This window comes from Zoogloea sp. 1C4 (assembly GCF_009469605.1).
Lineage (GTDB): Bacteria > Pseudomonadota > Gammaproteobacteria > Burkholderiales > Rhodocyclaceae > Zoogloea > Zoogloea oryzae.
In genome coordinates this window covers 114807-172477 of the sequence record NZ_SSXU01000002.1, presented here as the reverse complement: position 1 = coordinate 172477, position 57671 = coordinate 114807, and the positions used below count along the sequence as shown (strand labels likewise).

Here is a 57671-nt window from a genome sequence, read left to right as displayed (position 1 = left end):
GCTTCATGAGACTTCTCCTTCGGTTGCGGCGCGCCGCTTGTGGGTGGCCGCGTAATACAGGACGGGAATGACCACCAGGGTCAGCAGGGTGGACACCAGCACGCCAAACACCAGGCTGATCGCCAGCCCGTTGAAGATCGGGTCGTCGAGGATGAACAGCGCGCCGATCATCGCCGCGAGGCCAGTGAGCCCGATGGGCTTGGCGCGCACCGCGGCGGCGTGGATGGTGGCCTCTGCGAAGCTTGTGCCGGCTGCCACCTGCTGGTCGATGAAATCCACCAGCAGGATCGAGTTGCGCACGATGATCCCCGCCAGCGCGATCATCCCGATCATGCTGGTGGCGGTGAACTGGCTGCCGAGCAGCGCGTGGCCCGGCATCACGCCGATGATGGTGAGCGGGATCGGCGCCATGATGATGAGCGGCACCAGATAGCTCCTGAACTGCGCCACCACCAACACGTAGATCAGCACCAAGCCCACGGCGTAGGCGGCGCCCATGTCACGGAAGGTCTCGTAGGTGATCTGCCATTCGCCGTCCCACTTGATGGCGTAGGCGGCGTAGGGGTCGTCGGGCTGGTGGATGAACCACTCGCCCAGCACGCCCGCCAGCCCCTCGCCCACCAGCGGCAGGTCCTTCACCTTGCTGCGGATGTCGAACATGCCGTAGAGGGGCGAATCCAGCTTGCCGCCCATGTCGCCGGTCACGTAAACCACCGGCAGCAGATCCTTGTGGTAGATCACCTGCTCGCGGCGGGTGGGCTGCACCTGCACCAGCTCCGACACCGGCACCAGCGCGCCGCCGGCCTCCGGCGCACGCGCGCGGACCTTCATCTGGAGGATCTGCTCCACCGACGACAACCGCTCCGGCGGCAGAGTGAGGCGCACCGGCAGCTCGTACTTGTTGTCGCCGCCATGCACCGGGGTGACGTTCTCGCCACCAAGACCAAGGCGCACTACCTCGACGATGTCGGCCTGAGCCACGCCGAGGCGCGCCGCCTTGGCCTGATTGACCCGCAGCACCAGCTTGGGCGCAGCCTCGTCCACGGTGTCGTCCACGCCCACGATGTCCGGCGTCGATTCAAAAGCCTTGCGCAGGGTGCCCGCCACCGCCACCTGGCCGGCGTAGTCCGGGCCGTACACCTCGGCCACGATGGGCGAGAGCACCGGCGGGCCGGGGGGCACCTCGACGACCTTGGCGTTGCCGCCGTGCCTGAGGGCGATGGAGGCCACCACGTCGCGCACCGACACCGCGATCTCGTGGCTCTTGCGGCTGCGCTTGTGCTTGTCCACCAGATTGACCTGGATGTCCCCCATCTCGGGCAGGGCGCGCAGGTAATACTGGCGCACCAGCCCGTTGAAGTTGATCGGCGCAGCGGTCCCGGCGTAGGTCTGGAAGTCGGTCACTTCATCGACCTTCGCCAGCTCGTCGCCGATCTCCCGCAGCACCTCGGTGGTCGTCTCGACAGGCGTGCCCACCGGCATGTCGAGCACCACCTGGAACTCGCTCTTGTTGTCGAAGGGCAGCATCTTGAGCACCACCAGCTGCACCACCGCCAGCGACACCGACAGGGCAATCGCCAGCACCACGCCCAGCCACAATTTCATCCGTGCCCGGCCGCCGGTTTTGGGGTCGAGCAGCGGGGTCATGATGCGGCGGAACAGGGCCTCCAGGCGCTGGGTGAGCTTGTCCGGCCCGTGGTCGACCGCCATCGCGCCATGCCCGCCGCCAGCCATCAGCTTGCCCGCCAGCCACGGCGTGACGATGAAGGCCACCGCCAGGGAGATGAACATGCCCATCGACGAGTTGATCGGGATCGGGCTCATGTACGGCCCCATCAGGCCTGACACAAAAGCCATCGGGAGCAGCGCCGCGATCACCGTGAAGGTGGCGAGGATGGTCGGCCCGCCGACTTCGTCCACCGCCTTCGGGATCAGCTGCCACAGGGGCGTGGCCGGCTCGAGCGTGTGCCAGCGGTGGATGTTTTCCACCACCACGATGGCGTCGTCCACCAGGATGCCGATGGAGAAGATCAGCGCAAACAGCGACACCCGGTTGAGGGTGAAGCCCCACGCCCACGAGGCAAACAGCGTGGCCGCCAGGGTGAGCGTGACCGCCGCACCGACGATCACCGCCTCGCGCCTGCCCAGCGCAAAAAACACCAGCAGCACCACCGCCGAGGTGGCAAAAACCAGCTTGCCGATCAGCTTGTCGGCCTTCTCGGTTGCAGTGGCGCCGTAGTTGCGGGTCACCGTCACCTCGACGCCGTCGGGCACGATGCTGCCCTTGAGCTGCTCGATCCGACGGATCAGGCCGTCGGCCACGTCGGCGGCGTTCTCGCCGGGCTTCTTGGAGATCGACAGCGTCACGGCCGGGAAGCGTTCGCCGCTGGCGGCAGCATCCCCCGCGCCCTTGCCGAGGGCGTGCCACACGTAGCGCGACGGCTGATCCGCTCCATCCACCACCGTGGCCACGTCGGCCATCGTCACCGGCTTGCCGCCAGAGACGCCCACCACCAGCCGGCGCACGTCGTCGGCGCTCTCGATATAGGTGCCGGTCTGCACCAGCACTTCCTGGTTCTGGTCGATCAGTTTGCCGCTGGGCTGGGACGCGTTGGCCAGCAGCAGCGCACCTTTCAGGTCTTGCGGCGTGAGGCCATAGGCGTTCATCCGGCCCGGGTCCATCAACACCCGCAGCACGTGGTCCGGGCCACCGATGGTGCTCACGTCCCGCGTGCCCTTGACGCGCTTGAGCTCCACCTCCACCGCGCGGCCCACCTGCTGCAGGTCGAAGGCTGAACGGGCCGGATCACGCGTCCACAGGGTGAGCGCGACGATGGGCACGTCGTCGATGCCCTTGGGCTTGACGACCGGCTCCGCCACGCCCAGCTCGGGGGAGATCCAGTCCCGGTGGCTGTGGATGGTGTCGTACAGGCGCACGATGGCGTCCTGGTTCTTCACACCCACCTTGAACTGCACGGTGATGATCGCCATGCCCGGGCGCGACACCGAATACACGTGGTCCATCCCGGCGATGCGCGACAGCACCTGCTCGGCCGGGCGGGCGACCAGCGCCTCCACGTCCTTGGCCGAGGCGCCGGGAAAGGCCACCATCACGTCGGCCATGGTCACATCGATCTGGGGCTCTTCTTCCTTGGGGGTGACGAGGGTGGCAAAGACGCCCAGCAGCATCAGCACCAGGGCGAGGAGCGGGGTGAGCGCGTTGCGCTGGAACAGCGCCGCAATACGGCCAGAGATCCCCATGGCTCAGCGCGCCTGACGAAGCAGACCGGCGCGCACCGGATCGAGGGCGACCAGCTCGCCGCCGGAGAGCCCTGCCAGCACCTCGACGCTGCCATCGGCGAGCGGGCTGCCCACCCGTAGCTGGCGCAGGCTGAAACCGCCCTTGCCGTCAGCCACGTAAACACCAGTGATCTCGCCCCGGCGCAGGATCGCCCCCGCCGGCACCGCCAGCCGCGGCGCATCGCCGACCACGAAATGCACCCGCGCCGCCATGCCCGGCACCACGCCGGCAGCGTCGGCGGGCAGGCTCACCCGCACCCGCGCGGTGTGGGTGCGCGGATCGGCCGAAGGCAGCACGACGATCGCCGCCGCATCCAGCCAGAGGCCGCTCTCGGGGAATTCCACCTTCGCCTTGAGGCCGGCCTTGCCCAGCTCGGCAAGGCGCGACTGGGGCACATCCACCACCGCGCGCAGACCGCCGGGTTCGTAGATCGTCATCAGCGGACGGCCCGGCTGGGCCATCTCGCCGGCTTCGGTGAGGCGCTGGGCGACCACCCCGTCGATGGGCGAAGTCACCGTCGCAAACCCGCGGGAGGCATCCACCTGAGCCCGCGCCGCCTCGGCCGACTTGTGCTGGGCCGCGGCAGAATCGAAGGCCGCCTGGGCCTGATCCACCGCCGCGGCGCTGATGAAATTGCGCGCCTTCAGGCTGCGGGTGCGTTCAAGGCTGGCCCTGGCCTCGACCACCCGGGCCTGGGCCGCCGCCACGTTGGCGGTGGCCGCCGCCACGGCCTGATCGGCCTCGCGGGTGTCGATGCGCATCAGCACGTCGCCACGGCGCACCCGGGCGCCGGCATCGACCCGCGCCTCCAGCACCCGCCCCTGCACCTGGGCGGCCACGGTGGCCTGACGGATCGCCTCGATGGTCGCCTCGCTGGCGTAGGTCTGGGCGTGGGCCTGCAGGCCGATGCGCACGGTAGGCACGTCGGCCAGCGTCGGGACGGCAGGAGCTGCGACAGGAGACAGCGCCAGCACTGCCGCGAGCAGGCCGGACGCACCGGAAAGACGGAGAGAAGTGTATAGGAACATAATATAAGAATACGCTTATATTATGTTCCGTCAAGCCGGCGGGGCCTCCCGCCGGTCAAACTGCGGCCTCAGGCCGCCAGATCGAGTGCAGCCAGCCGGCGCACCACCCCTTCCACGCAGCGACCGCCTTCGAGGAAGACCAGATCGGGGAAGGCCAGCATCCGGGCGATCGCGATGCCGCGCCCGTGGGGCTCGACCGAGCGCGCCGGATTGAGGTTGAGATAAGGCCCCGGATCGAAGCCGTTGCCCTGATCGCGGATCAGGAAGCGCACTTCCCGCGGGCGCAGCTCCACCCGCAGGTAGGCAAACCGTTCGAGATAGGCCGGCGTGTCGAGCAGGCGCTCGACCTCGTTACGCCACGCGCCACAGCTCATCAGCTCGCCCTTGCGCACGAAACCCAGCCCCAGGTTGCCGTGCTCCACGGCGTTGAGCATCAGCTCGGAAAGGGCGATCTGCACCATCTCGGATTCGGGGCACAGCCCCGCCACCAGCTGCGACAGGCCGGTGACGTCCTCCAGGGTGCGGAACGGGAAATAGCCGCCCGCCGGCGCGCTTACGCCGCCCCACGGCAGGGCCAGCGCCGCCACCAGGGCCTGGCGCTCGAAGGGTTTGACCAGGAAACCCGACACCGTGGCGTACAGCCCGGTCTCCACCGCCAGCAGATCCTCGGCTTCGAGCAGCAGCGTCACCTGCACGCCGGCATCCTTCAGGAGCGCCAGCAACGCCAGCGAACACTCATCCGAGGCCGCATCCACGATCACGCGATCGGCGGGCATGAGTTCATCCGCGAGGCGCATGCTCGCCTCGGCACAGGCAAGCTGACTGCACGCGTACCCGGCCGGCGCCAGCCAAGCCTCGATCTGCCCTGCCAACTGGGGATTGTCCCCCACCAGCCAGATGCGACTAGCCATCGAACCCCAGACCTCCCCTGTCTCAGTCGGCCGACGCAACACCGCCAGCCCCCGCCGCATAAGCCGCCATCGCCTGGACCACGCCCGCGTCCTCGCCGACGGCGGTCACCAGTTCGATCCGGCACCCTGGATGCTTGGCCTCGACCGCCTCGATCAGCGCCGGCACGTCGCGCTTGAGGTGCCCGCCCTGGGCCAGGAACAGCGGCACCACGCGCACGTCACGCGCCCCCGATGCCGCCGCGGCTTCCACCGCCTCGGCCAGGGTCGGCGTCATCAGCTCGAGAAACGCCACGCTGACCAGCGTGCCCGGACGCAGCCGACGCACCTCCTCAGCCACCCGCTGGGCCGGCAGGGCCCAGATCGGATCACGCGCCCCGTGGGCAAACAGTACGATTGCTTCCTGCGACATCCATCACTCCCGCGTCTGGCCGGCTTGCCGGCACAGACCATCGATCAACCTGACCGGCCCTTTCGGACCAGCATCAAAGGGCGACAACGCCCTCTCTGGAAGCAGACCAGTCTTTACAAGATGTTAAACCGTGCAAAGGCTTGTCCATGCTCAAATCCGCGTTCCCGCCCAACTTCCTGCAGCCGCGTGTGAAATAGTCCCGGTTGCCACTGAATTCATGACTAAAGTTATAGCCCTCATTGCCGCCGCCACATCGCTGATCGCCAATGCCCACGCCGGGTTCCGGCCAGAAGCGGTGCCCGGCGGCGTCGCCGAGATCCATGTCGCCCCGGCCGGCTCGCCGCGCCCCGAAGTGCGCTTTGGCGGGCGCCCGGTTCTCCTCCAGCAACAGCGCGACGGCTGGCACGCGCTGGTCGGCCTGTCCCTCGACACCCCCATCGGCGACCAGACCCTCGAAGTCGGCCCCGAAGGCCAGGCCCGCAGCCTGAGTTTTCCGGTGATGCCCAAGGCCTATCCGGTCCAGAAGCTCACCATCAAGAACCCCAAGATGGTCACCCCCGACCCCGCCGACGTCGCCCGCATCGACGCCGAACGCAAGCGCCAGCTGGACATCCGCAGCCAGTTCCGCGACGTGCCGGTGCCCCGCGCCGACCTCACCCTGCCCGCCGAAGGCCGCCTGTCGAGCCGCTTCGGCCTGCGTCGGGTGTTCAACGGCGAACCCCGCGCGCCCCACACCGGGCTCGACGTGGCGGTGCCCACCGGCACCCCCATCCGCGCCCCCGCCGACGGCGTCGTCACGCTGGTGGACGACCTCTACTTCAACGGCAAGACGGTCTTCGTGGACCACGGCCAGGGCTTCGTCACGATGGTCTGCCACCTCAGCGACACCACGGTGACACCCGGCCAGCCGGTGCGTCGGGGCGAGGTACTGGGCCAGTCGGGCATGAGCGGCCGCGCCACTGGCCCGCACCTGCACTGGAGCGTCTATCTCAATGGCGCAGCGGTGGACCCGGCGCTCTTCATCACCCCGCCGCCAGCGCGTTGATCGCCCGAGCCGCGGCAAACATCCCGACGCAGGCCGTCACCGTGACGATCGATCCGAAGCCGGCGCAGTTGAGGCCGGCCGGCCCGGAGGCGGGCAGCTCGCAGGCGGCATCGGGCGCGGGATAGCGCAGCGGCTCCGTGGAGAACACCGCCTCCACGCCAAATTTCTTCTTCGGGTCACGGGTAAAACCGTGGCCCTTGCGCAGCTGCCCGCGCACCTTGGCGAGCAGCGGGTCCTGGATCGTCCGCGACAGATCATCAACGCGGATCTGGGTCGGATCGATCTGCCCGCCCGCCGCGCCGCAGGTCACCACCGGCACACCCGCGCTGCGGCAGAAGGCGATCATCGCCACCTTCACGCGCACCGAATCGATCGCGTCGATCACGTAGTCGAAGCCGGCGCCCAGCACTTCGGCGCAGTTATCCACGGTCACGAAATCATCCACCACCGCCACCTGGCAGGCCGGGTTGTAGCCGGCGATCCGCTCGCGCATCGCCTCCACCTTGGCCTGGCCGAGGGTCGCGTCGCTGGCATGGATCTGGCGGTTGATGTTCGACTCCGCCACGTGGTCCAGGTCGATCAGCGTGAGCCGGCCCACGCCGCTCCGGGCCAGCGCCTCCACCGCCCACGAACCCACCCCGCCGATGCCCACCACGCACACATGCGCCGCCGCCAGCCGGGCCCGACCGGCATCGCCGTAGAGTCGGGCAAGACCGCCAAAGCGGCGGGCGTCGTCGGGCGTGGAGAGATCGGAGTTTTCCATGGCGGCAGAACGGAAGGGCGGAACGAGCGCGCAAATATACCCGAGCGCGCGATAATCACGACCGCCTTCCCAACGCCTCCATCGCCATGCCCCGCTACAGCCACATCCTGTTCGACCTCGACGGCACCCTCATCGACTCCGCCCCGGCCATCCTCGCCAGCTTCCGCGACGCCTTCGCCCGCGCCGGCCTGACGCCGGTCATCGCCATCGACGACAGCATCATCGGCCCGCCGCTCACCGAAACCCTGCAGCTGCTCGCCGGCTCGAAGGACGCCGCGCTCATCGACCGCCTCGCCGACGGCTTCAAGGCCAGCTACGACACCGAAGGCTACAAGGCCACCGCCCCCTACGCCGGCGTCGGCGAGATGCTCGCCAGCCTCAAGGCGGCCGGGCTCAGCCTCGCCATCGCCACCAACAAGCGCATCCACCCCACCCGGCTGATCCTCGACCACCTGGGCTGGCTGGGGCATTTCGACCACATCTACGCCCTCGACCTGTTCGCGCCGCGCCTGCCCAACAAGGCGGCGATGATCGGACGGCTGCTGGCCGATCACGAGATCCCGGTGGCCACCTCGATCTACATCGGCGACCGCAGCGAAGACGGCGAATCCGCCGACGCCAACCAGCTGCCCTTCCTCGCCGCCACCTGGGGCTACGGCAGCATCGCGCCTGAAGAAATGCCGCCCCACTGGCGCGCGGTGGGCACGCCGGACGCCATGCTGGCAGCGCTGCTCGCCGACTGAATTCGAATAGCATTACCGGCGGAGATTCGCTAGACTTGCATGCTTTGCAAATATTTGCAGATTCCCGTGCAGCTCACGATGACCCGCTTCAGACTCAACCGCCCCGCCTCCACGCTCCTCGCCACCCTGCTCCTCGGCCTCGTGGCCAGTGATCCTGCCGACGCCCGGCGCGTCGGCGGCGGCCGCAGCAGCGGCATGAGCCGCTCGACCAGCGTCACCGAAGCCCCGCTGCGCCCCGTCGCCGTGCGCAGCACCACCATCCAGGGCGCCAGCGCCCAGGCCGTGCCGGCCACCGCCAGCCACTTTCCCCTCCAGGACATCGGCCGGGAAAGCGCCTTTCTGATCCGCCGCGCCAACCTCGAAGCCCAGCAGCAACAACGCCTCGCTGCCGCCAACCGCCGCGTCGGCGGCAGCGAGGCGGCGGTCCCCGTCGATGGCGGCGCCGAGCCGCTCGCGCCGGTCGTCAGCGCCCCCCTGCAGGTGCCCACCGCCGCCCTGCCCACGGTCCGCGCCGTGCGCAACAACGCCGAGCCCGACTTCAACCGCTTCACCGCCCTGCCGGTCATGGCCACCGCCTGCGAGATCAAGCCCGTGATGCGCGACGACGACTACATCGCCTGCGGCGCCAATCCGCCCGAATCCCCCATGGGCAACCGGCGCTGATCCCGCGCCGGAAGAATAACCCCGTCTTTCCCCCCCTGTTCCGCCCTAAGCCCTTCCACCGCCACGCATAACATCGTCCCCATCCTTCATGGAGCGACGATGAAAGCCGTGATTCTCGCGGGTGGCCTCGGCACCCGCATCAGCGAAGAGACCGTCAACCGCCCGAAGCCGATGATCGGCATCGGCGGTCGGCCCATTCTCTGGCACATCATGAAGATCTACTCGGCCCACGGCATTCACGACTTCGTGATCTGCTGCGGCTACATGGGCTACGTGATCAAGGAGTACTTCGCCAACTACTTCCTGCACATGTCGGACGTCACCTTCGACATGACCAACAACCGCATGGAAATCCACGAGCGCCACGCCGAACCGTGGCGCGTCACCCTGGTGGATACCGGCGACAGCACCCAGACCGGCGGCCGCCTCGCCCGGGTGCGCCAGTACGTGCAGGACGAAGACGCCTTCTGCTTCACCTACGGCGACGGCGTGGCCGACATCGACATCAGCGCCGAGATTGGCTTTCACAAGGCCCACGGCAAGCTTGCCACGGTAGCCGCTGTGCAGCCCCCGGGCCGCTTCGGCGCCCTCAAGATCGCAAGCGGTGGCTGCGTCAGCGCCTTTGTCGAGAAGCCCCTGGGCGATGGCGGCTTCATCAACGGCGGCTTCTTCGTGCTGTCGCCCAAGGTGCTCGACTACATCAACGAAGGCGACCAGACCATCTTTGAAGGCCCGGTGCTCGCCCAGCTCATCGCCAGAAAGCAGCTCGCCGCCTTCCAGCACACCGGCTTCTGGCGCCCGATGGACACCCTGCGCGACAAGACCCTCCTCGAAGAACTCTGGCAGAGCGGCGAGGCGCCATGGAAAACCTGGTGACCCCCGCCTTCTGGCGCGGCCGGCGGGTCTTCCTCACCGGCCACACCGGCTTCAAGGGTGGCTGGCTCTGCCTGTGGCTTCAGGAGCTGGGCGCCGAAGTCCACGGCTTCGCCCTCGCCCCGGCCACCGACCCGGCCCTTTTCGACGTGGCCGCCGTCGGCCGCGACATGCACTCCACCATCGGCGACGTGCGCGACTACCCGGCGCTCCTCGCCGCCATGCAGGCCGCCCGACCCGAGGTCGTCTTCCACCTGGCCGCCCAGCCGCTGGTGCCGCTGTCCTACGAAACCCCGGTGGACACCTTCGCCACCAACGCCATGGGCACCGTCCATCTGCTCGAAGCCTGCCGCCACGTGGCGGGCATCCGGGCGGTCGTGGTGGTCAGCAGCGACAAGTGCTACGAAAACCGCGAGCAGCTGTGGGGCTACCGCGAGACCGACCCGATGGGCGGCCACGACCCTTACTCGGCCAGCAAGGGCTGCACCGAGCTGATCGTCGCCAGCTACCGGCGTTCGTTCCTCGCCGCGGCGGGCATTCCGCTCGCCAGCGCCCGCGCCGGCAACGTGATCGGCGGCGGCGACTGGACGCCCAGCCGCCTGGCGCCCGACGTGCTCGCCGCCTTCACCGCCGGCGAGCCCGTCACCCTGCGCAGCCCCGGCGCGATCCGCCCCTGGCAGCACGTGCTCGAACCCCTCTCCGGCTATCTCCAGCTCGCCGAGCGCCTCGTGGATGAAAGCGCCGCCTTTGCCGAGGGCTGGAACTTCGGCCCCGACGAAACCGACGCCCGCAGCGTCGCGTGGGTCGTACAGCAGCTCGCCGAAGGCTGGGGCCCCGCCGCCCACTGGGCCAGCGCCGCCACGCCCCAGGTGCATGAGGCCCACACCCTCAAGCTCGACTGCACCAAGGCCCGCGTCCGCCTGGGCTGGCGCCCCCGCTGGCGGGCCGACGAAGCCGTGGCGCGCAGCCTCGCCTGGTATCAAGCCTGGCAGAACGGTGCCGACATGCACCGCTACACCCTCGACGAAATCGCCGCCTTCGGAAGCAACTCATGAGCATCATCCGCCAGACCCTCACCCCCGGCGCCGACGGCAGCCTGCAGCTGGATCTCTCCGCCCACCCCGAGCTCGCCGGGCAGGATCTCGAAGTCATCGTCCGCCCCGCCCGCGCCGCCGCCGCGCCCCGCGGCTGGCGCCCGGGCATTGACCCGGTGCCGCCCTCCGGCAAGGTCGTCGGCGATCCCGAGAAGGACGCGATGATCGACGCGGCCCTCGACGCCTGGCTCACCACTGGCCGCTTCAACGACGCCTTCGAGGCGCGCCTCGCCGAGTTCGTCGGCACCACCTACGCCCTCACCGTCAATTCCGGCTCGTCGGCCAACCTGGTGGCCTTCTCCACCCTCACCTCACCCAAGCTCGGCGAGCGTGCCATCCGCCCGGGCGACGAGGTCATCACCGTTGCTGCCGGCTTTCCCACCACCGTCAATCCGATCATCCAGAACGGCGCGGTGCCGGTGTTCGTCGATGCCACCCTGCCCGGCTACAACATCGACGTGGCCATGCTCGAAGCCGCGCTCTCGCCGCGCACCAAGGCGGTGATGATCGCCCACACCCTCGGCAACCCCTTCGACCTCACCGCCGTCTGCGCCTTCTGCGAAGCCCACGGCCTGTGGCTGGTGGAAGACTGCTGCGACGCCCTCGGCTCCACCTGGATGGGCCGCAAGGTCGGCACCTTCGGTCATCTGGCCACGCTGTCGTTCTACCCCGCCCACCACATCACCATGGGCGAAGGCGGCGCGGTGCTCACCAGCGATCCGAGCCTGCGCCAGATCGCCGAATCCTTCCGCGACTGGGGGCGCGACTGCTGGTGCAAGCCCGGCTGCGACAACACCTGCGGCAAGCGCTTCGGCTGGCAGCTGGGCAGCCTGCCGCAGGGCTACGACCACAAGTACACCTACAGCCACATCGGCTACAACCTCAAGATCACCGACATGCAGGCCGCCTGCGGGCTGGCCCAGCTGGATCGGCTCGACGGCTTCATCGCCGCCCGCAAGCGCAACTTCGCGTGGCTCACCGAGGCGCTGGCCGACGCGCGGGATCTCCTCGTGCTGCCCGAAGCCACGCCCGGCAGCGATCCGTCGTGGTTCGGCTACCCCATCACCCTGCGCCCCGAGGCCGGCGTCAATCGCGTGGACCTCCTGCAATACCTCGACCAGCACAAGATCGGCACCCGCCTGCTGTTTGCCGGCAACCTCGTCCGCCAGCCCTCGATGGCCGGGCGCAACTTCCGCGTCGTCGGCGATCTGCCGGTGGCCGACCGCATCATGCGGGACACCTTCTGGATCGGCGTGTGGCCGGGGCTCACCAGCGCCCAGCTCGACTACACCGCCAGCCACATCCGCACCTTCCTCGGAGTCGACCTATGACCAAGCCCCTGATGGTCTATGAAATGGCCAACAACCACATGGGCGACCTGCCCCACGGCATCGCCACCATCCGCGCGATCCGCGAGGCCTGCCGCGGCTTTGAAGACGACTTCGACTTCGCCTTCAAGCTCCAGTACCGCGATCTGGACACCTTCATCCACGCCTCCGCCCGCGGCCGCGACGACATCAAGTACGTCAAGCGCTTCGAGGAAACCCGGCTCTCCGACGAAGCCTTCCGCGCCCTGGTGGCCGAGATGGACGCCCAGGGCTTCATCACCGTGTGCACGCCCTTCGACGAGAACTCGGTCGGCCGCATTGAAGCCCACGGCATCCACACCATCAAGATCGCCAGCTGCTCCTTCACCGACTGGCCGCTGCTGGAGCGCATCGCCGCCGCCGACAAGCCGGTGATCGCCTCCACCGCCGGCGCCACGCTGGATGAAATCGACAACGTGACGAGCTTCTTCCTGCACCGGGGCAAGGATCTCACCCTGATGCACTGCGTCGCCGAATACCCGACGCCCGACGAAGCCCTGCAGGTCAATCAGATCGAGCTGCTGCGCGCCCGCTACCCCGGCGTGCGCGTGGGCTACTCCACCCACGAATCACCGGACAACACCTTCGCCGTGGGCCTCGCACTGGCCAAGGGCGCCAGCGTGTTCGAGAAGCACGTGGTGCTGCCCACCGACAAATACGCCGCCAACGCCTACTCCGCCAACCCGGATCAGATCCGCGCCTGGCTGGGCGCCTGCCGCCGCGCCCGTGCCATCTGCGGCAGCCATGAGCGCTACCAGCCCTCCGCCGGCGAGCGGGCCAGCCTGCATTCCCTGCGCCGGGGCGTGTTCGCCACCCGCGACATCCCCGCGGGCAGCGTGATCGCCGCCGACATGATCGAGTTCGCCTTCCCGCCGGTCGAAGGCCAGGTCACCGCCAACGAGTGGTCCAAGTACGCCCGCTTCATCACCACGGAAGCCATCCCCGCCGGCCAGCCGGTGCGCCACGCCCAGGTTGCCGAGACCCAGTTGCGCGGCCAGGTGCTGGAGATCGTCACCGCCGTGAAGGCGCTGCTCAAGGCCGGCAACGTGGTCGTGCCCGGCAAGTCCGATCTGGAGATCTCCCACCACTACGGGCTGGAGCGCTTCAACGAGTTCGGCCTGACGATGGTCACCGTCGTCAATCGCGAATACTGCAAGAAGCTGCTGGTGATGCTCCCCGGCCAGACCCACCCGGAGCAATACCACCAGAAGAAGGAAGAGACCTTCGTCGTCCTCCACGGCCGTCTCACCCTGTGGCTCGACGGCGAGGAGCGCGAGGCCAGCGCCGGCGACGTCATCACCGTCGCCCGCGGCGTGAAGCACACCTTCAAGACCACCGAGGGCGTGGTGTTCGAGGAGATCTCCTCCACCCACGACAAGCACGACTCCTACTACACCGACCCGGCGATCGCGGCCAACCCCAGCCGCAAGACCTGGCTCACCTACTGGATGTAAGCCCGATGACGATCCGCGTTGCCGACTGGATGCTGCGTCGCCTGGCCGACGAGGGCATCCGCCACATCTTCATGCTGCCCGGCGGCGGCGCCATGTACCTCAACGACGCCGTGGCCTGCGAACCGCGCCTGGCCGCCGTGCCCTGCCACCACGAGCAGGCCGCCGCCATCGCCGCCGAGGCCGCCGGCCGCACCGGCAACGCCGGCAACCCGGGCTTCGGCGTGACGATGGTCACCACCGGCCCCGGCGCCACCAACGCCATCACCCCAGTGGCCGGCGCGTGGATCGACTCGGTGCCCATGCTGGTGCTCTCCGGCCAGGCCAAGCGCCCCGACCGCCTTGCCGGCCGCCCGATCCGCCAGGGCGGCGTTCAGGAAGTGGACATCGTCCCCATCGTCCGCCCGATCACCAAATACGCCGTCACGCTGGACGACCCGCAGATGGTGCGCGTCCATCTCGAGCAAGCCCTGCACCTGATGAAATCCGGCCGCCCCGGCCCGGTGTGGATCGACGTGCCCCTCGACGTGCAGGCCGCCCCCATCGACCCGGACACCCTGCCCGGCTGGACGCCGCCGGCCGAGGCCACCGCCCCGACGCCCGACCTCGCTCCCGTGCTGGCGATGCTCGCCGAAGCGAAGCGCCCGCTGATCCTCGCCGGCCACGGCGTGCGCCTCGCCGGTGCCGCGGATGCCTTCCGCCAGCTCGTCGACCGCCTGCAGGTGCCCGCCGTGCTCACCTGGAACGCGCTGGACCTGTTGCCCTACGACCACCCCCTCAACATCGGCCGCCCCGGCGTGGTCGCCGCCCGCGCCGCCAACTTCGCGGTGCAGAACTGCGACCTGCTGATTGCCATCGGCGCCCGCCTCGACATGATCGTCACCACCTACAACCCCAAGGGCTTCGCCCGAGCCGCGCGCAAGGTGGTGGTGGACGTGGACGCCCATGAGCTCGCCGACAAGGCCGCGATGGCCATCGACCAGCCCCTGGCGATGGACGCTGGCGACTTCATCCGCGCCCTGCAGGCCGCCGCCACGCCCGGCGACACCGCCAACTGGCGCGCCCGCTGCACGAGCTGGAAGGCCCGCTACACCCAGAACGAAGGCCGCGTCTTCCCGCCGTCCGGCCCCATCGGCCACGCCCATTTCGTCGAGGCGCTGTCGGACGCCGCACCCGAGCACACCCTCATCGCCACCGGCAGCTCCGGCCTGGCGGTGGAGTTCTTCTACGCGGGCTTCCGCAACAAGCCGGGCCAGCGCAGCTTCCTCACCTCCGGCCTCGGCGCGATGGGCTACGGGCTGCCGGCGGCCATCGGCGCCTGCCTCGGCAACGACCGCCAGCCCATGCTGGCCGTGGAATCCGACGGCAGCCTGCAGCTCAACCTGCAGGAGCTCGCCACCCTCGCCGGGCTCCAGCTCCCGATCTGCCTGTTCATCATGAACAACGGCGGCTACGCCTCCATCCGCAACACCCAGCGCAACTACTTCAACGGGCGTTACGTGGGCAGCGGCCCGGCCTCGGGCCTCACGATGCCGGATCTCGAAAAGCTCGCCGCCGTGTATGGCCTGCCCTTCATGCGCATCGACGACTGCGCCAGCCTCGCCGATGCCCTGGCCCGCGCCCAGCAGCTGCCACGCCCCTGCCTGATCGACGTGCAGCTGGTGCCCGACGAAACCCTGCAACCCAAGTGCGCCGCCATCCCCCGCGCCGATGGCTCCATCGTCTCGATGCCGCTGGAAGACATGAGCCCCCTGCTGCCCCTCGAAACCCTCAAGGCCGAGATGATCGTGCCGCTACTGCCTGCTTCACTCGAGGCTCCGCGACCGCCCGCGGCCGCGGAGGCCTGACCCCGTAACGACAACAACGACAACGATCGACCCAACCCCAGCGAGGTGACGCCATGACCCGGATCCTGTTCATCGTTCCGCCCAATCTGCCCTTCGACAAGTACGTGAATCCTGCCGACAACACGCGCCACGTCCCAAAGGCGGACGGACGGATGTACGGCAACCTCGCCACCGACATGCCCCTCGGCATCATGTCGATGAGCGCCTACCTCAAGGAAAACACCGAGGCGCTGACGATCCAGCTCATCGACTTCAACATCGAGCTCAACGCCCTCGACCGCTTCGACGCGGCAAGCTTCGACGAGTACTTCAGCGCCACCCTCGCCGAACGCTACGCCGACTTCCAGCCCGACATCGTCGGCATCTCGTCGTTGTTCACCCCCTCGTACCACAACCTGCTCGCCCTCGGACGCAGTGCGCGGGCCTGCTTCCCGGACGCGCTGGTGATCGCCGGCGGCAGCGTGCCGTCGAGCATGTACCGGCAGATCTTCCGGCAGTGCCCAGACTTCGACGCCCTGTGCTACGGCGAAGGCGAGAAGCCGCTGCTCGATCTCGTCCGCGCCACCGACCGCCGTGCCTACATCGCCGCCAGCCCGTCGTGGATCACCATCGACAAGATCCTGCGCGGCGAACAGTTTGCCCACGACTTCATCGACAACCTCGACGAACTGCCTTTCTACGATTACGAGCTATGCGAGTTCGAGCGCTACGGGCTCAACCCGGCGCTCACCGCCTACGCCGCCATCGAAGACAAGACCAACAACTTCCACGTGATGACCTCCCGTGGCTGCCCGTTCAAGTGCACCTTCTGCGCATCCCACCAGGTGCATGGCCGCAAGATGCGCTACTACAGCCTCGAGCGCGTCCGCGCCGACTTCGAGCGCCTGCGCGACCAGTACGGCGCCCGCACCCTTGTCGTCCAGGACGACCACTTCATGGGCGACAAGGAACGCGCGCGGGCCATCGTCGACATGATCGGCGAGATGGGCATGACCGCCGTGTTCCAGAACGGCCTCGCCCTTTACGCACTCGAACGGCCGATGCTCGAGGCCATGCACCGGGCCGGCGTGTACCACCTGATGCTGTCCATCGAATCCGGCAGTGCGCGGGTGCTCAAGGACATCATGAAGAAGCCGCTCAAGGTGTCGATCGCCAAGCGCGTCGCCGCGGACTGCCGGGAGCTCGGCATCTACACCAACGCCAACATCCTCATCGGCCTGCCCGGCGAGACCAAGCAGGACATCGAGGACACCCGCCAGTTCCTGCGCACCGTCGACGCCAACTGGTTCATCATCTTCGCCGCCGCGCCGCTCGTGGGCAGCGAGATGCACGAAATCTGCGAATCCAAGGGCTACCTGACGGAAGGCTACATCGGCCAGGACTATAAGAGCGCCGTCGTCGAGACCGAGGACTTCAGCGCCGAGTACATCCAGGAACAGATCTATCTCCTCAACCTGGAACTGAACTTCGTCCATAACGCGGACATGCGCCTGGGCGACTACAGCAGCGCACTCAAGGGACTCCTCAACGCGATCCGCGCCAAGAGCGACCACGCCTTCGCGTACTACTACGCGGCCCGCTGCTTCACGCAGCTCGGCGATCACGACCGCGCCGCCCAGTACCACGCCAGGGCCGTCGAGTTCTTTGCCGCCAGCACCTTCTGGCAACGCTACCGAGACCACTTCGGGCTGGTCGTCGAGCCGGCCGTCGCCCTGGCCGCCTGAGCGGAAGCCCCACGATGCCCGCCACGGCCTGCCGGCTCTGCGCACAGCCGCTGTTTCCTGAAGCGCTGCTCGTCCAGCGCGACATGCCGGCGGCCGCCCAGGGCCTGCCCACCGCAGATCAGCTCGACACCGACCTGGGCGTCACGCTGGCGCTCCACCAGTGCAGCGGCTGCGGCACCGTCCAGCTCGTCGCCGAGCCAGTGGCCTACTGGCGTGACGTGATCCGCGCCGCCGGCATCTCCGCCGAGATGCGCGCCTACCGGCTCGAGCAGTTCGGCCGCTGGCTGGCTGAACACGGCCTCCAGGGCCGCAAGGTGCTCGAAGTCGGCTGCGGCCGCGGCGAATACCTGAGTCTGCTGCGGGAAGCCGGCGCCGACGCCTCCGGCATCGAACACCTGCCCGCCTCGGTGGCGGCCTGCCACGCCGCCGGGCTGCCGGTGGTCGAAGGCTTCATCGACGGTCCCGACACCCGCCTTGCAAGCGCCCCCTTCGACGGCTTCGCGATCCTCAACTTCCTCGAACACATCCCCACGGCCCACCTCACCCTGCGCGGCATCGCCGCCAACCTGGCCGATGGCGCCACCGGGCTCGTCGAGGTGCCCAACTTCGACATGATCCTCACGGCCGGTCTGTTCGCCGAGTTCATCCCGGATCACCTGTTCTACTTCACCCGCCAGACCCTCACCACGCTGCTGGAATCCAACGGCTTCGAGGTGCTCGACTGCAGCCCCGAATGGCACGACTACGTGCTCTCGGCCACCGTGAAGAAGCGCCGCCCGCTCGATCTGACGCCGCTTGCCGCCTGCCAGGCCGGGCTCAAGGCGAGCTTCGACGCCTTCCTCGCCCCGTTTGCCGCCGGCCGGGTGGCGATCTGGGGCGCCGGCCACCAGGCCCTGGCCCTCGTCAGCCTGATGGAGCTCGCTCCGCGCATCCGCTACGTGGTCGATTCCGCCCCCTTCAAGCAGGGCCGCTTCACCCCCGCCACCCACCTGCCCATCGTCGCGCCTGAGCGTCTGGCCGATGGCGAGGTGGACGCGGTGATCGTGCTCGCCGCCAGCTACTCCGACGAAGTCGCGCGCATCCTTCGCGAGCGCCACGGCAACCGCTTCACCGTGGCCGTGCTGAAGGGCAACCGCCTCGAAACCGTGATCGCCCCATGACCACACCAACTCCAGACGCCATCCACGAGGCCATTGCCACCCTGCGTTCCGCCGTCGGCCCTTCCGCCCGCGGCGGACTTCCGGAAGAGATCTTCCTCTTCGCCAGCAGCCTCATGCCGATGATCAACGTCGACCTGCTGATCCGCGACGACACCGACCGCACGCTGCTCACCTGGCGACACGACGCCTTCTATGGCCCAGGCTGGCACGTACCGGGCGGCATCATCCGTTTCAAGGAATCTGCTGCCAACCGCATTGCCGCCGTGGCCCAGGGCGAACTCGGCACCAAGGTGAACTTCGACAGCACACCACTGGGCATCTTCGAGATCACCAACCCGAAACGCGACGTGCGCGGCCACTTCATTTCGCTGCTGTACCACTGCACCCTTGCAGCACCACCAGATGATGCCCGCCGCTTCGATCCGTCGAATCCCAGGGTTGGCGACTGGGCCTGGCACAGCGGAGCCCCGAACGACCTGATCGTGCAGCAGCACATTTACCGCCCCTATTTCGACTGACACTGAAGGCGGCCCCATGCCCCCCCTCGATATCATCGTCACCACCTACAACGGTGCCCATCACCTCAACGACTGCCTGCGCTCGATCCGCAACCAGAGCTACCGCGACTTCCAGGTGCTGGTGATCGACAACGCCTCCACCGATGACACCGCCGAGGCCATGGCCGACTGGCTCGATCGCGACCCACGCATCCGCTACTACCGCAATGAGCAGAACGTCGGCCACATTGCCTCGGCCAACATCGCGTATCGAATGACGTCCGCCGAGTACGTGCTCCAGATGCACGTGGATGACGTCCTGCATCCGGATTTCCTCACCGAGGTACTTGCCAACGGCCTTGCCAGGCATCCCGAATGCGCGTTCGGCTACAGCCTGTTCTATCGCCTCATCAACGGGGTAGCGGTCGAGGGCACGCACCAATACCGGCCGAACCTCCCGACCGGCGTGCAGCAGGTCATGGGCCCCCTGTGCTTCACGAGCTGGATCATCCAGTCCTTCGCCGTGTTCCGCCGTGCCAACTTCGACGCGGTAGGTGGCTTCGACCGCCACATTTCCCGCTTCTGGGGCAACGACTCCGTCAGCCTCCGCGGTGGCTTCGTCGATCACTACATGTGGGCGCGCCTCGCCACCACCGGCCCCGCCTACGTGGTCGATGCGCCTCTCGGCTACTACCGCATCCACGAAAAAAGCCAGTTCACCCAGACCGCCGAACGACGACGCCTCATCCAGGAAGCCATTCGCACATACGACTACATCTACGACGACCACGACCTCTTCGACGATGTGACCCGCTACCTGGTCAAGGTGAACGAAGTGGGCCGGCTTCTCACCGACAACGGCCTGGTGAAGACCGCCATCGACATGCTCGCCAGCACCGAAACAGGCCCGGAGATCAATCCGCTCCGCAAGGGATTCCTCACGGCCCTACACGACGCCCTGCGCGTGATGATCTTCGACTCACCCAAGTGGCGCGATCACTACCAGATGGAGCCCACGGCGACGCTCGATGCCCTCGCAGCAACATTGGAAACCCTGCCGCCCGACACCATGCCGGAGAAACGCCGCGCGCCCATGGGCGGCCGGGCAAGCTGACGCCATGACCGCCGCGCCGCTTTTCGCCGCCGAGATCGACACCGCCGTCGCCCGCTTCGGCAACGGCTGGGATGCCCTGCGCGGCGCGCGCATCTTCATCACCGGCGGCACCGGCTACTTCGGACGCTGGCTGCTCCCGGCACTCGCCCGCGCCAACGACACCCTCGGCCTCGATCTGCGCGTCACCGCCCTCAGCCGCGATCCGGCCCGCTTCCTCGCCGACGCGCCCGAAGTCGCCACCAGCCCGGCGATCCGCTTTCACCCGGGCGACGTGCGCGATTTCGCCTTTCCCGCCGGCGACTTCACCCACCTGATCCACGCCGCCGCCACCTCGGCCGCCGCCACCTTCCACCGGCAGGAAGACCCGCTCACCAAGTTCGACACCACGCTCCAGGGCGCCCGCCGGGTGCTGGACCTCGCCGCCGAGCGGCGCATCCCGCGCCTGCTGATGCTGGGCTCTGGCGCCTTCTACGGCCCGCTCCTGCCCGGCCACGGCGCCTACACCGAGGACTACCCGGTCGCCCCGGCGGCCGACAACCTGGACGTCGCCATCGGCCAAGCCAAACGCGCCGCCGAATTCCTCTGCGCCGCCTACGCTGACCGCCACGGTCTGTCGTACAGCACCGCGCGCTGCTTCTCCTTCATCGGCCCGCACCTGCCCCTCGACCTGCACTACGCCATCGGCAACTTCATCCGCGACGCCCTGGGGGGCGAGGCGATCACCGTCGGCGGCGACGGCACGCCGGTGCGCTCCTATATGTACGCCGGCGATCTGGTGGTGTGGCTGCTCACCCTGCTCGTGCGGGGCGCCAACGGCCGTGCCTACAACGTGGGCTCGGACGAAGCCGTCACCATCGGCGATCTGGCCCACCGCGTCGGCCGCGTCGTTGCGCCGGGCAAGCCCGTGCGCATCCTCGGCCAGGCCACCGGCCTGCCCACCCGCAACATCTACCTGCCCAGCGTCGCCCGGGCCCGCAGCGAGCTGGGGCTGGACCTGTGGACGCCCCTCGACGAAGCCATCCGGCTCACCGCCCGCTGCGCCGAAAGCCGGAATTAGGCCGCCGTCCTCCCCCTATTCCGGCCATGCCCCAGGCCGGGCAAATCGCACAATCCGTAGCCAGACCCTGAAATGGCATCGTGCCCTTCAGAAAGCGGACAACAAGCCGTAAGTGCCGACACCACCGCGTTTTTCCCGGCTCCGGGCGAGCCCCGCAAAGCCCCCGAAAAACCGCGCAAGCCCCAACAGCCTGTCGGCACCCGGCGCGTCCTGTCCGGCTCCCGACGCCAAAACGAGATTCGAACCATGACCGCCACCCTGACTGCAGACCCCGGCCTCACCGCCTCCGAAGCTGCGAAGCGCAACGATCTCGCGTCCCGGAAGCCCCACGTCGCCGCCAAGCTCGCCCGCGTCGCCGAGATGGAAGAACGCGGCGAGATCAGTCCGATCATCCGCCTGGAAAAAAGCTATCTGTGCAACTTCCAGTGCACCCACTGCTCCGCCGAGTACTACATGGACCGGCACCTGGAGAAGGTTTTCAAGATCAAGGACGAGCGCCAGAAGATCGACCTGGACGACATCCGCCGCCTCTCGAAGGAAGCCGACGAGCTGGGCCTCGCCCGCTTCGTCATCACCGGCGGCGAACCGCTGGTGATGAAGGATTTCGACGCCGTCGTCGAAGCCATCGACCCGGACCGCCACTACGTCATCACCGACACCAACGGCTGGTTCCTCGACCTGGAACGCGCCAGGCACCTCAAGGCCATCGGCGTCGAGAAGGTCCAGCTGTCCCTCGACAGCATGATCGAGGCCGAGCACGACAAGTTCCGCAACAAGCCGGGCTCCTACAAGCGGGTGATGCGCGCCATCGACGCCTCGCTGGAAGCCGGCCTCAACCTGATCCTGTCCACCGTGCTGGTGCGCGGCCGCGGCAAGAGCGACGAGTTCCGCCAGATGTGCGAGTTCGCCAAGTCGAAGGGCATCGGGCTGTACGTGTCCTACGCCAAACCCACCGGCTCATGCACCGACCACCCCGAATTCGTCATCGACAAGGAAGACGCCGACGTGGTGCGCGAGCTCGAAAAGAGCTACCCGGTGTTCACCCACATGACGCCCTCCTACGGCTCGTTCAAGGGCTGCATCACGGTGAAGGGCATCATCACCGTCACCTCCACCGCCGAGATCACCCCCTGCCCGTACATCGACTTCTCCCTGGGCAACCTGCGCCAGAACTCCCTCAAGGAGATCCTCGATCGAGGCATGCGCAACCCCTGGCTCGGACCGCACCGGCCCGACTGCCTGATCGGCGAAGACCCGCAGTTCATCAAGATCCACACCGAACGCACCAAGGGTGCCACCCACCTGCCCCTGCCCTGGGGCAAGGGCTTCTCGGACAACGACTCGCTGCAGGACGAAAAATGAGCACAGCCACCCTCGCCCCCGCCGCCTTCGACGAATTCGGCCGCTGCCTGCCCACCGCCGTCCAGTCGCCGGTGCATCGGCAGTCGCGGCGCTATTTCCGCCTCGGCACGCCGGCCGTCGATCCCGCCGCCATCCTCGCCCGCCTGGGCCGCCATCTGGGCGCCGGCAAGGGCCTGGATGTGAACAGCTTCACCCGCCGCATCGACGCCATCCGCGCCCGCCTGGCGGCCGATCCCGCCACTGCCGGGATGCTCAACGGCCTCGCCGTGCCCTTCATCGTGCCGCGCACGCCGGTGACCGAGATCGGTACGCTGATGGAAGAAGGCTACCTGCCGGCCGTCGCCCGCAGCTTTGAAGAAGCCTTCCCGGCCGAGCGCTTCACCAACCACGTCAAGCTCGGCCTTGCCGGCAAGCTCACCGTCCAGCCCGGCTCGCGCCACGAGCGGCTGATCGAGGCGATGGGCGACGACGAGGTGGTCGGGCTGTACTTCCCCTGCCTCACCGAATACTCCCTGCCCGCAGCGGTCGAGCAGATCGCCAGCCTGCCGGATCACCTCCTGCTCGCCGGCGGCTTCGACACCGCCGCCGCCTTCGTGGGCGTGCCCGACCTGCTGCTGCGCACCGACGGCTACCCGCCGCTCCTGTGGCTCACCGGCCTCGCAGGCGAGAAGCCCGGCATCGGCTATCACTTCGAGGCCTACGGCCACGACCTCACCTTCAACCGGCGGGCTCACCTCGGCCAGACCGCCGAATACTGGTGGAGCGGTATCTCCGTCCTCGAAACCCGCTAAACAGAAACCCGAAACCCGTCAGCGGAGCACGCTCCGCCCAACCAGACCGCCACCATGCCCGCAAGCCCCCCCAGCCTCTACGCCAGGCGCCGCCATCCGTACTACGTGTTCGCACCAGACTACGTGCGGACGTCGGCCGGCATTCGGGTCATGCACCAGATCTGCGACACGCTCAATCGGCTTGGCGAAGAAGCCTACCTCACCACACAGGTCGTCAATCCAAGGCTCAACACCCCCCTGCTAACCGACGCGGTCCGCGCCCGTCACGAAGAAGCCGGTTTGCGTCCGATCGCCATCTACCCCGAGATCGTCGGCGCCAACCCGCTCGACTGCGACGTGGTCGTGCGCTACATCCTCAACCGCCCCGGCGTACTCGGCGAAAAGCCCGCCTACGCAAACACCGACCTCTTCTGGATTCACTCCGACGAATTGCGGGAATACGTGCCCAACGCGATTGGCACGCTGTATCTCCCCCCCGTGGACACCTCGCTCTTCCACAACAGGGACAATCCCGACGACGACCAACGAAGTGGTGCCTGCATCTATTTCGGGCGCTACCGGGAAGGACAGCGGGAACACGCCGAGCTGGCCGATCGCTGCACGGTCATCACCAAGGATTTTCCGGCGACCCACGAAGAACTCGCCGCACTCCTGCGCCGCAGCACGCACCTGTATTGCTTCGAAAACACCTCCGTCACGATGGAAGCCCGCCTCTGCGGTTGCCCCGTCGTGCAGCTTCCCAGCAGCTTCCTCAATCCGGCCAAGCCGTGGGGCACCCACCTCGGCCTGGACTTGGGCCTGACCGACGGTGACGCGCCCGAAACGCTCGCGGCAGCCCGGGCCGCGCTGCCGGAACTCGACCGACGCTATCAGGAACTCGAAACTCGCTTCTGGGACGATCTTGCTGATCTGGTGCGCGAGACTCAGCGCGCTGCCACCCGTTGTCCCCCACGCAAACGCCCGCTCCCCGACAAGGCCGAGGACGAACTCTCCAAGCTCTACGAAACCTGGCGCGCCCGCCGCACGCTGCAGGAGATCGACGCCCAGCTGCTCGCCGAGCGCATGGTGCTCACCTGGAAGACCCGCCCGGGCATCCACCTGCTGATGGCCGTCCACCCGGGCGAGGAAAACCTCCTCGCCGACACCCTCGACAGCCTCGCCGCCCAGCTCTACCCCGAGTGGCTGCTCACCGTCGCCACCGTGCTGCCCACGCCCGAGGGCCTGGGCGACATCCCCAACCTGCAGTGGCTCGCCCTGCGCGACGCCGCCCACATCGACTACGTGCTGGGTGAGATGGCCGCCGCCTCGCCGGGCAGCTGGCTGGCCCGCATCGAGCCGGGCGTCACCTTCGAGCCGCACACCCTGCAGGTCGTCGCCGACTACATCAACATCCGCCCCGACTGGCGCCTCATCTACACCGACGAAGACACCCGCGAACCCGACGGCCGCTACAGCCAGCCCTGCTTCAAGCCTGACTTCAACCTCGACCTGCTGCGCGCCCAGGCCTACTTCGGCAGCTTCGTGGTGGTCGCCAAGGACGCCTTCCTGGCCGCCGGCCGCTATGGCAGCCACAGCGGCGCCGAAAACTACGACCTCGCCCTGCGGGTGCTCGACCACGCCGGCGAAGCCGCCATCGGCCACATCGACCAGATGCTCGCCCACCTGCCCCGGGCCTCGGCACGCACCATGAACCCGGCCGCCGAGAAGGCCGCCCTCGCCGACCACCTCGCCCGCCACGGCCTCGACGCGGTGATCCACGACGGCGCGTCCTTCGGCACCCGCCGCGTGCAGTACCGCTGGGCCGACGCGCCCCTCGTCAGCATCGTCATCCAGACCCGCGACCGGGAGGAATACCTGCGTCCGCTGCTCGACAGCATCGCCACCCGCACCGATTACCCGAACTACGAGCTCGTCGTCGTCGACAACGACAGCACCGACCCCGACGCCGTCGCCTACCTGCGCGGCCTCGCGACCGAAGCCCGCTGGGCCGGCCGCTGCCGCGTCGTGGCCTGCCCCGGCGAGTTCAGCCACGCCCGCGGCGCCAACGCCGGCGCCGCCGCCGCCCACGGCGACTACCTGCTGTTCCTCGACAACGACACCCACGTCGTGCAGGACGAATGGCTCGTCCGAATGATGGACATCGCCATGCGACCGGAAGTCGGCATCGTCGGCCCGCGCCTCACCTACCCGGAAACCGCCAAGGTCCAGCACACCGGCTGGGTGCTCGGCCTGCGCGGCAGCGCCGGCAGCCCCTGGAACAACGACCTCGAGATCACCGATCCGGGCTACATGGCCCGCGCCCTGTGCGACCAGAACGTCAGCGCCGTGTGCGGCTCGGCCCTGCTCGTGCGGCGCAGCCTGTTCGATCAGCTGGGCGGCATCGACGCCGAGGGCTTCCCGCTCTCCCACGGCACCCTCGACCTGTGCCTGCGTGCCCGCGAAGCCGGCAGCAAGATCGTGTGGACGCCCTACTCGATGCTGGTCCACTTCGACGCCATCTCCCTCAAGGCCCGCCAGCGCAAGCCCGACGGCATGCTCGCCGACCTGCTCGGCGCCATGGCCGCCAACGACCGCCTGCTCGAACGCTGGCTCCCCAAGCTCGCCCACGACCCGGCCTACAACCGCAATCTGAGCCTCGCCGATCCCTTCAAGCCCGAGCACGTGGCCCCGATCGACTGGGACACCCACTTCCACGACCGCCCGCGCATCCTCGGCGTGCCGCTCACCGGTGGCGCCGGCGAATACCGCCTGCGCGCCCCCCTGCGCGCCATCGGCCAGGCCGGCCTTGCCCAGACCATGATCTGCGAACCGCCCAAGGCCTTCTCGGTGCGAATCCTGTCGCCCGTCGAATTGGCCCGCGCCGCGCCGGACGCGATCATCATGCACCAGCCGCTCGACGACCCGCAGACCGACGCCCTCGAAGCCTACAAACGCTTCATGCCCCAGGTGCGGCGCATCATCACCATCGACGACCTCATCACCGCGCTGCCCAAGAAGAACTCCTTCTACAAGGCCGGCTTCAAGGACGCCCGCCCGCGCCTGCGCCGCACCCTCGGCCTCGCCGACCGGCTGGTGGTAAGCACCCGCCCGCTGGCCGACATCTGCGCCGACATGATCGGCGACATCCGGATCATGCCCAACTGCCTTGAAGGCGCCCTCTGGAACGACGTCGCCCCGCCGCGCCTGCCGCGCAAGAAGCCGCGCGTCGGCTGGGCCGGCGCCCAGCAGCATCTGGGCGATCTGGAACTCATCTACCCGGTGGTCGAAGCCCTGGCCGACGAGGTGGACTGGATCTTCATGGGCATGTGCCCCGAGCCCCTCAAGCCCTTCGTGCGCGAGTCCCACGGCTTCGTGCAGGATTTCCGAACCTATCCCCAGGCCCTGGCCCGGCTCGACCTCGACCTGGCCATCGCCCCGCTCGAAATCCACGCCTTCAACGAGTGCAAGAGCAACCTGCGCCTGCTCGAATACGGCGCGATGGGCTGGCCGGTGATCTGCACCGACATCTATCCCTACCAGAACGCCCCGGTCACCCGCCTGCCCAACGAACCCGAAAAGTGGATCAGCACGATCCGCGAACAGCTCGCCGACCCTGCCGCGCTGCAGCACGCCGGGCGCCTGCTTCAGGCCTGGGTGCGCGACGGCTACATCCTCGAAAACCACGCCACAAGCTGGTTTGCGGCCTACGGACCCTGAAGGGCATCGCCCCCACCCCAAAAGCATAACGACAACCGGCCGGAAAACCGCGCCGGTTCGTGATTTTTGGTGCTAAAGCTTTGATTTTCTGAGCCGCTATCAAAAGCCAAGCGGTAATCCGCAGAAAAAACGCGAAGCACACAAAAACGAAAATGTCAACATTTCTTCTAAAGTAGCGCCAGCCAACTCCGTTAATGAATTCAACGGCGGTTGCCTTACACACACCGGGCAAGGCGAACCAAAGTTAAGCCTCGTCGCTTATCTTGAACGGAATTAAGGAGAACCAAAATGGCTGCCACTATCAACACCAATGCGATGTCGCTGAATGCGCAACGCAACCTTTCCACGTCCCAGGCCAGCCTGGCGACCTCGGTTCAACGCCTGTCGTCCGGCCTGCGCGTCAATAGCGCGAAGGACGATGCTGCCGGCCTGGCGATTGCCGACCGCATGAACTCCCAGGCCAAGGGCTTCGACGTTGCGATCCGCAACGCCAACGACGGCATCTCGATGGCGCAGACCGCCGAATCGGCGATGCAGGCCGTCACCGACAACCTGCAGCGGATGCGCGAACTGGCCGTCCAGGCTGCCAACGGCACCTACACCTCGGGTGACCAGGCCAACCTCGACACCGAATTCCAGCAGCTGCAGTCGGAAATCCAGCGCGTCGTCGGCGGCACCACCTTCAACGGCCAGAACGTGCTGAACCTCACCTCTGCCGTGACCTTCCAGGTCGGCGCGGGCACTGCCACCACCGACACCATCACGGTCCAGGGCAGCGCGGTCACCCTGTCCGGCGTGTCCGCCGCGGTGTCCGGTAGCGTCTCCAGCGTCGGCGCCGCGACCGCAGCGATTGCGAGCATCGACACCCAGATCAACAACCTGAACACCGCCCGTGCCACCTGGGGTGCTGTCCAGAACCGCTTCAGCTCGGTCGTGCAGACCCTGTCCGTCGCCTCCGAAAACGCGCAAGCGTCCCGCGGCCGGATCATGGATGCCGACTTCGCGAAGGAAACCGCCAACATGACCCGCGCCCAGATCCTCCAGCAGGCTGGCACCGCGATGGTCTCGCAGGCCAACAGCATGCCGAACAACGTGCTGTCCCTGCTCCAGTAACGCGATACAGACGTAACCCTGACGTGCGCGGCCGCCCACAGGGCGGCGGCGCCGCCAGCACAAGGGGGAGATGAGCATGAGCATCCAGCCAGTCGGCACAAGCAGCGCGCAGTATGTGCCACCCGTCAATGCCTCGACGGGCGCCGGCGCCTCCCGTGCAACCGAGAACGCCGCAAGCACCGGTGCGGTTCAGGCATCCCAGAGCACCGCCCAGACCGGCAAGGTCGCGCCCCCGAGCAACGAACAACTCAACCAGGCGGTCAAGCAGATCCAGGACGTCATCAAGCAGACCGCCAACAGCCTGCAGTTCTCCATCGACGAAGACCTGGGCGTCTCCATCGTCAAGGTGGTGGACACCGAGTCCAAAAAGCTCATCCGGCAGATTCCGTCGGAAGAGGTGCTGGCCATCGCCAAGGCGCTCGACAAATTGCAGGGACTGCTCGTCAAGCAGCAGGCCTGATCCGGACACCCCAAGCCGCCAGACCCTCCCCTGGCGCAGATTTGATCCCACCCTCGCGGTGGGATTTTTTTTGCCGCCACATGCCGGACAACTGAACCTGGCACAACTAATGCATTCCAACTGACAACACGCGACCACACTCAAGTTTTCCGGGGTGCGGTCGTAATTTCCGTCAATCGCTTCACCGCACCACAAGGGGTCCATCATGGCCACAATCTCATCAGCTGGAGTCGGCTCGGGAATCAACGTCGAATCGCTCGTCAGTTCGCTGATGTCTGTTGAAAAACAGCCCCTTACGAAACTCCAGTCGCGCCAGAGCAGCTACGAATCGAAGATCTCCGCCCTCGGCACGCTCAAGAGCGCCCTGTCCACCCTGCAGACCGCCGCCAAGGCCCTGACACCGGCAACCGGCAGCACGGCAACGGCATCTTTGTCCGCCTATAAGGCAACTCTTGCCGATTCGACCATCGCAACGGCAACAACGACCAGCTCGGCCGTTGCCGGCAGCTACTCCCTCGAAGTCACCGCCCTGGCCACCAGCCAGCGCTACGCGCTGGGCAAGACCTTCGCCGCCGGCGACGCGGCGCTCGATTTCGGCACCGACAGCAGCCGCACGCTCACCTTCACCAAGGGCAGCACGACCACCACCGTCACCCTGGAAAGCAGCCAGAACACCCTGGCGGCCGTGCGCGACGCCATCAACAAGGCCGAGCCCGGCGTGAGCGCCTCCATCGTCACCGACACCAGCGGCAAGCAGAACCTGCTGCTCACCGCCACGTCCGGCGGCACCGCCAACGCGGTGACCATCGGCGGCACCGCCACCTTCATCGACGCTGCCGCACCGGGCTCGCCGATCGCCGCCTCCAGCGCCTTCAACCAGACCCTTGCCGCCAGCGACGCGGCGGTGAAGATCCAGGGCGTGTCGATCGCCACCAGCGGCAACTCGATCACCAACGCCATTGACGGGGTGAACCTCGAGCTCACCAAGACCGGCACCACCACCCTCTCCGTCACCCGCGACAACACCGACCTGAAGAGCAAGCTCGACACCTTCATCAACGCCTACAACAGCCTCAACACCTCGCTGAAAAACCTGGGCGCCTACAACGCCAGCACCAAGACGGCTGCCGTGCTCAACGGCGACTCGACCCTGCGCAGCATCCAGTCCCAGGTGCGCAACACCATCGGCAGCGTTCCCGCGTCCCTGAGCGGCGCCACCTACAAGACCCTCAGCGACATCGGCATCGCCTTTCAGACCGACGGCAGCCTGAAGATCGACAGCGCCAAGTTCGACAAGGCGGCCAGCGCCAACTTTTCGGCCACCGCCGCAGTGATCGGCGCCTTCGGCAGCACGATGAAGACGACCACCACCAACCTGCTTGCCAGCAACGGGGTGATCGCCAGCCGCACCGACGGCCTGAACAGCAGCATCAAATCCATGGGCAATCAGATCGACGCCTTCGAGACGCGCCTGACCATGATCGAAAAGACCTACCGCGCCAAGTTCACCGCGCTCGACACCAGCATGACCAGCATGACGACCACCAGCAGTTACCTGTCACAGCAGTTGAGCCTTCTCAGCAGCATGGCCAGCAACTAACCCCGACCGGAGAGCAACTACATGTCGTTTGGACTCGCGGCCCGTCGCGGCGCTGCTGCCTACAGCGCAGTAGGCGTCGAAACCGGCGTTTCCACCGCCGACCCCCACAAGTTGATCCTCATGCTTTTCGACGGCGCCATCCTGCAGGTCGGGACGGCCGCCATCGCCCTCGAGAACAAGGACGTCCCCGGCAAGGGCACGGCGATCTCGAAGGCCATCGAAATCATCCTGAACGGACTCAAGGTCAGTCTCGACTACGAGGCCGGCGGCGAACTCGCCCAGCGCCTCGCTTCCCTTTACGACTACATGACACAGCGACTTCTCTACGCTAACCTGCACAACAGCCGGCCCGCGATGGACGAAGTCACTCAACTGCTCACCGAACTGAAAGACGCCTGGGCCGCCATCGGCAATTCCGACCAGGCAGACCGTTAGATTGCCGGAGACATCTTCATGAGTTCCCTCGCCCTCCTGGAACAGATGAGCAACTACTCCACCGAAATGGTGGATGCGGCGCGCGCCAACGACTGGGATCGCCTGACGCGTCTTGAAAAGCAGGTCGCCTCCCTGCGCGACCGCATCGGCGTCGAAGAGGCCCTGGCCTTTCCGAGCCGCCCCCGACGCATGTCCGAAGACGAGCGCGCCCGCAAGATCGCCCTGATCCGGCGCATCCTCGACGACGACAAGGAAGTCCGCGTCCACACCGAGCCGTGGATGGACAGCGTCCGCCAGATGCTCTCCGGCGGCGTGCGCGAACGCAATCTGCGCAACGCCTACGGCGGCAACGACGGCGACGCCTGATCCAGTGCAGGCGGGCTGACGAGGCCGTCATGATTCCCGGCGATCTCGCTGCCCGCCTCCGGATGCTCACCGAGGCCAGTTTCTTTCAGGGCGAACCCACCGTCGCCCCCCTGGCCCGCGTCAAGGGCATCTCGAACCACCTCCCCGATTTCACCCCTGGCCAGCGCATCGTCGCCAATCTCCAGGCCACCAGCGCCGACAACACCTTCCTCGCCCGGGTCGACGGGCGCGAAGTCACCCTGGCCCTGCCCCAGTCCGTCAAGGCCGGCGACACCCTCGAGCTGGTCGTCAGCCACGTCACGCCCCGGGCCGTCTTCGCCACCCTCGCCCAGCCGACGCCCGACGCCGCAGCCGCCGCCAGCCGCCCGGCCCTCAGCCAGGCCGGCAAGCTGATCAGCTTTCTCCTCACCGGCCAGCCCGCCCCCGAAACCGCCAGCCTCGCCGGTGGCGAACCCCTGCTCGCATCGCCGCCCACCGCCGGCACCGGCGCCGCCCAGCTCGCCGCCAGACTCGGCAACGCGGTCAGCCAGAGCGGACTGTTCTACGAATCCCACCAGGCCCGCTGGCTCTCCGGGCAGATCGACACCGCCAGCCTGAAGCAGGAGCCCCAGGGTCGCCTAACCGCAACCCAGGCCAGCGCTTCGGCCGCGACCACCAGCACCGGCAACGCCGCATCGGCCGACACCGCCGCTGCTGCCACCTCGCGCCCCGCCGCCGACAGCCCGTCACCCATCCCCGAACGCCTGCTGCCGCTGGTCCATCAGCAACTCGACGCCATCGCCACCCAGCACATGGTGTGGCAGGGCCAGGTGTGGCCCGGGCAGATGATGGAATGGGAGATCGAAGACCCGGAGCAGGATCGCGCCGCAGCGGAAGAAGGCGCCGAGCCCTACTGGAACACCACCCTGCGCCTCACCCTGCCGGGCCTGGGCGGCGTCGAGGCCCGCCTCCACCTCACCCCGGCCGGCGTGGCCATGCGCCTGATCACCGACAGCGACACCACTCGCGACGCCCTCGACGCCGGCCAGCAGCGCCTGGCCGACGCCCTTGCCGCCGCCAACGTCCCCCTCACCGGCCTCGTCGCAGAACGCCGGAGCGCCCCGTGAACCGCCCCGAGCACCCCGGCGAGCAACGTGCCGAGGCGGTCGCCCTCGCCTACACCGCCGGGCAGTCCGCCCCGACCGTGGTGGCCAAGGGCCGCGGCCTGATCGCCGCCGAAATCATCAACCGGGCCAAGGATGCCGGGGTGTACGTCCACGAATCCCCCGAGCTCGTCGCCCTGCTCATGCAGGTGGACCTGGACGCCCGGATTCCCCCCGAACTCTACGTGGCCGTGGCCGAACTGCTCGCCTGGCTGTACGCCATCGAGAACGGCCAGTCCGACAACCGACCACCGCCCAAATGACAACGGCCCCGAAACGGGGCCGTCTGTGCGCACCAGCCGGCATCACCGCCGGCCGTCGAACCGTGCTTACTGCTGGGGCGGAACGTAGCCGCTCACCTGATCGGCGCCGCCACCGAAGAAATAGCGCTCCATCTGCTCGGCCAGATACTTGCGGGCCCGGGCATCCATCAGGTTGAGACGGTTTTCGTTGATCAGCATCGTCTGATGCCGCACCCATTGCTGCCAGCCTTCCTTCGAGACGTTCTCGAAGACGCGCTTGCCAAGTTCGCCGGGAAGCGGCGGAACATCCAGACCTTCAGCCTCGCGGCCGAGCTTCACACAATTAACCATCCGTGCCATGTTTCACCTCATGAGTTGGGGATGCCGGCGCGGTTGCGCCATCGCCGGCAGGTGCCGTGATTATAGGTCAGCCCGGCCCCGGGGCGATCGCGCCGCATCACGCCACGGTTTCACCGACGGACTCCCGGGCAAACTCCCAGCAGTTGCCGCCCAGCGCCTTGGCCAGGTACATCGCCCGGTCTGCTGCGCCGATCAGGCTTTCGGGGTTCTCCCCGTCCCGGGCGCTGAGGGCGATGCCGATGCTCGCGGTGACACCAGCCGGCTGATTGTTGAAATTGAAGCTCATGCCGGCGATGCACGCACACAGGCGCCGGGCGAGTTCCGAGAGCTCGCTGGCCGAGGCCGACGGCACGAGGATCGCGAACTCGTCCCCCCCGAGCCGGAAGAACATCTCGTTGCGCCGGACCACCGACCCCAGCTCGCTCGCCAGATCCACCAGCACCTCGTCACCGGCCTGATGGCCGAAGCGGTCGTTCACCGGCTTGAAGCCGTCCAGGTCGATCGCCAGCAGGCCCACGCACTCCCGATGGCGGCTGCTGTCGGCCAGCATCCGCGCCAGCTCTTCATGGAAACGCCGACGGTTGTAGAGATTGGTGAGAGGATCGCGCTCGGCCATGTGCAACAGCTGACGAGCCACGCGGCGCTGCTCGGTGACATCCTCGAACACCCAGATCCGCCCCAGGGAGCGGCCGCCGTCCGGCCCCGGCACGACCCGCGAGAAGTCGGTGACGACCCGCCCGTCGCTGAACAGGATCTCGTAGGGTTCGCTGGGCATGCGGTGGCTCAACACGTGATTGACGTGCTCCATGAACGCCACCGGATCGGCCACGAACTGCAGCACGTGCTGCTGAAGCACCACGTCGCGTACGCCGACGAAGCCGTCGCCGTCGTTCATCCGCCAGATTTCGTAGAGGGCGCGGTTGCAATAGACCACCCGCCGGTCGGTGTCCATGAACAGGATGCCCATCCGCACCACGTCGAGCAGGGCCGACAGGCGCGAACGCTCCTCGTTGCTGCGGCGCAGATAGTGTTCGGAAAGCGCCTGGGCGCGGCGCAGGGCGGCCACGGTTTCGAGGAGCTTGAACTCCGCCTCCTTGCGCGCCTGCACGTCGCTCATCGTGACCCGCAGCCCGAGCAGCAGGCCCTCACCATCGCGGATGGGCTGCCAGTGCCAGCTGATCCAATGTACACCGCGGCTGCCGCCGATCAGGCGCAACTCGAGCTCGCTGATCTGCTCGTCGGCCAGCGCCCGGCGGATCTGGTCCCGGCAGTAGCTCCGGTCGCGCTCGTAGACCACCAGATCGATGAAATCGCCGGCCAGCACCTCGGCCGCGGTGCGCCCGGTGTAACGCTCGATGACCTGGCTCACCCAGAAGAAACGCCCCTCCCGATCAACCCAGCCTTCGAGATTCAGGCCGTCCGTCACCGCCCGCTGGAAATGCCGGCTGATGCCCTCCGCCGGCAGCGGCGCGAGTGGCTCCCCCGCCTCGGGCGACACCACCGGCGTGGCCCGAAGGGCGGCAAGTTCGGCCTCACAGGCGGCAAGCCGGCGGCGCAGGAGCATCAGGTAGATGCCGCCGCCCGTCCCCAGCATGGCCGCAAGGCCGGTGCAGATGGTGACGACCGGCGAGGCGAATGCCTCGGGCAGCGCCGCCCAGGCTGGTGCGGCCGGTAGCGCGAGCGCCAGGCCAACGCCAGCCAGCTGGCGGATGCAGGACGGAAAAACCGGGCGAAGGAGTCGGAAACTCACACAATCACTTTCGCGGCAGCGCCGCTCACAGCGTTTTCATGAAAACCTTGGAGCGGCGGCTCACGTCGTACATCTCGCGCTTCTGCCGCGGCAGATCCTCGGGCGGCGCCTGGCGGAAACCCCGCTCACGGAACCAGTCGGAAGTGCGGGTGGTGAGCACGAACAGGCGCTCGACGCCGATCTTCCGTGCCCGGGATTCCATCCGCTTGAGCAGCATCTCGCCCAGCCCGGCCCGGCGGTGCTCCGGCACCACGGCCACGCAGGCCATCTCGGCCGCGCGCTCGTCAATGAACGGATACAGCGCCGCACACCCCACCAGCACCCCGTCGTACTCGACGACGGTGAAACGCTCGATCTCGGCCTCCAGGCGCTCGCGGCTGCGCCGCACCAGAGTGCCGTCGGCCTCCATCGGGGCGATCACCGCGCCCAGCGCGCCCACATCCTCGATGGTTGCCTCGCGCAGGCGGAACAGCGGATCGCGGGTCAGCACCGTGCCCACACCCAGCGGGGTGAAGAACTCCAGAAGCAGGCCGCCATCCTTGTCCCGGTCAATCAGGTGGGCACGGCCGACGCCCTTGCGCACCGCGCGGATCGCGCAGGGCAGATACAGATCCAGATCCTCGGTCATCCCCTCGCCAGCCTTCAGCATGGCTTCGGCATCGTCGGCGGTGATCGCCTCGATCAGGCTGCCGTGCTTGTCCAGCAAGCCCGGCGCATCGCACAGGTAGATCAGCTTCTCGGCCTTGAGGGCAATGGCGACGGCCTCGGCCACCGCCTCCATGCTCATGTTGAAGATCTCGCCGGCTGGCGACACCCCCAGCGACGACATCAGCACCACGTTCTGCTGGTCCAGGTCGGCGGCGATTTCCTCGGCGATCACCTTGCGCACGGCGCCGGTGAAGCCGTAATCGACGCCATCCACCACGCCCACCGGCTTGGCGGTGACGAAGTTGCCGCCCGTCACGCGCATGTAGCTGCCGGCCATCGGCGTGTTAGGCAGGCCCTGGGAGAGCAGCGCCTCGACCTCGATGCGGGTGACGGCCACGGCCGCCTTCACGCATTCGAGCGCGGCCGCATCGGTGACGCGCAAACCGTTGTGATAACGCGGCGTAAGCCCGCGGCGGGCCAGCTCGGCCTCGATCTGCGGACGCGCGCCATGCACCAGCACCAGCCGCACGCCAAGGGCCGCCAGCAGGTTGCAGTCGTAGGCGAGCTTCTCGGCGAGCTGGCCGGCAGCCACCTCGCCGCCAAAGCCCAGCACGAAGGTCTTGCCACGAAACGCGTGGATGAAGGGCGCAGCCGCCCGCACCCAGGCGACGAAGCGCTGGGAGAGATCATTGGGCGCGAGCGCCGGCGAATTGTCGGGTGAGTTCACGGGTTGTTCCACAGCCTTGGGGAGTGATCGGGCTATCCGTTGTCCAGGTCAGTGTTTCAGGGCCGATTCGAGCTTATCGACCAGGACGCGCAGAATCTTTACCCGCGCATAATATTTGTTATCGGCCTCGACGAGGGTCCAAGCCGCGTTTTCGGTGCTGGTGCGGTCGATCATGTCGCACACCGCGGGCTCGTAGAGGGGCCACTTCTCGCGGTTGCGCCAGTCGTCCGGGGTGATCTTGTAGCGTTTGAAGGCTTCTTCTTCCCGCGCCTTGAAGCGCCGCAGCTGCTCCGCGTCGCTCACCGACAGCCAGAACTTCACGACGATGGCCCCGGCCGACACCAGCTGATCCTCGAAATCGTTGATCTCGGCGTAGGCGCGCATCCAGTCGGCCTCGGAGCAGAAGCCCTCGACCCGCTCCACCAGCACCCGGCCGTACCAGGAGCGGTCGAAGATCGCCACCTTGCCCTGACGCGGCAGGCGCCGCCAGAAGCGCCACAGGTAAGGCTGCGCAGCCTCCTCGTCGGAAGGTGCGGCGATGGGGATGACGTGGTACTGGCGGGTGTCGAGCGCCGCGGTGACACGGCGGATCGCCCCGCCCTTGCCGGCAGCGTCCATGCCCTCGAAGACCAGCACCAGGCTGCGTTTCGCAAACTCCTCACTGCGCACCGCCAGGGCCAGCCGGCCCTGGAGTTTCTCCAGCTGGCTCTCGTAGTCCTTCTTGTCCATCGGCTGGTCGAGCACCAGCGCGTTGAGCAGGTTGCGCTCGTCCGGCGCGGCCACCAGCGGCGCGGCGGTCTGCCGCGTGCGAAAGCCCTTGCGGACGAACTCGATGCGTCGCTGCAGCCGCTCGAGGAGCGTCTTGCCCACGTGCACGGCCCGGTATTGAGGGTCGCTGCCATCGACGATCACCCACGGCGCAATGCCGGTGCTCGTGCGGCGCAGCACATGCTCGGCCACCTCGCGGTAGCGGTCGTAGTGCTCGTAGATCTCCCAGTCGGCCTCGCGCACCCGCCAGCGGGTGTCCGGGTTGGCCTCCAGCGCCTTGAGGCGTTTTTTCTGCCCCGCCTGGGAGAGGTGGAACCAGAACTTGATGAGCACCACGCCCTCGGCGGCGAGCATCGCCTCGAAGCGGTTGAGCTCCGACAGGCGCTGATCGAGATGCGCCTTCTTCATCCGCTTGAAGCTGCGCTCGTTGATGGGCTCGGAATACCAGTTGCCGAACAGGATGCCGATCTTGCCCTTGGCCGGCAGCGCCCGCCAGAAGCGCCACAGACGGGGCCGCTGGCGCTCCTCGTCGGTGGGCTGATCGAAGGCGTGCACCTCGATGTGTCGCGGGTCCATCCACTCATTGAGCAGATTCACCGTCTCGCCGCGACCGGCGCCGTCGATCCCGTTGATGAGGATCACCGCGGCGAAATCCTTGTGTTCGAGGAGGTCGAACTGGGTGTTCAGCAGGTCGGTGCGCAGCTGCGGCTCGATCGTCGCGTACTCTTCCTTCGACAGCTTGTGGCCCAGCTCGGCTGACTCAAACATCAAGGTCTCCCGGAAAATCGCCCCACAGGGTTTGCATGGCCGCGATGGCCGCCAGGCCCGCGGTTTCGGTGCGCAGCACCCGCGGCCCGAGGGCCAGGGGCTCGCAGCCGGCGCGATCGGCCAGGGCCAGTTCGGCCGGCGACCAGCCGCCCTCCGGCCCGATCAGGATCGCCACCGGCCCGGCCGGACGCGACTTGCGGGCCAGCGCGCCCTCCGCGCCCGGCGCGAGGATCATCCGCGTGCCGGCAAAATCCCGGGCCAGATACTTGGCCAGCGGCAGGATCTCGGCCACCTCCGGCACCCGGTTGCGGCCGGACTGCTCGCAGGCCGACACCGCGATCTGCTGCCAGTGGGCGCGGCGCTTGTCCGCCCGGTCGCCCGACAGCTTGAGCACCGAACGCTCGGCCGCCACCGGCTGGATCGCGGCCACGCCCAGCTCGACCGCCTTCTGCACCACCCAGTCCATCTTGTCGGCGCTCGCCAGGGCCTGCACCAGGGTGATCGCCAGCGGCGATTCCCGCTCGGCATTGAGCCGCGGGCCGAGCCGCGCCAGCGGCTGCTTGCCGAGGGCGACGAGGGTGGCCGCGCACTCACCGCCACGGCCGTCGAAGAGGGTCACCGCGTCACCCACCGCAAGGCGCAGCACGCGCTCGGCATGGTGGGCAACGGCCGCCGGCAGCGGCATGTCGGAATCGGGCACGAGGCCGTCGGGGCAAAAGAAGCGCGGGTTCATCATGCTATTATCCGCGTGCCTCCACGGGATTGAAACCAAACGAAGATCATGGTCAGTCTTACCACGCCCCTGTGCGATTTCGGCTGGTCCGCCCCGGACTTCGTACTGCCCGGTGTCGACGGCAAGCCCCACAGCCTTTCCAGTTGCCGCGGCCCCAAGGGGCTGCTGGTGATGTTCATCTGCAACCATTGCCCCTACGTGAAGGCCGTGCTGCCGCGCCTCGTGCGCGACTGCCGCGAGCTGGCCGGCCTAGGCATCGGCTGCGTGGCCATCATGTCCAACGATCCGGCCGACTACCCCGAGGACTCCCCGGAGAACATGCAGCGCATCGCCGCCGACATGGATTTCCCCTTTCCCTACCTGCTCGACGAGAGCCAGGCCGTCGCCAGGGCCTACGGCGCGGTGTGCACGCCGGATTTCTTCGGCTTCGACGCCGGGCTCGGCCTGCAGTATCGCGGCCGCCTCGACGCCTCCGGCAAGAACCCCGCCCCCGAAGACGCCCGCCGCGAGCTTTTCGAGGCCATGCGCCAGGTGGCCGAAACCGGCCACGGCCCGGCCGAACAGACGCCCAGCATCGGCTGCTCCATCAAGTGGCGGGCCCCATGCTGAACGCCGCCCAACGCCTCGAACAGGCCCGCGCCCTGGCCGATCTCGTCCGCGAGATGGCCAAGGAAACCATTCTGCCCCGCTACCTCAGCGCCGTGCGCGAGCACAAGGCCGACGGCAGCGTGCTCACCGAAGCCGATCTGGCCTCCCAGGCCGCGCTGGTCGAACGCCTGCCCAGGCTCATCCCCGGCGCCGTGCTCGGCGAAGAGATGAGCGCCGAGGAGCAAGGACGTGTGTGGCACCTGGGCAAGGGCGGCCTGTGGGTCATCGACCCCATCGACGGCACCACCAACTTCGCCAACGGGATTCCCTTCTTCGGCGTGGCGGTGGCCTATCTTATCGACCACAAGACCCAGCTCGGGGTGGTCTACAACCCGATCACCGACGAAGCCTTTTACGCCGCCCGCGGCGCCGGCGCCTGGCTCAACGACGTGGCGCTGCCCCTGCGCAGCCCGGCCGCACGCCTCAAGGACGCCGTCGCCGGCGTCGACTTCAAACGCATCAGCCACCACCTGGGCGACGAGCTCGCGGTGCGCCCGCCGTATTACTCCCAGCGCAACTTCGGCTCCAGCGCCCTCGAATGGTGCTACGTGGCCGCCGGCCGGCTCGACGTGTACATCCACGGCGGGCAAATGCTTTGGGACTACGCCGCCGGTCGCCTGATCCTCGACGAAGCCGGTGGTGCCTACAGCACCCTGGGCGGCACGCCGCTCACCGCCGGGCCGGCCATCAAGCGCTCGGTGATCGCCGCCGCCAGCCCGGCCCTGTTTGAAGAGTGGCGCGTGTGGCTGCACAGCCACGCATGAGGCCCTCAGGAGACTCGGCACAGATATTGCTGAGCTAACCCCGCTCGCTCCGGAAAGTTGCTGGAGTGCTTTTGGAACAGTTCATGACCCCGTGGCCTGCTCCAAAAACACTCATTTTCTGGAGCAATCCATGTCCATGAAGCACCCCATCGTCGTGGTGACCGGCTCGTCCGGCTCCGGCACGACGACCGTGAAGCACACCTTTGAAGGCATCTTCTGGCGCGAGAAGGTCAACGCCGCCATCATCGAAGGCGACAGCTTCCACCGCTACACCCGCGACGAGATCCGCGAACTCATCATCGACGCCGAAAACAAGGGCCAGCGCGGGATCAGCCACTTCGGCCCCGAGGCCAACCTGCTCGAAGACCTCGAACAGCTCTTCCGCACCTACGGCGAATCGGGCAGCGGCCGGCGCCGCCATTACCTCCACCATTCCGAAGAAGCCGCCCGCCGCGGCCTGAAGGTGGGCAGCTTCACGCCCTGGGAAGACATCCCGCCGGACACCGACTGTCTGTTCTACGAAGGCCTGCACGGCGCGGTGATCACCGACAAGGTGAACATCTGCCGCCACGCCGACTTGCTGATCGGCGTCGTTCCAATCACCAACCTGGAGTGGATACAAAAGATCCACCGGGACACGAAAACCCGCGGCTATTCCCTCGAGGCCGTGCAGGAGACCATCCTGCGGCGGATGCACGACTACGTGCATTACATCGTCCCGCAGTTCTCGCACACGCACATCAACTTCCAGCGGGTGCCGATGGTGGATACGTCGAACCCGTTCATCGCCCGCGACATCCCCACCGCCGACGAGTCGATGGTCATCATCCGCTTCCGCGATCCGCGGGGCGTGGATTTCCCCTACCTGCTGCGGATGGTGGACGGCAGCTTCATGTCCCGCGCCAACACCATCGTGGTGCCCGGCGGCAAGCTCGATCTGGCGATGCAGCTGATCCTCACCCCGCTGATCTGGAAACTGATGGAACGCCGTCGCCAGTGGGTGTGACGCCAGCCTGAAACGACAACGGGGCAGCCGCGGCTGCCCCGTTTCATTTTCACGCCCGACCTTACTTGACCGATGCGGTGAGGTTCTTGCCCTTGTCGGTCTGCTGGTCGTTCTGGAATTCGCCCTCCCAGCCTTCGCCGCTGGCCCAGGTCAGCCGGCCCTGGCCGTGCTTGCGGCCCATGTTCCAGGTGCCGTCGTAGCGGTTGCCGTTCTTCCAGGCGTAGCTGCCCTGGCCGTGGAACACCCCGCGCACGAAGTCGCCGGTGTAGCTGTCGCCGCTGGGGAAGATCTGGGTGCCGCGCCCGTTGGGCTCGCCATCCTTCACCGCGCCCTCGTAGCGGTTGCCACCAGCAAAGCGGATCACCCCGTAGCCGACGGCCTGGTCATCCACCCAGTCGCCCTCGTACCACTGGCCGCCCACCCACTCGAAGCGCCCCTTGCCGTGCTTGCGGCCATTGACCAGGGTGCCCACGTAACGCTCGCCGTTGGTCCATTCGACGGTGCCGGTACCGCTCACCGCCCCAGTCTGGCGCTCGAGCGTGAAGGCGCCGCGATAAGTGGTGTCGCCCGCCACCAGCACCACTTCGCCCGGCGGAGCGGCCGGGGTCGGAGCGGCAGGTTTGTTCTCGGCCACCGGCGCAGGCTTGGGTGCCGGTGCCGGCGCTGGGGCGGCGGTCGTCGCCGCGGCTGCCGTGGCCGTTACCGCGGCGGCAGCCGGCAGTTTGGCGACCGCCGAGGCAGCCGGCTGGACGACCACCGGCGCCACCACCGGCTGATTGGTGACGATGGCCGGCGGCGGCGCCTTGCGGCTGCCGTACAGGGCCATCGCATTCTGGGGCAGCGGCGTGCCGCGCTCCCGGGAGATCGCGTCTGCGTTGGTGCGGGCCAGGCTCTGGGGGTTGCCGCGGCACTGGATCACCGCGTCGCGCCAGGCCACCTCGGCCTTCACCGACAGCACGTCCTTCTCGGTGGCCGACACCGCCTGCCCGGTGGTACGCAGCTGCTGGGTCTGGTCGGTGGCCGAATCCCACAGGGGGCCGCAGTGTTCGGCGTTGTGGGCGTCGATCTGGGTCTGCTCGACCTTGCGCATGGCCTGGGTCTGGCGGGTGCCGGCGCATTTATCGGCGGCGCCTTCCCAGGCCAGCACGGCCTTGCTGTAGAGGGACGCGGCGTCGTCCCAGCGCTTGTCCTTCCAGGCCACGCGGGCGTAGTCGCCGAGGGACGTGGCACTCTTCCAGGCCGCATCGCAGGCCGGGCCGGAACTGAGGAGCTCGGCATTGGCCGCCCGGGCGCGCACGGTGGCCGCGAGGCTCTTCTCGGCTTTCTCCTTGTGGGGTGGATGGCACAGGTCGGCCGCCTCACGCCAAACATTCTCGGCATCGGCCAGCAGACGTTCGATCTGGGCCGGATCGCCCTTCTCGCCACGGGCCGCCGCCACCTTCACCTCCAGATCGAGGGCCTTGTCGAGGCGCGGCAGGCATTCGCTCTGGTGGCTCGACGCCGCGTCCACCTGCTTGAGGAGCGCGGCGGCCTTGTCGCCATGCTTGTTGGCCTGGGCCGCCACCGCCGGGCAGTTGGCGGCGATGCTCAGAAAGGCGCCGCTGGCTTCGGCAAGCAGGGGCTGGGCGTCCTTCCAGCGCTTGGCGGCGGCCACCTGCTGGCCGCGTTCGAAGGTCAGCTCGGCCTGCTGCATGGCGGCCGGGCAATCCAGCTGGGCGCCGGAGTCGTCGGGCATCGACGAGGCCGGCGGCGACGTCTGGGCGACCGCCGCGGTGATGAGCGAACAGGCCAGGGCACCGCACAGATCAAGGATTCGCATCTTCTTCATGACTCATTCGTCGCCCGATTCGAGGGGCATTCTCAGCATTGCATCGATCAGGCCGGTCTGGCCAAGGCCCGAAGGCGGCTTGATCTCCTCGCTGTCCGAGGCGAGCGCCATGCCGCCGATTTCGTCGGAGGCGCTGGGCAGATCGGAGAGCTTCAACGTAAACGCCTCCAGCGACGCGCCCTTGAGGACAGCCGCGAGCATTTCTTCACGCTGGGTCTGGCGGGCGAGGTTCACGAACTTGGCCAACCGCTCTTCATCCAGCACAAAGACGTTGCTGATGCGGTTCTGGTCGAGGAGCTTCTGATGCAGGCTTGCGCCGGCCAGCGGGTCGCCGCCAAGCTTGCCGATGCGGTCGTAAGCCCAGCGGTCGGCATCGTCGAAAGCCGTGGTGGCCACCCACGACAGGCTCGACACCGCCATCCCCATCCGCGCCATGAAGGTGTCCCGCAGCACATTGCCAGCTTGGCGGCCGACCGACTTCACCACTTCCTCACCAATCTTCTGGACGTAATCCTGGGCGGCCTGTTCGGCCAGCTTCCTGGCGGCCTCCTGCAGCGCCTGCTTGGCGACCGCTTCGGATGCCGACTTGGCGGCCGCCGCAGCCGCCGCCTGGGCTGCCTGGTTGGCCGCCACCTTGGCGGCCTGCGCCGCGGCGTTGAGGCCGGTGGCAAGGGACGCGATCTCGAACAGCGTGGAGACGATCTCCTTGCTGTAGTGGTAGGTCTTCATCCGCGCCCCACCCTCTTCCGACAGGCCCTGGGTCCACAGCACCATCCACAGGGCTTCGTCGGGGGTGATCTGGGGGCCGAAGATCTCCAGCGGATGAATGCTCATCAGCCAGTGAAAATCCTGGTAGCCGGGCGTGACCGGCGGCGCCAGCCGGGCATAGCCACGGCACACCTGCAGGGGCTTGATGGTCACCGTCTTGCCGGCGGCCGTCCTGATGGGGAAAGGCTCGCCGTCGTCACGCAGTTCGGCGAGCTCGGCCAGCATCTTGTTGGCGTCGTTCTTCTTGTAGCCCTTGATCTCGACGATCTTGTCGCCGGGCGCAAGGCCGATGTCCGGCGCGGCGGCCACCACGGTGAGCCGCTCGTCCACCTGCAGCGCGCGCACCCACGCCACCCGGTCGTCCTCTTCCCACTCGTAGCTCGTCGCCACGCTGAAGGGCAGCTCCCACTGGTGGCTGCAGTCCGGGTCCTTGAGGGCCGCGGAGCGCACGATGGCCGGGCGCAGCGCGCGCTCGCCGTGGCCCAGGGCACGCAGGTTGCCGAGCAGCGTCTCATTGACCTTGCGGCCATCATCAACGGTGTATTTCATGCCGCCACAACCGCCCAGCAGCAGGGCGGCAAGGACGACGACGAGGGCGGTCCAGCGGGAGAGCAGACGCATCGGCGGGCGCGATGTAAGAAAATGTAAGGCGTCCGGGATTATGCCGGAGTTTTTCCATCCCGGCCGTGACGGGCCCAACAGGTGGATTCAAGCCGCCAAGGCTACCCAAGCCCCGGGAAATCAAAGATAATTGCGGTCTTTGCGCGCCGCTCTCCCCGGCCGAAGGTTCCCAGATGTCTTCTTCGCGTAATGTCAAGCCGCCCGTCTTCAACCCCCTGACTGGCGCGATTCGCGCGCTGGCCATGGACGCCGTCCAGAAGGCCAACTCCGGCCATCCTGGTGCCCCGATGGGCATGGCCGAGATCGCCGAAGTCCTGTGGCGCCGCCATCTGCGCCACAACCCGGCAAATCCCAAGTGGGCTGACCGCGACCGCTTCGTCCAGTCCAACGGCCACGGCTCGATGCTGATCTACGCCCTGCTGCACCTCACCGGCTACGATCTGTCGATCGACGACCTGAAGAACTTCCGCCAGCTGCACAGCAAGACCCCGGGCCACCCGGAAGTCGGCTACACCCCCGGCGTCGAGACCACCACCGGCCCGCTGGGCCAGGGCATCACCAACGCGGTCGGCATGGCGCTGGCCGAGAAGATCCTCGCCGCCGACTTCAACCGTCCCGGCCACGACATCATCGATCACCACACCTACGTCTTCCTGGGCGACGGCTGCCTGATGGAAGGCGTCTCCCACGAAGCCTGTTCGCTCGCCGGCACCTGGGGCCTGGGCAAGCTGATCGCCTTCTACGACGACAACAACATCTCCATCGACGGCCACGTCGAGGGCTGGTTCACCGACGAAACCCCGAAGCGCTTCGAGGCCTACGGCTGGCACGTGGTGCGCGACGTCCAGGGCCACGACCCGGTCGCCATCGAGGCCGCCCTGAAGGCCGCCCAGGCCGAGACCGGCAAGCCGTCGCTGATCTGCTGCAAGACCATCATCGGCGCCGGCAGCCCCAACAAGCAGGACAGCCACGACGTCCACGGCGCCCCGCTGGGTGCCGCCGAGATCGAAGCCGCCCGCGCCTACATCGGCTGGAACCACCCGCCCTTCGAGATCCCGGCGGATGTTTACGAAGCCTGGGATGCCCGCGCCAAGGGCGCCGCTTTCGAGGCCGACTGGAACACCCGCTTCGCCGCCTACGCCGCCGAGTTCCCCGAGCTCGCCGCCGAATTCACCCGCCGCATGGCCGGTGAGCTGCCCGCCGACTGGGCTGCCCACGTGGATGCAGTGCTCGCCAAGGTCACCGAGAAGGCCGAGACCATCGCCACCCGCAAGGCCAGCCAGAACAGTATCGAAGCCTTCGCGCCCAAGCTGCCCGAACTCCTCGGCGGCTCGGCCGACCTGGCCGGCTCCAACCTCACCCTGTGGTCCGGCGCCAAGGGCGTCTCCCGCAGCACCGGCGGCAACTACGTTTACTACGGCGTGCGCGAGTTCGGCATGGCGGCCATCGCCAACGGCATCGCGCTGCACGGCGGCCTGATCCCCTACACCGCCACCTTCCTGATGTTCAGCGAATACGCCCGCAACGCCCTGCGCATGGCGGCGCTGATGAAGGTGCGCCAGATCTTCGTGTTCACCCACGACTCGATCGGCCTCGGCGAAGACGGCCCAACCCACCAGCCGGTCGAGCAGACTGCCTCCCTGCGCCTGATCCCCAACATGGACGTCTGGCGCCCCTGCGACACCACCGAATCGGCGGTCGCCTGGGCGGCGTCGATCGAACGCGCCACCGGCCCCAGCTCGCTGGCCTTCTCGCGTCAGAACCTGCCCTTCCAGCCGCGCAGCAGCCAGCAGGTGGCCGACATCCGCCGCGGCGGTTACGTGTTGTCCGAAGCGGGCACTGTGTCACAGCCGGTTTCGCCGCAAGCCGTTATCATAGCGACCGGCTCCGAGGTCGCCCTCGCCATGGCCGCCCAGAAGCAGCTCGCCATTGATGGCGTGGCCGTGCGCGTGGTGTCGATGCCCAGCACCAACGTCTTCGACCGCCAGGACGCCGCCTACCGCGCCGCCGTGCTGCCCAAGGGCCTGCCTCGCGTCGCCGTGGAAGCCGGCGTCACCGACGGCTGGCGCAAGTACGTGGGCCTCGAGGGCGAGGTCATCGGCCTCGACCGCTTCGGCGAATCGGCCCCGGCCGGCGAACTGTTCAAGTATTTCGGCATCACCGCCGAGGCAGTCGTCGCCGCCGTGAAGAAGGTGCTCGCCTGATCCAGGCGCACCACAATACAGGCGCGGCGCCCCCGGGCGCCGCAAGCAACATGATTTCGGTTTCGTGTAATTAACTAGGGAGAAGGCTCGATGAGCATCAAAGTTGCCATCAATGGTTTCGGTCGTATCGGTCGCTGCACGCTGCGCGCCATTTACGAGCAAGGTCTGCAGAACGAATTCGAAGTGGTCGCCATCAACGCCTCCGGCGATCTGGCCACCAACGCCCACCTGCTCAAGTACGACACCACCCACGGCCGCTTTGCGACCTCCGTCGAAACCGAAGGCGACAACGTCATCATCATCGACGGCAAGAAGATCCCGTTCTACTCCACCAAGGATCCGAAGGGCGTCAACTGGGGTTCCCACGGCGTGGACGTGCTGCTCGAGTGCACCGGCGCCTACACCACCAAGGCCAAGGCCCAGGCGCTGCTCGACCAGGGCGCCAAGCGCGTGCTGATCTCCGCCCCGGGCGGTGACGACGTGGACACCACCATCGTCATGGGCGTCAACGAAGAAGCGCTGCGTGCCGACATGACCGTCGTCTCCAACGCCTCCTGCACCACCAACTGCCTGGCCCCGGTCGCCAAGATCCTGGCCGACAGCGTCGGCATCAAGCAGGGCCTGATGACCACCATCCACGCCTACACCAACGACCAGGTGACCGTGGACGTCCGCCACAAGGATCTGCGCCGCGCCCGCGCCGCTGCCGCCAACATCATCCCGACCAAGACCGGCGCCGCCAAGGCCGTCGGCCTGGTGCTGCCGCAGCTGGTTGGCAAGGTCGATGGCTTCGCCCTGCGCGTGCCGACCATCAACGTCTCGCTGGTGGATCTCACCTTCACCGCCGAGCGCGCCACCACCAAGGAAGAAATCAACGCGCTGATGACCGCCGCGGCCAACGGCCCGCTGAAGGGCATCCTGGCCGTCAACAACGAGCCTCTGGTGTCCTCCGACTTCAACCACACCACCGTCTCCTCCACCTTCGACGCCACCCAGACCCGCGTCATCAAGGGTGAAGACGGCTCCGTGCTGGTCAAGGTGCTGGCCTGGTACGACAACGAGTGGGGCTACTCCTGCCGCATGCTCGACGCGGCCCGCGCCTACGTCAACGCCAAGTAAGCCTGTTGTTTCGACGCCCCGCCTGCGCGGGGCGTTTTTCATTCCGAAGCCTCGAAGAACATCATCATGCAAGTCAAGAAACTCACCGATCTCGACGTCAAGGGCAAGCGTGTCTTCATCCGTGCCGACCTGAACGTGCCCCAGGACGACGCCGGCAACATCACCGAAGACACCCGCATCCGCGCCTCCATCCCGTCCATCAAGTACGCCGTCGAAGGCGGCGCCGCAGTCATGGTCACCTCCCACCTGGGTCGCCCGACCGAGGGCGAGCTGAAGGCCGACGACACCCTCGCGCCGGTCGCCGTGCGCCTGGGCCAGCTGCTGGGCAAACCCGTGCGCCTGATCCAGAACTGGGTCGACGGTGGCTTCGAAGTCGCCGCCGGCGAAGTCGTGCTGCTCGAAAACTGCCGCTGCAACAAGGGCGAGAAGAAGGACAACGAAGAGCTCGCCAAGAAGATGGCCGCCCTGTGCGACATCTACGTGAACGACGCCTTCGGCACCGCCCACCGCGCCGAAGCCACCACCCACGGCATCGCCCGCTTCGCCCCCGTGGCCTGCGCCGGCATCCTGATGGGCGCCGAAATCGACGCGCTGGGCAAGGCCCTGGGCAACCCGGCCCGCCCGCTGGTCGCCATCGTCGGCGGCTCCAAGGTGTCGTCCAAGCTGACCATCCTCAAGTCGCTGGCCGACAAGGTGGACCAACTGATCGTTGGCGGCGGCATCGCCAACACCTTCCTGCTGGCCTCCGGCAAGCGCATCGGCGAATCCCTGGCCGAGCCCGACCTGGTCAAGGAAGCCCACGCGATCATGGACATCATGAAGGAACGCGGCGCCGAAGTGCCCCTGCCGACCGACGTGGTGGTGGCCGACGAAGTCTCCGCCCTGGCCCGCGCCAACAAGATCTCCGTCGATGACGTGGCCGCCCACGACCGCATCCTCGACATCGGCCCGAAGAGCGCCGCGCGCCTGGGCGAGATCATCGCCAACGCCGGCACCATCGTCTGGAACGGCCCGGTCGGCGTGTTCGAGCTGCCCCAGTTCGCCGGCGGCACCAAGATGATGGCCTCCGCCATCGCCCACTCCGAAGCCTTCTCCATCGCTGGCGGCGGCGACACCCTGGCGGCCATCGCCAAGTTCCACATCGCCGACGACGTGGGCTACATCTCCACCGGCGGCGGCGCCTTCCTCGAGTTCCTCGAAGGCAAGACCCTGCCGGCCATCGCGGCCCTCGAAGAGCGCTACAAGGACTGATCCGGCCCTGCCGCCTCACCCTTTTCCAGACGGCCTTCGGGCCGTTTGGCATTTTTGGAGGCGTAGCCCTACACAGGCGGGGCTTTCGTGCCGATAATCAGCTCATCGTCCTGCCAGCCCCGCCGTCGCCGACAACCCGGCGGGGTGCTACAACGTCCATGCCGATCCCGGTCAGTACCCTGATAGGTTCGCCCCGTCGACTCATCACCGCCATCGTGATGTTTGCCGCGCTGGACCTCAGCGTGCTGATGATCAACCTGTGGCTGGCCAACCAGATCGCCCAGGATGCTGTCGCGATCAACCTGGCCGGGCGCCAGCGGATGCTCTCCCAGCAGACCACCAAGGCGCTGCTCCTCACCACCCGCGCCACCACCCCGAACGAAGTCAACGCAGCAGCCCAGGAGGTGGACCTCGCCTTCGGGCTGTTCGAGCGCACCCTGTTGGCCTTCGCCGACGGCGGCCAGACCACCGGGGGCGACGATGCGCCGGTCACCCTGCAGGCCGTGGAGGGCGAGGCCGCCGAGGTCGTGGCCCGGGCCCGGACACTCATCACGCCAGTGCGTGGCTTGCTGCCCGCCGCAGCCACCGCACAGGAGGGGCGCGCCTATACCGCTGCGGCCGATTACATGGTGGGCAACAACCGGGAGATCCTGGCGCTGATGAACAGGCTCACCACCGCCCTCGAACACGACTCGGTGCGCCGCTCGCGGGATCTGCGGGCGATCCAGACCGGCGCCTTCGTGCTGGCGCTGGGCAATTTCCTGGTGATCGTGCTGGGGATGCTGCGCCGGCACCGGCAGATGGAGAAGGAGAGCGAACGCTGGCGCGAGATGGCCCGCCATGATCCGCTGACCGGCCTCGCCAACCGCAAGGCCTTCACCGAAACCGGGCTGGGCATCCTGGCCCGTGCGCGGGTCGACGGCTCGGCCGGCGCGGTGCTGGTGATCGACCTGGATGGCTTCAAGCCGATCAACGACCGCTTCGGCCACGCCACCGGCGACCAGGTGCTGGTGCAGCTGGCGGCACGCCTGGAATCCACCGCCCGCACCACCGATCTGGTGGCCCGGCTGGGGGGCGACGAGTTCGCGATCCTGTGCCCCAACCTCCACGACCCGGAGCACATCGGGCAGTTCTGCAACCGGCTGGTGGCGGCCATTGGCGACATTCCCGACGACATCTGCCCGGGCAACGCCCTCGGGGCCAGCATCGGCATCGCCACCTACCCGAAGGACGGTTACGACCTGCACCACATCCTCGGCCAGGCCGACCGGGCGATGTACGCCGCCAAGCAGGCCGGCGGGAGCCGCTGGATGCTGCTCTGAGGGGCGACTTTACTGCTGGGCTTCGCGGCGGATCTTCCAGTCGCTGCCGTCCTTCACCCACTCCAGGCGCTTGCGGCCGGCGTCGCTGTAGTTGCCGGACTTGTAGCGCTGCTCGAAGGTGACCACCACCACATTGCCTTCCAGCTTGAAGCTGGGGGCATCCACCTGGACGCGGATGTCGCCCTTCTTGTCGAGCTTCACCCGGCGGTCGGCCTCCCAGGCGCTACGGGCGCGCTTGTCGGCGGGCACGAAGTCGGCGCCATAGAAAGCCAGATAGCGGTTGGTGTCCTTGGCTTCCCAGGCCTGCCGCCAGGATTCCAGCCGGCTCGCGACGGCCTTGGTCGCATCGGCATCGACTGCGGCCGGCTTCGCTGCAGGGGCCGGGGCCGCTGCAGGGGCCGGAGCAACGGCTGGCGCGGCCTTCGGGGCGCTCGCCACCACGGCGGGCGCGGGGGCTGGCACGGGTGCCGGCGCAGGGGCCGCCACGACAGCCGCGGGCTTGACCGGCGCGGCCGGCGCGCTGGTGGTTGCGACGGTCTGGTTGGACCCGAGCATGGTGTGATGCTGGCGCAGGGTCAGGTTGCCGGGCTCCAGGGCCAGGCCCTTCTCGAAGGCCTGACGCGCCGCCTTCGAGTCGTTGCGGGCGAGCTGTACCACACCCAGGGTGTCGTAGAGGCTGGCCCGGTTGCCGTCCTTGGCCACCGCACGCTCGGCGAGCTTGAGGGCTTCGTCCAGCTTCACCTTCTGGCTGGCCAGCACGAAGGCCAGATTGTTCATGATGCGCACATCTTCGGGGTCGATCTTCAGGGCTTCCCGATAGGCGGCCTCGGCCTCGGGCAGACGCTTCATCTTCTCGAACGCGATGCCGCGCAGGGCGTGGGGATAGGCGCTCCTGGGCGCCAGCGCGCCGGCACGGGTATAGGCGTCGATGGCCTGGTCGCCCTTGCCGAGGGCCAGGAGCGCGTCGCCGCGGCCGATCATGGCGCCGGCAAAATCCTTGCGCAGCGTGAGCGCCTTGTCGAAGGCGGCGAGCGCCCGGTCGGCCTGGCTCAGGCGCAGGGCCACGAGGCCCTGGGCATGGAGCGCGAAGGGGTTGTTCGGATCACGGCGGACGGCCTCGTCGAGCACCCGGGAGGCTTCCTCGATCTTGCCGTCGGCCGACAGGGCGAGGCCGAGCCCCAGGTGGGCGGCGGCCATCTCGGGGTGCTGCTTGAGCACGTCCCGCAGCACCGCGGCGGCCTGGGCCGGCTTCTTGAGTTTTTCGAGGTACAGCGCGGCAAGATCCAGCTTGAGCTGCACGAGGCCGGGCTGGCCGGCGATCGCGGCGCGGTAGCTCTCTTCCGCCTCGGTCGTGAGGCCGAGCTCCACCAGCAGCTTGGCCTGGGCCTGCAGCACATTGGCCTGACCGGGCGCCATGGCCACTGCGCTGCTCATCCAGTCCCGGGCCAACTTGGACTTGCCGGCGCCGTGGGCCGCAGCGGCCAGCCCGAGCATGGCTTCGATGGAGCGGGGATTGAGCTTGTAGGCCTCGCCGAAATACTTTTCGGCCTGCTCGAACTGGCGCACCGCGAGGGCCTGCTGCCCCTTGTTGAGCGCCTCGAGGTCGGACCGGCCAGGGGCCGCCGAGAGGGGACTCTGGGGGGTGGTGAGCAGCACCTCGGCGCAGACCGGGGCAGCCAGCATGGCCAGGCTGGCGCCAATCAGGACGGCGGGAAGGGAACGGGTTCGATACATGACAACCTCGGGTGCGAATGGCGGGGTGCGGAACCGGACATTCACGGTTCACGGACGTTCGGCAGACGATAGCCGAGGCCCGCGCCCCGGACGAATGCATACGTCACGGCCTGCAGCAGGCCACGCCGACTGTTTGGGGACGATCGAGATTTAATTGGTGACAGCGGCGGGTCGATGCCTCCCGGCGGCTGCCAGAAAAGGCGAAAAGGGGGCGAGCCCCCTTTTCGCGATGCCGTTACCGGCCCTGCTTCGGCGAGGTGACGCGGCAAGCCCGCACCACCTCGGCCCGCAATCAGGACTTGCGGCGACGGACGAGCGACAGACCGGCCAGGCCCAGGGCGCCCAGGGCCATGCTGGTGGGCTCAGGGATCTTGGCTTCGATGATGTCCTGGCTCAGGGCGTTGCCCCAGTTGGTCAGCTTGTAGCTGGCGGTGGCGGGGTCACCATCAGCCAGGGCGGTCAGGTAGATCCAGGCCTGGTCGAGGGCTTCGCTCTCGGTCACGGAGCCGGTCTTGCCAGCCCAGTTCTGCAGGGCGCCACCGTACAGGTCGCCGTCATCCAGGGCTTCCCACAGGGCGATCTGGAAACCGGCAACTTCAACGGCGCTGGTCGGGTTCACCAGGCTGAAGCTCTGGTTGTAGAGGGTCTGCACGGCAGCCGGCACGGCGCCGGAGGGGCTGAATTCGAGGCCGGTGGTCACGGCATCGACGGAGACGCCCTGCAGCAGCTCCGAGCAGAAGGCCAGGAAGGAGCCGCCAGTGGTCTGGTTGGCGACGTTGAAGACGCCGGTTTCGACGCTCTTCGACAGGCCGGAGACGTCCACCGTGAAGGCCAGCAGGGTGTTCACGTCCTGGTCCAGCAGCAGGGAGTCGGCGTGGGCGGAAGCGCTGGCCATCAGGCCGGCGGCGGCGAAGGCAAGGGCAGCCTTCTTCATGTTGGAGATTTGCATCATTTACTCGCTCCTACGTTAAAAAAGTGATTTCAGGTACTGCTTAATTCAGGTGCCTGGCCGGCCGGGCGAACCCGGCCGGGGTCAGGCGACTTCTTAGGCTGCTGCCAGGGCGAACTGCTGCTCTTCGTAGAGGTGGCTGAGCTGGCTCAGGGCAGCCACGGCGCTGTCGCTGACAGTCACCGGGGCAGCCACTTCACCCACCGCCACGGAAGCACCCAGCACCTCGTCGAGGCTGACATCGTTGCTCAGCAGCTCGGAGATGGTCGGCAGGGTGATCCCGGCCTGGGCGGCTTCGGCGGCATCGACGTTGAAATACACGTCAGTCATGTCCACCGAGCTGCCGTCAGCCAGGGTCGCGGTGCTGCGCTCGAGGTGCAGGTTGCCCTGCTCATCGACCGCCGGCAGGGCGAAGTACGAAACCGCCATGCTGGCCACACCGGCCTCCGACAGGCTCATCAGCTCGCCGGCGTCGGTCTGCTGATTGCTGTTGGCGTCACGCCACACGGAGAGGCTGGCAAAGGCCGCATCGCCGGCATCGACCACACCGTCACCGTTGCTGTCGAAGGACGCCAGCTTGGCGAAGCCCTGACCGGCACCGTTGCCGCCGAACAGCTCGTTGATGCCGTCAATCACACCGTTGCCGTTGGCGTCGATCGCCAGGAAGGCATCGCCGCTGGACAGCCAGCCGGAGCTGACGGCCACGCCGGTACCAAACAGGTCGAAGGTGCCATTGGCGTTTTCACGGCTGATCGTCTGGATGCCGTTACCGTCCAGGTCGATCACGATCGGGCACACACCAGCGTCGCGGCTGCTGTCGTACTGGCCCGACACCAGGGTGAACTTGTCGGTGTTGCCCTGGTTGTAGTACGTCGAGGACACACGGGCGACATCGCTGTCGGTGGTGTCGTAGGCGTTGCTGCCGACGTCCTTCGTGGTCCATTGGTAGCCAGTGGAGGACACGTTCTGGGTCTTGGCATTGCCCCACCAATCGTACGAACCGGTGTAGTAGTAGGCGTTGCTCTTGTCGAACTGCAGGCTGTACTGACCCGGATCCAGGTTGCTGAACTTGTAGCACCCGGCGGAATCGGTGGTCGTGGTGGCAATCACGGCACCGGCGGCGTTCAGCAGCTTGACCGTGACGTTGGCCACACCGCACTCACCGCTGTCCTGCTTACCGTCGCTGTCGCTGTCCAGCCAGACCTTGTCGCCAACGCTGGCCTTGCGATACAGGCCGGCATCCGCCTTCAGGAGGGACTGGCCCGCCGCCAGGGCGATGGTGCCGGTGTAGCCGGAGGCATTGACGGCGCTGTCGGTGCCGTTCCAGCCGGCCTGGTCCTGCTTGGTCACGTAGTAACCGGTCGGGGTCACCACCTGAACCTTGTAGTCACCGGCGGCGAGGTTGCTGAACAGGTAGTTGCCGCTCGCGTCGGTCGTGGCGGTGGCCACCACGGAGCCGGCGCTGTTGAGCAGCTTGACGGTCACGCCCCTGACGCCCGCTTCGCCGGCATCCTGGATGCCGTTGAAGTTCTTGTCCTCCCACACCCGGTCGCCAATGCTGGCCGTGGCGGCGCTCGGCTTGTAGAAGCCGGCATCGACGGTCAGGTTGTTGCTGCCCTGGGTCAGGGTGTAGAGCCCGGTGGTGCCGGTCGAGTCGATGTCACTGTCGGTGGCATCGTTGCCGCCAGCATCCTTGGAGGTGATGGCGTAGCCGTTGGGGGTGACGACCTGGATCTTGTAGTCGCCCGCAGCCAGCTTCTCGAACAGGTAGCTGCCGTTCGCGTCGGTGGTGGTCGTGGCGATCACCGAGCCGGCGCCGTTGAGCAGCTTGACGGTCACGCCGGAGATGCCGGCTTCGCCCGCGTCCTGCACGCCGTTCATGTTGGTGTCGTTCCACACCTTGTCGCCGATGGAGACGTCGGTGGCGCAGAAGGCGTTCGGGGTGCTGACCACGACTTGCTGGATCTTGAAGTAGTCGTCGGTCTCGCCCGGATTGGCCGCGACGATCAGCACGTTGCCTGCCACGCCACCGGCATTGAGCTCGGCCCAGCGGGCAGAGGTCAGGGTGCTGGCGCTCACCTCGGTGAAGCCCATGCTGGTGAGCACGGCGTCGCTGAGGGTGATGTGGCTGTCGAAGGCGCCATTGACGGTGCCGATCCACACCTTGGCATCGCTGTCGCCGACCACGTAGCCCAGGTAGGCCTTGTCCACCACCACGGTCTGGGAGAACTCGAACAGCACGTAGTTGTCGCGGGTGCCGTTGTTGTCCACCGTGTGGGTGCTGCCGGAGCCGGAGCCTTCGCTGCTGTCGGTCACGCCCAGGCCACCACCGTAGGCGCCGAGGTAGGCCTTGGCCCACGCACCGGTCGCCTTGTCACGGCTGAAGGCGCTGGCGTTCACCGAGATGCCGTTGTTGCTGTAGCACAGGAGGTTGCCATCGGTGCCGTCGGTCGCGGTGTTGCCGGTGAAGTCGAAGGTGGCGGTAACCGCCTTCACGGTCAGGCCGGCGTCCCAGGTCAGGTCGTTCTCACCGGATTCCAGAACGGTCTGGATGGTGGTGCCGACCGTACCGCCGCCGTTGATGGTGACCAGACTGACGTTGTCGATGATGCCGCCAACGCTGTCGTCGTCGCCGGATTGCTCACGGAACTCCAGGCGGCTGCTGGCATCGGCCGCAGTCACGGTGAAGGTGTACTTGGTGAGCGCGGTGGAGGTCGGATCGATGGTGGCGATCTTCACCCCTTCCCAGAACACTTCCACGGTGTTGGTGGAAGCAGCGTAGCCGGCACGCTGGGCCACATCGACGGAGAGCTGGTAGCTCTGGCCGGCGACGGTGGTGACATCCTGGTAGAAGCCGGTGACGGTGCCGGTGCAGTTGGCATCGAGCTCGGCCACCATGGCGCCGGTCACGGCGGAGACGCCGTAGGCACCTGCGGTGTTGATCTCGATGGAGTCCCCGTAACCGCACCAGCCGGTGGTGCCGTTCTCGAAGCTGCCATTGACGATCAGGTTGGTGGTGCCCAGCACGGTGCCGGCGCCAACGTCGGAGTCGATCGCATCATTGGACCCCACATCCTTGGTCGTGAAGGTGTAGCCGGCGGGGGCCACGAACTGCACGGAGTAGGTGCCCGGCATCAGGTCCTTGAAGACGTAGTTGCCGTTGATGTCGGTCAGGGTGGTGGCGACCACGTTGCCGCTGGCGTTCAGCAGCTTGACGGTGATGCCCGGCACGCCGGCTTCGCCGGCATCCTGCAGACCGTTGTTATTGCAGTCGGCCCACACCTTGTCGCCGATGGAAGCCTTCTGGTACAGGCCCGCATCCCACGACAGGTCGTTCTCGTTGGCCGAGAGGGTCGTCGTGATGGTCTTGCCGGTGGTCGGATCGAAGTCGCTGTCGGTGGCGTCGTTGCCGCCCTGGTCCTTGGCGCTGATGAAGTAGCCGGTCGGCGCCACCACCTGGGCCGAGTAGTCACCCGGGGTCAGGTTGTTGAACAGGTAGTTGCCGTTGGCGTCGGTGGTGGTGGTCGCGACCACGGAACCGGCGCTGTTGAGCAGCTTCACGGTGACACCGGAGAGACCGGCTTCGCCCGCGTCCTGAATGCCGTTGGCGTTCTTGTCCAGCCACACCTTGTCGCCGTAGGAGGCGGTCGGCGCAACCAGGCCAGCGTCCCAGCTCAGGTCGTTTTCACCGGAGTCGAGGGTCGTCAGAACGGTCTTGCCGGTGGTGGCATCCACGTCGCTGTCGGTCAGGTCGGTGGCGGCGGCAGAGTCCTTCGTGGTGAAGGAGTAGCCCGCCGGCGCAACAACCTGGACGGCGTAGCTGCCCGGGGTCAGGTTGCTGAACAGGTAGTTGCCGTTGGCGTCGGTGGTGGCGGTGGCCACCACGGTGCCGGCGGCGTTGAGCAGCTTCACGGTCACGCCGGAAACGCCGGCTTCGCCTGCGTCCTGCACGCCGTTCTTGTTGCTGTCGAGCCAGACCTTGTCACCCAGCGAGGCGGTCTTGTAGATGCCCGCATCCCAGGAGAGGTCGGTTTCGCCGGCGCTGAGGGTGGTGTTGATGGTCTTGCCGGTGGTCGGATCGATGTCGCTGTCGGTGGCGTCGTTGCCACCCTGATCCTTGCCGGTCACCACGTAGCCAGCCGGCGCCGTCACCTGGATCGCGTAGTCGCCGGGGGCGAGGCTGCTGAACAGGTAGTTGCCGTTGGCGTCGGTGGCGGTGGTGGAGACTACGTTGCCGGTGCTGTCGAGCAGCTTCACGGTCACGCCGGAAACACCGGCTTCGCCCGCGTCCTGCACGCCGTTGGCGTTGTTGTCGAGCCACACCTTGTCACCGATGGCAGCGGTGCGCTCATCGACGAAGTCGTTGCCGGTGCTGGACTGGCCCGGGGTCAGCGTCACGGAGATGCTGTTCGGGTTGCCGCCATCCTTGTCGGACACGTCGATGTAGCCGGTCTTGTTGGTCTCGACCACGTTGTACGAACCCGCCGGCACGTTGGTGAAGACATAGTTGCCATTCACGTCGGTGGTGGTGGTCGCGATGATGGCGCCAGTGGTCGGGTTGACCAGGGCAACGGTCACGCCGGCAATGGGGGCATCGCCAGTGTTGTTGTTGTCCAGATCCTCGCGCACGGTGCCGCTGATGTTGCCGGTGTTGGCCACGATGCCGGCGTCCCAGCTGCGGTCGGACTCGCCGGAGTCGAGCACGGTCTGAATGGTCTTGCCGGTGGTGGTGTCGGCGTCGCTGTCGGCGCTGTCAGCGCCCACGTCCTTGGTGGTGAAGGCGTAGCCGGCCGGCAGGGTGGTCTTGTCGAACTGGACCGAGTAGGTGCCCGGCTTGAGGTTCGAGAACAGGTAGTTGCCGGAAGCGTCGGTGGTGGTGCTGGTCACCGCGTTGCCGGCGGCGTCGAGCAGGGTCACCTTGACGCCGGTGACGCCGGCTTCGCCCGCGTCCTGCACGCCGTTGCTGTTGCTGTCGAGCCAGACCTTGTCGCCCAGTTCGGCCAGCTTGTAGAGGCCGGCGTCGAGGGTCGGGTTGTTCTGGCCGCTGAGCAGCGTGACGTTGCCCGACTGGCCGGCGCTATTGACGTCGGAGTCGGTGGTGTCGTTGCCGCCCTGGTCCTGACCGGTGACCACGTAGCCCGCCGGGGCCTGCACGGCGACCGAGTAGGTGCCGGGGGTCACGGTGAAGCTGTAGTTGCCGTTGCTGTCGGTGGTGGTCGAGCTGATCGGGGTGCCAGCGGCGTCCTTCAGCACGACGGTGACGCCAGCGATGCCGGCTTCGCCCGCGTCCTGCACGCCGTTGGCGTTGGTGTCTTCCCAGACCTTGTCGCCCAGGGTGGCGGGACGCTCGTCAACGAAGTCGTTGCCGGTGCTGGACTGACCCGGGGTGAGGGTCACGGCGATGCTGTTGGGGTTGCCGCCGTCGATGTCGCCCACATCGGTGTAACCC

46 protein-coding genes (1 of these 46 only partly in view) are annotated in these 57671 nt (G+C 67.5%); 30 read left to right on the top strand and 16 right to left on the bottom strand.

Features of this window, described 5'->3' with window-relative positions; translation table 11 throughout:
- The 5 genes from GH681_RS03250 to GH681_RS03230 all read right to left on the bottom strand — a co-directional run.
- Positions 1–7 carry the beginning of a DUF2892 domain-containing protein gene (locus GH681_RS03250; protein WP_153160024.1) on the bottom strand. 218 nt of this gene lie to the left of the window's left edge, so 7 of the gene's 225 nt are visible here — the first part of the coding sequence; it begins with the start codon at positions 5–7; its stop codon lies off the left edge, out of view.
- Complete coding sequence (locus GH681_RS03245; protein ID WP_153160023.1) at positions 4–3261, bottom strand: efflux RND transporter permease subunit; 3258 nt, start codon at positions 3259–3261, stop codon at positions 4–6. The genes GH681_RS03250 and GH681_RS03245 overlap by 4 nt, the downstream gene beginning before the upstream one ends.
- 3 nt (positions 3262–3264) lie before the next feature.
- On the bottom strand, positions 3265–4329 hold the full coding sequence (locus tag GH681_RS03240; protein WP_153160022.1) for an efflux RND transporter periplasmic adaptor subunit: 1065 nt from the start codon (positions 4327–4329) through the stop codon (positions 3265–3267).
- A gap of 68 nt (positions 4330–4397) precedes the next feature.
- Entirely contained in the window at positions 4398–5240 is an 843-nt protein-coding gene (locus tag GH681_RS03235; protein ID WP_153160021.1) for an ATP-binding protein, read from the bottom strand.
- Positions 5241–5262: 22 nt separating this feature from the next.
- The gene (locus GH681_RS03230; RefSeq protein ID WP_153160020.1) at positions 5263–5649 is read right to left on the bottom strand and encodes a sirohydrochlorin chelatase; all 387 of its coding nucleotides are present in this window, start codon (positions 5647–5649) and stop codon (positions 5263–5265) included.
- Between the two features lie 217 nt (positions 5650–5866).
- Between GH681_RS03230 and GH681_RS03225 the strand changes: the two genes are divergently transcribed.
- Entirely contained in the window at positions 5867–6694 is an 828-nt protein-coding gene (locus GH681_RS03225) for a peptidoglycan DD-metalloendopeptidase family protein (protein WP_153160019.1), read from the top strand.
- On the opposite strand, the gene tcdA is transcribed toward GH681_RS03225, so the two are convergent.
- Positions 6672–7457, bottom strand: a complete 786-nt coding sequence (gene tcdA, locus GH681_RS03220) for a tRNA cyclic N6-threonylcarbamoyladenosine(37) synthase TcdA (RefSeq protein ID WP_153160018.1) — start codon at positions 7455–7457, stop codon at positions 6672–6674. The genes GH681_RS03225 and tcdA overlap by 23 nt on opposite strands.
- Before the next feature lie 86 nt (positions 7458–7543).
- Between tcdA and GH681_RS03215 the strand changes: the two genes are divergently transcribed.
- The 22 genes from GH681_RS03215 (at position 7544) to GH681_RS03110 (ending at position 32275) form a co-directional block, all read left to right on the top strand.
- Positions 7544–8200: an HAD family hydrolase gene (locus tag GH681_RS03215; protein WP_153160017.1), complete on the top strand. Its 657-nt coding sequence runs from the start codon at positions 7544–7546 to the stop codon at positions 8198–8200.
- Between the two features lie 78 nt (positions 8201–8278).
- Positions 8279–8863 (top strand): hypothetical protein, encoded by a 585-nt coding sequence (locus tag GH681_RS03210; protein WP_153160016.1) that lies wholly within the window; start codon positions 8279–8281, stop codon positions 8861–8863.
- Between the two features lie 99 nt (positions 8864–8962).
- Positions 8963–9739 carry a glucose-1-phosphate cytidylyltransferase gene (rfbF, locus tag GH681_RS03205; protein WP_153160015.1) on the top strand — a complete coding sequence of 259 codons (777 nt, stop codon included), beginning with the start codon at positions 8963–8965 and terminating at the stop codon, positions 9737–9739.
- Positions 9724–10791: a CDP-glucose 4,6-dehydratase gene (gene rfbG, locus GH681_RS03200; RefSeq protein ID WP_153160014.1), complete on the top strand. Its 1068-nt coding sequence runs from the start codon at positions 9724–9726 to the stop codon at positions 10789–10791. Before rfbF ends, rfbG begins: the two co-directional genes overlap by 16 nt.
- Positions 10788–12161, top strand: coding sequence for a lipopolysaccharide biosynthesis protein RfbH (rfbH, locus tag GH681_RS03195; RefSeq protein ID WP_153160013.1), 1374 nt, complete (start codon positions 10788–10790; stop codon positions 12159–12161). The genes rfbG and rfbH overlap by 4 nt, the downstream gene beginning before the upstream one ends.
- A complete protein-coding gene (locus GH681_RS03190; RefSeq protein ID WP_153160012.1) occupies positions 12158–13651 on the top strand; it encodes a D-lyxose/D-mannose family sugar isomerase in 1494 nt (497 codons plus the stop codon). Before rfbH ends, GH681_RS03190 begins: the two co-directional genes overlap by 4 nt.
- Positions 13652–13656: 5 nt before the next feature.
- The gene (locus tag GH681_RS03185; protein ID WP_153160011.1) at positions 13657–15495 is read left to right on the top strand and encodes a thiamine pyrophosphate-binding protein; all 1839 of its coding nucleotides are present in this window, start codon (positions 13657–13659) and stop codon (positions 15493–15495) included.
- A 53-nt stretch (positions 15496–15548) separates the two neighbouring features.
- Complete coding sequence (locus GH681_RS03180) at positions 15549–17219, top strand: radical SAM protein (RefSeq protein WP_153160010.1); 1671 nt, start codon at positions 15549–15551, stop codon at positions 17217–17219.
- Positions 17220–17233: 14 nt separating this feature from the next.
- Positions 17234–18379 (top strand): class I SAM-dependent methyltransferase, encoded by a 1146-nt coding sequence (locus GH681_RS03175; RefSeq protein WP_153160009.1) that lies wholly within the window; start codon positions 17234–17236, stop codon positions 18377–18379.
- Positions 18376–18897, top strand: a complete 522-nt coding sequence (locus GH681_RS03170) for an NUDIX domain-containing protein (protein ID WP_153160008.1) — start codon at positions 18376–18378, stop codon at positions 18895–18897. The genes GH681_RS03175 and GH681_RS03170 overlap by 4 nt, the downstream gene beginning before the upstream one ends.
- A gap of 16 nt (positions 18898–18913) precedes the next feature.
- Positions 18914–19990 carry a glycosyltransferase family A protein gene (locus GH681_RS03165; RefSeq protein ID WP_153160007.1) on the top strand — a complete coding sequence of 359 codons (1077 nt, stop codon included), beginning with the start codon at positions 18914–18916 and terminating at the stop codon, positions 19988–19990.
- Positions 19991–19994: 4 nt separating this feature from the next.
- Positions 19995–21047, top strand: coding sequence for an NAD(P)-dependent oxidoreductase (locus tag GH681_RS03160; protein WP_153160006.1), 1053 nt, complete (start codon positions 19995–19997; stop codon positions 21045–21047).
- A 246-nt stretch (positions 21048–21293) separates the two neighbouring features.
- Complete coding sequence (locus GH681_RS03155; RefSeq protein WP_153160005.1) at positions 21294–22409, top strand: radical SAM/SPASM domain-containing protein; 1116 nt, start codon at positions 21294–21296, stop codon at positions 22407–22409.
- The gene (locus GH681_RS03150) at positions 22406–23200 is read left to right on the top strand and encodes a hypothetical protein (RefSeq protein ID WP_153160004.1); all 795 of its coding nucleotides are present in this window, start codon (positions 22406–22408) and stop codon (positions 23198–23200) included. Before GH681_RS03155 ends, GH681_RS03150 begins: the two co-directional genes overlap by 4 nt.
- Before the next feature lie 54 nt (positions 23201–23254).
- A complete protein-coding gene (locus tag GH681_RS03145; RefSeq protein WP_153160003.1) occupies positions 23255–26896 on the top strand; it encodes a glycosyltransferase in 3642 nt (1213 codons plus the stop codon).
- A 288-nt stretch (positions 26897–27184) separates the two neighbouring features.
- Positions 27185–28009: a flagellin gene (locus GH681_RS03140; RefSeq protein ID WP_153160002.1), complete on the top strand. Its 825-nt coding sequence runs from the start codon at positions 27185–27187 to the stop codon at positions 28007–28009.
- Between the two features lie 76 nt (positions 28010–28085).
- Positions 28086–28469 carry a flagellar protein FlaG gene (locus GH681_RS03135; RefSeq protein WP_153160001.1) on the top strand — a complete coding sequence of 128 codons (384 nt, stop codon included), beginning with the start codon at positions 28086–28088 and terminating at the stop codon, positions 28467–28469.
- A gap of 205 nt (positions 28470–28674) precedes the next feature.
- Positions 28675–30069: a flagellar filament capping protein FliD gene (fliD, locus tag GH681_RS03130; RefSeq protein ID WP_153160000.1), complete on the top strand. Its 1395-nt coding sequence runs from the start codon at positions 28675–28677 to the stop codon at positions 30067–30069.
- Between the two features lie 21 nt (positions 30070–30090).
- Entirely contained in the window at positions 30091–30504 is a 414-nt protein-coding gene (gene fliS, locus GH681_RS03125) for a flagellar export chaperone FliS (protein ID WP_153159999.1), read from the top strand.
- Between the two features lie 18 nt (positions 30505–30522).
- A complete protein-coding gene (locus GH681_RS03120; protein WP_153159998.1) occupies positions 30523–30870 on the top strand; it encodes a flagellar protein FliT in 348 nt (115 codons plus the stop codon).
- Between the two features lie 29 nt (positions 30871–30899).
- Positions 30900–31976, top strand: coding sequence for a flagellar hook-length control protein FliK (locus GH681_RS03115; protein ID WP_153159997.1), 1077 nt, complete (start codon positions 30900–30902; stop codon positions 31974–31976).
- The gene (locus GH681_RS03110) at positions 31973–32275 is read left to right on the top strand and encodes an EscU/YscU/HrcU family type III secretion system export apparatus switch protein (RefSeq protein WP_153159996.1); all 303 of its coding nucleotides are present in this window, start codon (positions 31973–31975) and stop codon (positions 32273–32275) included. The genes GH681_RS03115 and GH681_RS03110 overlap by 4 nt, the downstream gene beginning before the upstream one ends.
- Before the next feature lie 66 nt (positions 32276–32341).
- On the opposite strand, the gene GH681_RS03105 is transcribed toward GH681_RS03110, so the two are convergent.
- The 5 genes from GH681_RS03105 to GH681_RS03085 form a co-directional block, all read right to left on the bottom strand.
- Positions 32342–32614, bottom strand: a complete 273-nt coding sequence (locus GH681_RS03105; protein ID WP_153159995.1) for an oxidative damage protection protein — start codon at positions 32612–32614, stop codon at positions 32342–32344.
- 97 nt (positions 32615–32711) lie between these two features.
- The gene (locus GH681_RS03100) at positions 32712–34364 is read right to left on the bottom strand and encodes a sensor domain-containing diguanylate cyclase (protein ID WP_153159994.1); all 1653 of its coding nucleotides are present in this window, start codon (positions 34362–34364) and stop codon (positions 32712–32714) included.
- 25 nt (positions 34365–34389) lie between these two features.
- A complete protein-coding gene (gene argA / locus GH681_RS03095) occupies positions 34390–35739 on the bottom strand; it encodes an amino-acid N-acetyltransferase (protein WP_153159993.1) in 1350 nt (449 codons plus the stop codon).
- A 48-nt stretch (positions 35740–35787) separates the two neighbouring features.
- Positions 35788–37275: a polyphosphate:AMP phosphotransferase gene (pap, locus tag GH681_RS03090; RefSeq protein ID WP_153159992.1), complete on the bottom strand. Its 1488-nt coding sequence runs from the start codon at positions 37273–37275 to the stop codon at positions 35788–35790.
- On the bottom strand, positions 37268–38008 hold the full coding sequence (locus GH681_RS03085) for a 16S rRNA (uracil(1498)-N(3))-methyltransferase (RefSeq protein WP_153160231.1): 741 nt from the start codon (positions 38006–38008) through the stop codon (positions 37268–37270). Before GH681_RS03085 ends, pap begins: the two co-directional genes overlap by 8 nt.
- A gap of 48 nt (positions 38009–38056) precedes the next feature.
- Here GH681_RS03085 and GH681_RS03080 point away from each other — a divergent pair, with 48 nt between their 5' ends.
- The 3 genes from GH681_RS03080 (at position 38057) to GH681_RS03070 (ending at position 40426) form a co-directional block, all read left to right on the top strand.
- Positions 38057–38617, top strand: coding sequence for a thioredoxin family protein (locus GH681_RS03080; RefSeq protein ID WP_153159991.1), 561 nt, complete (start codon positions 38057–38059; stop codon positions 38615–38617).
- Positions 38611–39420, top strand: coding sequence for an inositol monophosphatase (locus GH681_RS03075; protein WP_153159990.1), 810 nt, complete (start codon positions 38611–38613; stop codon positions 39418–39420). The genes GH681_RS03080 and GH681_RS03075 overlap by 7 nt, the downstream gene beginning before the upstream one ends.
- Before the next feature lie 130 nt (positions 39421–39550).
- Positions 39551–40426: a phosphoribulokinase gene (locus GH681_RS03070; RefSeq protein WP_153159989.1), complete on the top strand. Its 876-nt coding sequence runs from the start codon at positions 39551–39553 to the stop codon at positions 40424–40426.
- Between the two features lie 61 nt (positions 40427–40487).
- On the opposite strand, the gene GH681_RS03065 is transcribed toward GH681_RS03070, so the two are convergent.
- A complete protein-coding gene (locus GH681_RS03065; RefSeq protein WP_153159988.1) occupies positions 40488–42254 on the bottom strand; it encodes an MORN repeat-containing protein in 1767 nt (588 codons plus the stop codon).
- A gap of 3 nt (positions 42255–42257) precedes the next feature.
- Positions 42258–43643, bottom strand: coding sequence for a hypothetical protein (locus tag GH681_RS03060; RefSeq protein WP_153159987.1), 1386 nt, complete (start codon positions 43641–43643; stop codon positions 42258–42260).
- A gap of 173 nt (positions 43644–43816) precedes the next feature.
- On the opposite strand from GH681_RS03060, the gene tkt reads away from it, so the two are divergent.
- The 4 genes from tkt to GH681_RS03040 all read left to right on the top strand — a co-directional run bounded on the left by tkt (position 43817) and on the right by GH681_RS03040 (position 49539).
- Positions 43817–45847: a transketolase gene (gene tkt / locus GH681_RS03055; RefSeq protein ID WP_153159986.1), complete on the top strand. Its 2031-nt coding sequence runs from the start codon at positions 43817–43819 to the stop codon at positions 45845–45847.
- A gap of 90 nt (positions 45848–45937) precedes the next feature.
- Positions 45938–46966: a type I glyceraldehyde-3-phosphate dehydrogenase gene (gap, locus tag GH681_RS03050; RefSeq protein ID WP_153159985.1), complete on the top strand. Its 1029-nt coding sequence runs from the start codon at positions 45938–45940 to the stop codon at positions 46964–46966.
- Between the two features lie 66 nt (positions 46967–47032).
- Complete coding sequence (locus GH681_RS03045; protein WP_153159984.1) at positions 47033–48217, top strand: phosphoglycerate kinase; 1185 nt, start codon at positions 47033–47035, stop codon at positions 48215–48217.
- A gap of 158 nt (positions 48218–48375) precedes the next feature.
- Complete coding sequence (locus tag GH681_RS03040; RefSeq protein WP_153159983.1) at positions 48376–49539, top strand: diguanylate cyclase; 1164 nt, start codon at positions 48376–48378, stop codon at positions 49537–49539.
- Positions 49540–49548: 9 nt separating this feature from the next.
- Here GH681_RS03040 and GH681_RS03035 read toward each other — a convergent pair whose 3' ends face one another.
- The 3 genes from GH681_RS03035 to GH681_RS03025 all read right to left on the bottom strand — a co-directional run.
- Entirely contained in the window at positions 49549–51273 is a 1725-nt protein-coding gene (locus tag GH681_RS03035; protein ID WP_153159982.1) for a tetratricopeptide repeat protein, read from the bottom strand.
- A gap of 292 nt (positions 51274–51565) precedes the next feature.
- Positions 51566–52225 (bottom strand): PEP-CTERM sorting domain-containing protein, encoded by a 660-nt coding sequence (locus tag GH681_RS03030; protein WP_153159981.1) that lies wholly within the window; start codon positions 52223–52225, stop codon positions 51566–51568.
- 93 nt (positions 52226–52318) lie between these two features.
- Positions 52319–57671: SdrD B-like domain-containing protein (locus GH681_RS03025; RefSeq protein ID WP_194271123.1), on the bottom strand; the 5353-nt coding region annotated here is incomplete at its 5' end.

Excerpts from the sequence above, each read along its gene's own strand:
- GH681_RS03245 (WP_153160023.1), bottom strand. The coding sequence starts at position 3,261 with ATGGGGATCTCTGGCCGTATTGCGGCGCTGTTCCAGCGCAACGCGCTC.
- GH681_RS03240 (WP_153160022.1), bottom strand. The coding sequence starts at position 4,329 with ATGTTCCTATACACTTCTCTCCGTCTTTCCGGTGCGTCCGGCCTGCTC.
- GH681_RS03235 (WP_153160021.1), bottom strand. The coding sequence starts at position 5,240 with ATGGCTAGTCGCATCTGGCTGGTGGGGGACAATCCCCAGTTGGCAGGG.
- GH681_RS03230 (WP_153160020.1), bottom strand. The coding sequence starts at position 5,649 with ATGTCGCAGGAAGCAATCGTACTGTTTGCCCACGGGGCGCGTGATCCG.
- GH681_RS03225 (WP_153160019.1), top strand. The coding sequence starts at position 5,867 with ATGACTAAAGTTATAGCCCTCATTGCCGCCGCCACATCGCTGATCGCC.
- tcdA (WP_153160018.1), bottom strand. The coding sequence starts at position 7,457 with ATGGAAAACTCCGATCTCTCCACGCCCGACGACGCCCGCCGCTTTGGC.
- GH681_RS03215 (WP_153160017.1), top strand. The coding sequence starts at position 7,544 with ATGCCCCGCTACAGCCACATCCTGTTCGACCTCGACGGCACCCTCATC.
- GH681_RS03210 (WP_153160016.1), top strand. The coding sequence starts at position 8,279 with ATGACCCGCTTCAGACTCAACCGCCCCGCCTCCACGCTCCTCGCCACC.
- rfbF (WP_153160015.1), top strand. The coding sequence starts at position 8,963 with ATGAAAGCCGTGATTCTCGCGGGTGGCCTCGGCACCCGCATCAGCGAA.
- rfbG (WP_153160014.1), top strand. The coding sequence starts at position 9,724 with ATGGAAAACCTGGTGACCCCCGCCTTCTGGCGCGGCCGGCGGGTCTTC.
- rfbH (WP_153160013.1), top strand. The coding sequence starts at position 10,788 with ATGAGCATCATCCGCCAGACCCTCACCCCCGGCGCCGACGGCAGCCTG.
- GH681_RS03190 (WP_153160012.1), top strand. The coding sequence starts at position 12,158 with ATGACCAAGCCCCTGATGGTCTATGAAATGGCCAACAACCACATGGGC.
- GH681_RS03185 (WP_153160011.1), top strand. The coding sequence starts at position 13,657 with ATGACGATCCGCGTTGCCGACTGGATGCTGCGTCGCCTGGCCGACGAG.
- GH681_RS03180 (WP_153160010.1), top strand. The coding sequence starts at position 15,549 with ATGACCCGGATCCTGTTCATCGTTCCGCCCAATCTGCCCTTCGACAAG.
- GH681_RS03175 (WP_153160009.1), top strand. The coding sequence starts at position 17,234 with ATGCCCGCCACGGCCTGCCGGCTCTGCGCACAGCCGCTGTTTCCTGAA.
- GH681_RS03170 (WP_153160008.1), top strand. The coding sequence starts at position 18,376 with ATGACCACACCAACTCCAGACGCCATCCACGAGGCCATTGCCACCCTG.
- GH681_RS03165 (WP_153160007.1), top strand. The coding sequence starts at position 18,914 with ATGCCCCCCCTCGATATCATCGTCACCACCTACAACGGTGCCCATCAC.
- GH681_RS03160 (WP_153160006.1), top strand. The coding sequence starts at position 19,995 with ATGACCGCCGCGCCGCTTTTCGCCGCCGAGATCGACACCGCCGTCGCC.
- GH681_RS03155 (WP_153160005.1), top strand. The coding sequence starts at position 21,294 with ATGACCGCCACCCTGACTGCAGACCCCGGCCTCACCGCCTCCGAAGCT.
- GH681_RS03150 (WP_153160004.1), top strand. The coding sequence starts at position 22,406 with ATGAGCACAGCCACCCTCGCCCCCGCCGCCTTCGACGAATTCGGCCGC.
- GH681_RS03145 (WP_153160003.1), top strand. The coding sequence starts at position 23,255 with ATGCCCGCAAGCCCCCCCAGCCTCTACGCCAGGCGCCGCCATCCGTAC.
- GH681_RS03140 (WP_153160002.1), top strand. The coding sequence starts at position 27,185 with ATGGCTGCCACTATCAACACCAATGCGATGTCGCTGAATGCGCAACGC.
- GH681_RS03135 (WP_153160001.1), top strand. The coding sequence starts at position 28,086 with ATGAGCATCCAGCCAGTCGGCACAAGCAGCGCGCAGTATGTGCCACCC.
- fliD (WP_153160000.1), top strand. The coding sequence starts at position 28,675 with ATGGCCACAATCTCATCAGCTGGAGTCGGCTCGGGAATCAACGTCGAA.
- fliS (WP_153159999.1), top strand. The coding sequence starts at position 30,091 with ATGTCGTTTGGACTCGCGGCCCGTCGCGGCGCTGCTGCCTACAGCGCA.
- GH681_RS03120 (WP_153159998.1), top strand. The coding sequence starts at position 30,523 with ATGAGTTCCCTCGCCCTCCTGGAACAGATGAGCAACTACTCCACCGAA.
- GH681_RS03115 (WP_153159997.1), top strand. The coding sequence starts at position 30,900 with ATGATTCCCGGCGATCTCGCTGCCCGCCTCCGGATGCTCACCGAGGCC.
- GH681_RS03105 (WP_153159995.1), bottom strand. The coding sequence starts at position 32,614 with ATGGCACGGATGGTTAATTGTGTGAAGCTCGGCCGCGAGGCTGAAGGT.
- pap (WP_153159992.1), bottom strand. The coding sequence starts at position 37,275 with ATGTTTGAGTCAGCCGAGCTGGGCCACAAGCTGTCGAAGGAAGAGTAC.
- GH681_RS03085 (WP_153160231.1), bottom strand. The coding sequence starts at position 38,008 with ATGAACCCGCGCTTCTTTTGCCCCGACGGCCTCGTGCCCGATTCCGAC.
- GH681_RS03080 (WP_153159991.1), top strand. The coding sequence starts at position 38,057 with ATGGTCAGTCTTACCACGCCCCTGTGCGATTTCGGCTGGTCCGCCCCG.
- GH681_RS03075 (WP_153159990.1), top strand. The coding sequence starts at position 38,611 with ATGCTGAACGCCGCCCAACGCCTCGAACAGGCCCGCGCCCTGGCCGAT.
- GH681_RS03070 (WP_153159989.1), top strand. The coding sequence starts at position 39,551 with ATGTCCATGAAGCACCCCATCGTCGTGGTGACCGGCTCGTCCGGCTCC.
- GH681_RS03065 (WP_153159988.1), bottom strand. The coding sequence starts at position 42,254 with ATGAAGAAGATGCGAATCCTTGATCTGTGCGGTGCCCTGGCCTGTTCG.
- GH681_RS03060 (WP_153159987.1), bottom strand. The coding sequence starts at position 43,643 with ATGCGTCTGCTCTCCCGCTGGACCGCCCTCGTCGTCGTCCTTGCCGCC.
- tkt (WP_153159986.1), top strand. The coding sequence starts at position 43,817 with ATGTCTTCTTCGCGTAATGTCAAGCCGCCCGTCTTCAACCCCCTGACT.
- gap (WP_153159985.1), top strand. The coding sequence starts at position 45,938 with ATGAGCATCAAAGTTGCCATCAATGGTTTCGGTCGTATCGGTCGCTGC.
- GH681_RS03045 (WP_153159984.1), top strand. The coding sequence starts at position 47,033 with ATGCAAGTCAAGAAACTCACCGATCTCGACGTCAAGGGCAAGCGTGTC.
- GH681_RS03040 (WP_153159983.1), top strand. The coding sequence starts at position 48,376 with ATGCCGATCCCGGTCAGTACCCTGATAGGTTCGCCCCGTCGACTCATC.
- GH681_RS03035 (WP_153159982.1), bottom strand. The coding sequence starts at position 51,273 with ATGTATCGAACCCGTTCCCTTCCCGCCGTCCTGATTGGCGCCAGCCTG.
- GH681_RS03030 (WP_153159981.1), bottom strand. The coding sequence starts at position 52,225 with ATGATGCAAATCTCCAACATGAAGAAGGCTGCCCTTGCCTTCGCCGCC.